Raw genomic sequence first — 56968 nt, 5'->3', positions numbered from 1 at the left:
TGGCGCCGCTCTCCACCTCGGCTGCCGCCATCAGCGGATCGAGGCCGGCCCAGGCATCCACGTCGCCGCGCTCCAGCGCGGTGCGTCCGTCGGGATGCTGGAGCAGAACCAGCTTCACGTCCTTCTCGGTGAGCTTGGCGTCCTGCAGGGCGCGCACCAGGAAGATGTGCGGATCGGTGCCGCGGGTCACCGCGACGCGCTTGCCCTTCAGGTCCTCGACCTTCGCGATCTCGGAATTCTTGCCCGCGACGAGGGCCGTCCATTCGGGGCGGGAATAGACGTAGATCGACTTGATCGGGTTGCCGTTGATCTTGCCGATCAGCGCCGCGGCCCCGGCCGTGGAGCCGAAATCGATGGATCCGGCATTGAGGAATTCGAGGGCCTTGTTGGAGCCGAGCGACTGCACCCAGCGGACCTTGATGCCGTCCTTGGCGAGTTCCTTTTCCAGGAAGCCCTTGTCCTTCAGGACGAGGCTGACAGGGTTGTAGGTGGCGAAGTCCAGGCGCACTTCCTCCACCTGCGCGGAGGCGGCGGTGGCGAAGGATGAAAGTCCGGTGGCGAGGGAGGCGGCGAGGAGAAGGCGGCGGGTCAGGCTCATCGGTATCGGGTCCCATGTTCCGCGCATGGGAGCTCGCAACCCGAGGGTTCCGGCGCCCGGCGCTTTAGCTGCACTTGTTTCGCGCCCGCAAGCTGCTTGCTCAAATCGGCGCGTGTCCTTTTTGTAGAACTGTTCGTTTCTTTTGTCAAACATCGTCTTGTAAAAAGAACAAACCAGATGCTGCGACGAATGTCCACCGGGTAGGCCATGGGCGAAGCCCCCGCGAAATGGTAAGCCGGGACACGCGTTCAAGCACGGTCGCCCATGTCCAGCCTCTCCGTCGAGACCATTCTCCAGAATCTGGGTCGCGAGCCCTTGCGGGACCCGGGTCTCCTGCGCTCCCGCCTGGTGCCCGAACTCAGGAGATTCCTCGACGAAGGCCATGCCGCGGCCGAGGCGCGGCTCCTCGAAAACCAGAACGGCCTCGACTGCGCCCGCTATCTCTCCAAGCAGATGGACGCGCTCGTCCGCGGCGTCCACGACGCGGTGGTGAGGCATCTCTATCCGGCCAACAACCCGTCCATGGGCGAGCGCCTCGCCGTGGTGGCGACCGGCGGCTACGGGCGCGGGACGCTCGCGCCCGGCTCGGATGTCGATCTCCTGTTCCTGCTGCCCTACAAGCAGACGGCCTGGAGCGAGAGCGTGGTCGAGGCCATGCTCTACGTGTTCTGGGACCTGAAGCTGAAGGTCGGGCACGCCACCCGCTCGGTGGAGGACTGCATCCGGGAAGCGGCGGCGGACATGACCATCCGCACCTCCCTCCTCGAAGCGCGCTTCCTGTTCGGCGACCCGATGCTCTACGACACGCTCATGGAGCGCTTCGACCGGGAGATCGTCGCCACCTCGGCTGCCGACTTCGTGGACGCGAAGCTCAAGGAGCGCGATGCCCGCGTCGCCAAGGCCGGCGCCTCCCGCTACCTGGTCGAGCCGAACGTCAAGGACGGCAAGGGCGGCCTGCGCGACCTGAACACGCTCTTCTGGATCGCCAAATACGTCTATCGCGTCCGGGAGCCGGAGGAGCTGGTGAAGGCCGGGCTCTTCACGCCGGACGAGTTCAACCTCTTCGCCCGCTGCGAGGAGTTCCTGTGGCGCGTGCGCTGCCATCTGCACTTCGCCACGGGACGGGCCGAGGAACGGCTGACCTTCGACCACCAGCGCGTCATTGCCCAGCGGATCGGCTTCACGGGACGCAGCGGCCTGTCGGCCGTCGAGCGTTTCATGAAGGCTTATTTTCGCATCGCGAAGGATGTGGGCGACCTCACCGCCATCGTGTGCGCCGAGCTCGAGGCGCGCCAGGCCAAGCGCCGTCCGGTGCTCGACCGCATGTTCGGACGCTTCCGCCGCCGCCGCGGCGGAGCGCTCGCCGAGCAAGGCTTCGTCATCGACAACGACCGCATCAACGTCAGCGACGAGACGGCGTTCGAGCGCGACCCGGTCAACCTCATCCGCCTGTTCTGGCTCGCCGACCGGCACAACCTGCCGATCCATCCGGACGCGACCCGGCTCGCGACGCGCTCCCTGTCGCTGATCGGCCCCACCTTGCGCAACGACCGCGAGGCGAACCGGCTGTTCCTCGATATTCTCACCTCCAAGAACGTGCCGGAAGTGGTGCTGCGCCGCATGAACGAGGCGGGCGTGCTCGGGCGCTTTATTCCCGATTTCGGCCGCATCGTCGCGATGATGCAGTTCAACATGTACCACCACTACACGGTGGACGAGCACCTGATCCGCTCCATCGGTATCCTGACCGAGATCGAGACGGGGCAGTTCGGCAACGAGCATCCGCTCGTGAACCAGATCTTCTCCTCCATCCAGAACCGCCGCGCGCTCTACGTGGCCGTGTTCCTGCACGACATCGCCAAGGGCCGCCCGCAGGACCATTCGGAGGCCGGCGCCACGATCGCCCGCAAGCTCGGCCCGCGCTTCGGCCTGACCGAGGCCGAGACCAACACCGTGGCGTGGCTGATCGAGCACCACCTCCTGATGTCGAACACGGCGCAGAGCCGCGACCTCTCGGACCCGGCCACGATCAAGAGCTTCGCCGAGGTGGTGCAGACCATGGAGCGCCTCAAGCTGCTCCTCGTCCTCACGGTGGCGGACATCCGCGCCGTGGGACCGGGCGTCTGGACCGGCTGGAAGGGGCAGCTCCTGCGCACCCTCTATCACGAGACCGAAGTGGTGCTGGGCGGCGGCGCGACGGATCTCGCCCGCTCCGAGCGGGTGCGCCTGGCGCAGGAGCAGCTTCGCGCCCAGCTCGCCGACTGGCCGCAGGACGTGTTCGAGGCCTATGCGGCCCGCCACACGCCCGCCTACTGGCTCAAGACCGACGAGGACCGGCGCGCGAAACAGGCCCGTTTCGTCCGCCGGGCCGAGGAGGCCGGACGCACGGTCACCACCTGTTTCGAGACCGACCAGTTCCGGGGCGTGACGGAGCTCACCGTCCTGTCGCCGGACCATCCGCGCCTGCTCGCCATCATCACCGGCGCCTGCGCGGCGGCAGGCGGCAACATCGTCGACGCGCAGATCTTCACCACCACGGACGGCATGGCCCTCGACACCATCGTGCTGTCGCGCGCCTTCGACCGGGACGAGGACGAGCTGCGCCGCGCCGAGAGGGTCGCCACCGCCATCGAGCGCGCCCTGAAGGGCGAGGTGAAGATCGCCGACCTCGTGGACGGCAAGCGCCCGGCCAAGGAGCGCGCCAAGGCCTTCCACGTGCCGCCGGAGGTCTCCATCGACAATTCCCTGTCGAACCGCCAGACGGTGATCGAAATCTCCGGACTGGACCGGCCGGGCCTGCTCTACGATCTCACCACGGCCCTGGGGAAGCTCAACCTCAACATCGCCTCGGCGCACATCGTCACCTTCGGCGAAAAGGCCGTGGACGTGTTCTACGTGACCGATCTCACCGGCACCAAGGTGACCCACGCCAGCCGCCAGGCCACCATCCGCCGGACCCTGCTCGACGTGTTCAAGGCGGAGGAAACTGCCCCGCTTCAGCGGCGCAGCGCTTGATTTGTGGTTCCCGCGACCTGATATGTGGCCCGACCCCTTTTCCTCCATCTCAGTTGATCGACGATGAAGCCGAACGACACGGAAAACCAGAACACGACGCCTCAGGCGGAGGCTGCGGAGCCCGCAGAGGCCGCAGCCGGTGCCGCGGCGAACGACGCCGAGGCGCAAGCCTCGCCGGATCCCATCGCCGTCCTGGAAGCCGAGAAGGCGGACCTGAAGGACAAGTTCCTGCGCCTGATGGCGGACATGGAGAACCTTCGCCGCCGCACCGAGCGCGAGGTGGCCGATGCCCGCACCTATGCGGTGACGAACTTCGCCCGCGACATGCTCAACGTGGCCGACAACGTCCGCCGCGCCATCGAGAGCGTGCCCGAGGATGCCCGGGCCGGCGCCGAGGGCGCCTTCAAGGGCCTGATCGAGGGCATCGACCTCACCGAGCGCGACCTGCTCAAGACCCTGGAGCGCCACGGGGTGAAGCGGCTCGATCCGCAGGGCCAGAAATTCGATCCCAACGTGCATCAGGCCATGTTCGAGGTGCCGAACCCGGACGTGCCCAGCGGCACGGTGGTCCAGGTGGTGCAGTCGGGCTACGTCATCGGCGACCGGGTCCTGCGCCCGGCCCTGGTGGGCGTGGCCAAGGGCGGCCCCAAGGCGGCCAACGGCGCCGAAGGCGCGGACAATCCTTCCGCCGCCTCCTAACCCCGCTTGATCCCCAGCCTGTCCTTCGAGACCCTCGGGGTCGCCGTTTTCGCGCTCACCGGCGCCCTGATGGCGGCCCGCAAGGGCATGGACCCGTTCGGGTTCGCGCTCCTCGCCACCGTGACGGGCGTGGGCGGCGGCACCCTGCGGGATCTCCTCATCGGAGCGGATCCGGTCTTCTGGGTCGGCGATCCGGGCGACGTGCTGGTCTGCCTGCTGGTGGCGGCTGCCGTCTTCGCGCTCGGGCCCGGCCGGGTCGCGGCGCTCGAAGGCGGGCGCCGGGGACGGACGCTCCTGTGGGCCGATGCCCTGGGGCTCGCCCTCTTCGCCATCGTCGGCACGGGCAAGGCCCTCGCGGCGGGCGTGCCGGCGCTCTCCGCCATCGCCTTGGGGACCATCACCGCCACTTTCGGCGGCATCATCCGCGACATCCTGGCCGGAACCACGCCCCTCGTGCTGCGCCAGGAAATCTACGTAACCGCCGCCGCCCTCGGCGCTGCCGTCATGGTCGTCCTGCAGGGAATCGGCCTGGACCCGTTCGCCTCGGCCGGCGCAGGCTTCGCCGCGAGCTTCTCCTTGCGGGCGCTGGCGCTCCTGCGCGGCTGGACGCTGCCGGCCTTCCCGCGGCGGGACTGACCGGAAAGGAACCGGTCCGGCATCCTGCCGTTGCCCCCGGATCACTCCGGGAGGCGAGATGCGCTTTCTACCGACGCGCCTGCACGGCATCATCGACTATCTCTGGGGCGCGGCGCTGACGGCGAGCCCCTGGCTCTTCGGCTTCGCCGACGTGACGGCGGCCAAATGGGTCGCCATCGTGTTCGGGCTCGGAGCCATTCTGTACAGCCTCGTCACCCGCTACGAAGTGGGGTTTCTGCCCCTGCTGCCCATGCCCCTGCATCTCGGCCTGGACGGCGTGGCCGGCTTCATCCTGGCCATCACGCCGTGGGGCTTCGGTTTCGCGGAGCAGGTCTATCTGCCGCACGTCGCGTTCGGGCTGTTCTCCGTCGCGGCGAGCCTGGTCACCCGCACGGAGCCGACGCGGGCTGCCGCCGTGAGCAGCTTCAACGTCGGCAGTTAGGCTCCGGCGATCAGGGATTCATGTCGATGCTGTCGATCAGGGTGCGGAAGCGCGGCATCACCTGTTCGCGCTTCTCGTCCCGCACCACGCCGACCATGCGCACGTAGCGGTCGGAATCGAACCGGATCGTCTGCATCACCACCACGGGCTCGCCCGAGGCCCTGTCCTTGGCCCGCGCCACGATCTCGTGCCAGTCCTGGCCCTTGAGGCGGAAGGAATCGGCGCGTTCCAGGACGATGTCCTTGAGCACCTCGTTGGAGTAGAGCGCGGCTCGGGCGAACTGCTCGCGCGGCTCTCCCGCACGCGGCGGGGGCTGCAGGGAGACGGCTAGGATCGCGATCGGCTGCTCCACGGCCTCGATCGTGTCCTTCGGCCCTTCGGTGAAGAGGGCGGCGTTGCCCGACATCACCCGCACGGGCCGGAAGCCGGCCTTGTCGGCGATCCGGAACGGCAGGGCGGAAACCTGCTCCTCGAGGGAGATCGGCCCGCGCAACGAGACGCTGGTCAGGGCGTCGCGCATCTGTTCCTCGCTGTAGCCGTCCTTGCCGCCCTCGACCTGCGCGATCAGCAGGGCGGTCAGGTCCTTGCCCTTGAGGGCCAGCACCCATTTGCGGCCCTTGACGGGCCCCGTCATGGCGCCCGCGACGAGGATTCCCGTCGCATCGCCGACCTTGAGGGTCTCCCGGGCCGTCACGTCGAGCCCCTGGCGCCTGAGGGCGTCCTTCGTCATTCCCGCCGCCAGCTGCTCATAGGCCCCGGCCGGCATCTCCACGAGGGTGATCGCGGCCGCCCGCTCCTCGTTCTCGAAGCCGGTGAAGCGCTTGGACAGCACCATGTCCTGCGGCGGCACGATGCCGACCCGCGAGGCGGGCGGAAACACGGGCTCGGCCGCCAGGGCGGCCTGAAGGGACAGGACGATGCCTATGGTACCGGCTGCGAAAGCTTTCAGTCTCATGAGGTCCTCCGGGTATTCTTCTCCCTTAGGCTTAAAGCGGCTTCTCCACCCGGCGCAAGGTCAGATTGAGCCGCCCGCCCTGCGGCAGCAGATCGGAGGTCTCGGGGATCAGGCGGTCGATCCCGTGGTGGATCAGCCGGGCCGGGCCGCCGAACACGATGGCGTCGCCCGAGCGCAGGCGGACCGACTTGGTCGGGTCCCTCCGGTCGAGGCCGCCATAGCGGAACAGGGCGGTGTCCCCGAGGGACAGGGACACGACGGGGGCGTCGAAGGCCTCCTCGTCCTTGTCCTGGTGCATCCCCATGCGGGCCTTGGGCTCGTAGAAATTGATCAGGCAGGCATCGGGCGGGTGGGAATAGCCGCTCAGCTCCTCCCAGGCGCGAAGCACCCGATCCGGCATGGCGGGCCAGGGTTCGCCGGTTTCGGGATGCGTCGGCTGATAGCGGTAGCCCTGGACGTCCGAGACCCAACCGAGGCGGCCGCAATTGGTCATGCGCACGGAGAACGGCTTGCCCGTGCGCGGCATCCGCGGCGTGTAGAGCGGCGCCGCCCGGGTGATCCCGCGCAAGGCTTCGAGCAGCCTCTCCTGTGCGGAGCGGTCGAGATAGTCGGGGTGATAGACGAGGCCGGGCGCGAGGGTGATGGAGGACATGAGAATCTTCTACCCTGAGCACCCCTCCGTCGTCATTCCGGAGCCGCGAGGCGGAGCCCGGAATGACGGATGGCGCTCGTTCAGGCCGTCAGCACCTTCTTGTCGGCCACCGTGGTGTCGGCGTTCAGGTTGTAGACCAGCGGGATGCCGGTCGCGAGCTCCATGGACGGGATCGTCTCCGGCGTCAGGCCGTCGAGCACCATCACGAGGGCGCGCAGGGAGTTGCCGTGGGCGGCCACCAGCACGCGCTCGCCGCGCATGACCCGGGGCAGGATCTCGCGCATGTAGTAGGGCAGCACGCGGGCGACCGTGTCCTTCAGGCTCTCGCCGCCGGGCGGCTGCACGTCGTAGGAGCGGCGCCACAGATGGACCTGCTCCTCGCCCCAGCGGGCGCGGGCGTCGTCCTTGTTGAGACCGGCGAGCTCGCCGTAATCGCGCTCGTTCAGGGCCTGGTCGGCGACGGTCTTCAGCTCCGGCTGGCCGATCTCTTCCAGGATCAGCTTGCAGGTGCGCTGGGCCCGGGACAGATCCGACGTGAAGGCGATGTCGAACTGGACGCCCATCTCCTTCAGGCGCCGGCCTGCGGTGCGGGCCTCCTCGATGCCGAGCTCCGTCAGGCCCGGGTCCTTCCAGCCCGTGAACAGGTTCTTGAGGTTCCATTCGCTCTGGCCGTGGCGTGCGAGGACGAGAAGGCGGTTCATGTCGGGGCGTCTCCAGCTGTCGGGAAAAATGGCGGGTCGGGTTACAAACTGCTGAGGCCGAGCACGTCGGCCATGGTGTAGTAGCCGGGCTTCTTGTCGAAGCCCCAGAGGGCGGCCCTGACGGCGCCGCGGGCGAAGATGCCCCGGTCCTCCGCCCGGTGGGAGAGTTCAAGGCGCTCGCCCTGGCCGGCGAAGATCACCGAATGGTCGCCGACCACGGAGCCGCCGCGCAGGGTCGCGAAGCCGATATCGCCCGGCACCCGCGCGCCCGTATGCCCGTCGCGGCTGCGCACCGAGCGCTCCTTCAGGGAAATCCTGCGGCCTTCCGCGGCGGCCTCGCCGAGCAGGAGCGCGGTGCCGGAGGGCGCATCCACCTTCATGCGGTGGTGCATCTCCAGGATCTCGATGTCGAAATCCTCGCCCAGGGTCGCCGCGACCTTGCGCACGAGGCCGGCGAGCAGGTTCACGCCGAGGGACATGTTGCCGGATTGCACGATGCGGGCATGGCGCGCCGCCGCCTCCAGCTTGGCGAAATCCGCCTCCTGCAGGCCGGTCGTGCCGATCACGTGGACGATGCGGGCCTGGGCGGCGAGCGCCGCGAAGGCCACCGTCGCGGCCGGAGCCGTGAAGTCGAGCACGCCGTCGGCCTGAGCGAAGACGGGGAGCGGATCGTCCGTCACCGGGACGCCGAGAGAGCCGGTTCCGGCGAGCAGCCCGGCATCCTGCCCGACCGCGTCCGATCCCTTGCGCTCGATGGCGCCCGCGAGGCGGCAGCCCTCCGCTTCGGCCACGGCCCTGATGAGCATGCGCCCCATGCGCCCGGCCGCGCCCACCACGACGAGTCGCATCTCGGTCATGCTCAGCTCTCCTTCAACGGCTCTGGATATAGCGGGGCGGCCCGGTCCTGCAAAGCTGCGAGCCGCCTGATCATCAAAATCCGCCGTGCGGGATCGAATCCGGCGGCAATCTCGCTCTCGAGGAGGTTCCGGAGCCCCGGCGAGGCCTGGCCGGCCGGCACCGCGACGAAGCCGAGCCTTTCATAGAAGGGGCCGTTGAACGGAATGAGCCGGTCGGTGGTCAGGGCCGCCGCCGGAAAGGACGCCTCCCGCGCATGGTCCATGGCGGCCTGCATCAGCCGCCGTCCGAGACCGGCGCCCTGGTGCTCGCGCGCGACGCTCATTTCCTTCACGAAAAGACAGAGATCGACGGTCTGGGCCGCCAGAAAGCCGACCGGGACGTCATGCCGGTCGGCCGCGACCCAGAGGAGGCCGGCGTCGCAGCACGCCGTCAGGATCCGAGGCGGCACCACCTCGGAAGGGTCGGGAATGGCCCCCAGGGCGGCGAAATACGTGATCGCGGCGGAGCGCTCCACCTCGGCGAGACGGTCGAGATCGTCCATGCGGCCGAGGCGGATCGTGTACGCCTCAGGGATCATGCGGGCTGAGGCCCGTCATAGCCCTCGATGACGATGATGTCGGCAACCGCGTGTCCGTCCCTCTCGGCCTTGGCGGCCTGATATTCGGGCGAGTCCCAGCAGGCCAGGGCTGCCTCGTAGCTCGGAAACTCGATCACCACATTGCGGGCGCGGGCTTCGCCCTCCACGGCCTTGAGCGCGCCGCCGCGCACCAGGAAGCGGGCGCCGTATTTGGCGAAGGCCGTCGCATTGGCCGCCACGTAGTTCTTGTAGGCGTCCGGGTTCGTCACATCGACCCGGCCGATCCAGTATCCCTTGACCATCACTCGGCTCCTTCCACGAGAACGAACTCGGCCACGCAGGCGCCGTCGCGCTTCGCCTTCGCGGCCTGATATTCGGGCGAATGATAATAGCGGCGCGCCTGCTCCATCGAGTCGAATTCGATCACCACGTTGCGGGGCCGCGCCTCGCCCTCCAACGCCTCGTAGGCGCCGCCGCGCGCAAGGGGCCTGCCGTCGTACTTGGCGATCGCCTCGGTCGCCCCCTTGGCATATTCCGCATAGGCTTCCGGGTCCGTTACGGTGACGCGGGCGATGACATAGGCTTTCGGCATGGGCGGGTCCTTCGATCGGGATGGCGCAACGAACGCCAGCGCGGCCCCGGCGTCAATAGCCGTCGAGCAGCTCCGGCAATTCGTCGACGAGGGTGTCGCGGGCGTGGAACCCGGCCGGCCCCTTGCCTCTGGGATGGTCGGTCACGAGCCTAGCGAAGATGAACCGGTCCTCGCCCCGGCTCGCCCATCCGACGAACCAGCCGAACTGTCGGTTGCGGTCGCGCTTGCCGCTCACGGTCATGCGCAGGCCGGTCCCGGTCTTGCCGTGCACGGTCCAGCCGTCGTCGGCCGCGAAGGTCGGCAGCAGCGCTGCCGCCGCGTCCATGGCCTGCGGCGAGACGGGCAGTTCGTGCCTGAGGAGCTTTCTGAGGAAGACGACCTGCTCCAGGGGCGAGATGCGCAGGGAGGAGCTCAGCCAGGCATGGGTCAGGCCGTTGTCGCGGCCGGGATCTCCGGTGACGTTCCGGTTGCCGTAGGCCAGCCGCTCCACGTAATTGGCGAACCGCTCCTGGCCGAGGGCGCGGGTGAGCTCCTGGGAGTACCACACCACCGAATCCCGCATCCACGCGGTCGGATCGGTGGTTTTGCGCCAGCCCTCCATCGGAGCGGCGTATTCCTGGCGATAGGGCAGGGCCGGGTCGTGCGGACCCTTCAGATACCCGCTGTCGTAGCCCATGACGGCGAGCGCGATCTTGAAGGTGGAGGCGGGGCTGACCCGCATGCCGCATTCGCCGATCCGCTGCAGGAGACGGCCGGTCTCGGCGTCGGCGATGAGGGTGCAGGTGCGTGCCAGGGCCGGGCCGGACAGCACGAGAAGGCCCAGCACGAGGGCGGCTCGCATGGTTCGCATCGGTAAAGCCATCGGTGCTGCGTCAGGCGGCGGCCTGGGCGATGTCGTTCACGATGGCCTCGGCCGCCGCGCGCGGATCCGCCGCCTTGACGATGGGGCGGGCCACCACGAGATGGTCGGCGCCGAGCCGGATGCCCTCGGCGGGCGTCACCACGCGCTTCTGGTCTCCCGCATCCGCGCCGGCCGGACGGATGCCCGGCGTCACGATCAGGCGGTCGGGTCCGACGACGGCGCGCACGCGCTCCGCCTCCGGGGCGGCGCAGACGATGCCGTCGACGCCGAGATCGCGCGCCTGACCGGCGCGGCGCGCCACGAGATCGGCCGGTTTCGTGCCGGGCGCGTAGCCCGCTTCGAGGAGGTCCTGCTCGTCGTAGGAGGTCAGCACCGTCACGGCCAGGATCTTCAGGGGCGAGCCGGCCTTGCCGGCCACGGCCGCCCGCATGGTCTGCGGGTAGGCGTGAACCGTGAGCAGCGTGGCGCCGAGGCGGGCGACGGAGCGCACGCCCTCCTCGACCGTGTTGCCGATGTCGTGGAGCTTGAGGTCGAGGAAGACCTTCTTGCCGTCGGCGATCAGGTCCCGCGCCAGGTCGAAGCCGCCCGCATAGGCGAGCTGATAGCCGATCTTGTAGAAGGTGGCCGCGTCTCCGATGCGCCCGACGATCCGCCGCGCCTCGTCGACCGAGGGAACATCGAGGCCGATGATGAGCTTGTCGCGAATGTCCCCTGCCGGAGTGGTATCCATACGAAGGGGCATTGCGGGACTCATCATGGTGCGTTCGCCTTGTTGTAGACCCAGACCCGGGCCGGGGGGAGATTGCGCCAGATGCGGTTCGAGGCACGAGCCTTGTAGGCTTCCGACCGGGCCGGGATCGGCGGCACGACCGCATAGGTGAACTGGATGAAGGGAGCGTCCGGGTGCATCATGGCCTGCGCCCGCTCGAGCAGGTCGAGGCGCTGGTCCATGGGCTTGGTGAAGAGCGGCAGGCTGGAAACGGTCGCCGCGGCCGGCTCGTTCAGCACGCCGGACAGGGTCTCCTGCAGGTCGTAGGCGTCGCCCTGGACGATGGTGGCCTTGGGAAAGCGCCGCTTCAGGAGCTGGCAGAAATCCGGGCTGTACTCGACCAGCACGAGCCGGTCCTGCGCCACGCCGCGCCGGATCAAGGCGTCGGTCACGGGGCCGGTGCCGGGGCCGAGCTCGATGACGGGGCCGGGAACCCGCGGGTCCACGAAGGCCGCCATGGTGCGGGCGAGAGCCTTGCCGGAGGGCATGACTGCCCCCACCACGAGCGGCCGTTCCAGCCAAGAGCGGAGGAAACGGGCTTCATCTTCGAATCGGTCCTTGCCGACTGGCAATTTCCGGGGCCTGGGCCGTTGGAAAGACTGAAGCACTGAGAGGACCCCTCAAACGGGCGGATCACAAGGGTTCTTTAGAACTCAAAGAAAACGACCGTCAAGTTAAGTGGATCCACTCAACCCGTCGAAGAATTCACGGACCCGGGTGAAAAAGCCCGAACTTTCCGGGTGATTCTCCTTGGAGCACTCCTGTTCGAACTCCATCAGGAGCTCGCGCTGGCGCTTGGTGAGTTTCTGCGGAGTTTCCACAACAACCTGAATGTAGAGGTCGCCCACGTCGCGCGAGCGCAGCACCGGCATGCCCTTGCCGCGCAGGCGGAACTGCTTGCCCGACTGGGTGCCTTCGGGAACCTTGACCAGGGCGTCGGTGCCGCCGAGGGTCGGCACGTTGAACTCGCCGCCGAGCGCCGCGGTCACCATCGAGATGGGCACGCGGCAGAACAGATCCGCCCCGTCACGCTGGAAGAACGGGTGCGGTTTCAGCGAAAGGAAGATGTAGAGATCGCCCGGCGGCCCGCCGCGCAGGCCCGCCTCGCCCTCTCCGGCCAGGCGGATGCGGGTGCCATCCTCGACGCCGGCCGGAATGTTGACCGACAGCGTGCGCTCGCGCGTCACGCGGCCCGCGCCGCCGCAATTGGGGCACGGATCGTCGATGATCTCGCCGCGCCCGTGGCAGTTCGGGCAGGTGCGTTCGATGGAGAAGAAGCCCTGTGTGGCCCGCACGCGGCCCGCGCCCGCACAGGTGGGGCAGGTCTTGGGCTTCGAGCCTGCTTTCGCGCCGCTGCCCGAACAGACCTCGCAGGTGATGGAGGTCGGGATCTTGAGTTCGGCGGTCTTGCCGTGGAAGGCCTCGTCGAGAGAGATTTCCAGGTTGTAGCGCATATCGGCGCCGCGCTCGCGTCCGCCGGTGCCGCGGGCGCCGCCGCGTCCGCGGGTCTCGCCGAAGAAATTCTCGAAGATGTCCGACATGAAGTCGGAGAAATCGTTGCCGAAGCCCGGACCGCCCGCGCCTCCGTTGGCGAAGGCGGCGTGGCCGAAACGGTCGTAGGCCGCCCGCTTCTGCGCGTCGGAGAGGGTCTGGTAGGCCTCGTTGATTTCCTTGAACTTGACCTCGGCTTCCTGATCGCCCGGATTGCGGTCGGGATGGTACTGCATCGCCAGCTTGCGGAAGGCGGATTTCATCTCCGCCTCAGTGCAGGTCCGCGAGACGCCGAGAACCTCGTAATAATCGCGCTTGGACATTTTTTCGCCTTGCCCCTAGGCCTCCGACATTGTCGCGGCCGGGCGGACCCGGCCGTCGCAATCGTAAAAAGGAGCGCCCCTTGGATACGCGATCCCCGGGACGAGCCCGGGGATGACGTCGTATGTGGTTTAAGCCCGCTTCTTCTTGTCGCCTTCGTCGACTTCCTGGAAGTCGGCGTCGATGACATCGTCCTTCGGGGCTTCGCCCTCGGCCTGCTCGCCGCCGCCTTCACCGCCGCCCTGCTGGGCCTGGTACATGGCTTCGCCGAGCTTCATGGAAGCCTGCATCAGGTCCGTGGTGCGGGCCTTGATGACCTCGGCATCCTCGCCGGCCAGGGCCTGGCGGAGCGCGTCGATGGCGGTCTCGATGCCCTGCCTGTCGGACTCGGAGACCTTGTCGCCGTATTCCTTCAGGGACTTCTCGGTGGCGTGGATCAGGCTCTCGCCCTGGTTCCGGGCCTCGACCAGCTCGCGGCGCTTCTTGTCCTCGGCGGCATGGGCCTCGGCGTCCTTCACCATCTTCTCGATGTCGGCGTCCGAGAGGCCGCCCGAGGCCTGGATGCGGATCTGCTGCTCCTTGCCGGTGGCCTTGTCCTTCGCGGTGACGTTCACGATGCCGTTCGCGTCGATGTCGAAGGTCACCTCGATCTGCGGCACGCCGCGCGGGGCCGGCGGAATGCCCATCAGGTCGAACTGGCCGAGCAGCTTGTTGTCCGCGGCCATCTCGCGCTCGCCCTGGAAGACGCGGATCGTCACGGCGTTCTGGTTGTCCTCGGCGGTCGAGAACACCTGGCTCTTCTTCGTCGGGATCGTCGTGTTGCGGTCGATCAGACGGGTGAACACGCCGCCGAGCGTCTCGATGCCGAGCGAGAGCGGGGTCACGTCGAGGAGCAGGACGTCCTTCACGTCGCCCTGGAGCACGCCGGCCTGGACCGCGGCGCCGATGGCCACGACCTCGTCCGGGTTCACGCCCTTATGGGGCTCCTTGCCGAAGAAGTTCTTCACGACTTCCTGGATCTTCGGCATGCGGGTCATGCCGCCGACGAGAACCACTTCGTCGATCTGACCGGCCGAGAGGCCGGCATCCTTGAGCGCCTTGCGGCAGGGCTCGATGGTCTTCTGCACCAGGTCGTCCACGAGCGACTCGAACTTGGCGCGCGAGAGCTTCATGGCGAGGTGCTTCGGACCCGACGCATCCGCCGTGATGTAGGGCAGGTTGATCTCGGTCTGGCTGGCGGAGGAGAGCTCGATCTTGGCCTTCTCGGCGGCTTCCTTCAGGCGCTGCAGGGCGAGCTTGTCCTTCGTCAGGTCGATGCCCTGCTCCTTCTTGAACTCGGCCGCGAGGTACTCGACGAGGCGCATGTCGAAGTCTTCACCGCCCAGGAAGGTGTCGCCGTTGGTGGACTTCACCTCGAACACGCCGTCGCCGATCTCGAGGATCGACACGTCGAAGGTGCCGCCGCCGAGGTCGTAGACCGCGATCGTGCCGTGCTGCTTCTTGTCGAGGCCGTAGGCCAGAGCGGCCGCCGTCGGCTCGTTGATGATGCGCAGCACGTCGAGACCGGCGATCTTGCCGGCGTCCTTGGTGGCCTGGCGCTGGGCGTCGTTGAAGTAGGCCGGAACCGTGATGACGGCCTGCGTCACCGGCTGGCCGAGATAGGCCTCTGCCGTCTCCTTCATCTTCTGAAGGGTGAAGGCGGAAATCTGGGATGGCGAATAGGTCTTGCCGTCGGCCTCGACCCAGGCGTCGTTGTTGCCGCCCTTGACGATCTTGTAGGGAACGAGGCCCATGTCCTTCTTGGTCATGGGGTCGTCGAAGGTGCGCCCGATGAGGCGCTTGATGGCGAAGAAGGTGCGCTCCGGGTTCGTGACCGCCTGGCGCTTGGCCGGCTGGCCGACGAGGCGCTCGCCTTCGTCCGTGAAGGCCACGATGGACGGGGTCGTCCGCGCGCCTTCCGCGTTCTCGATGACTTTGGCCTGCGAGCCTTCCATCACGGCGACGCAGGAATTGGTGGTGCCGAGGTCGATACCAATGACCTTACCCATGGCGGGATCCCTCACTTTCAAGCAGACCGCCGAGCCCTAAAAGCAGCTCGGCCCATGGCTGTTTCGTTGAACATGCGATCGACAGGAGGCGTCCGCTGGGGCCGCCCCTGTGCTGGCGCTGATATAAGAAGGGGTTTTCGGGGCTGCAAGACGATGATGGGGGCTTGTTTCACCTCGATCCGTCGGAGCCGGGAGCTGTTGCAGGTCTGCAATAGGGGGGAGGGTGATCTCGCGGAGTGCCACCGCCGTCATTCCGGGGCGAGCGTTGCGAGAGCCCGGAACCCATAAGCACCGGCGCTGCAGAACGGAGTAGAGCGCAGGGCGTCCTTTTCCTGAAATGTTGGTGGCTATGGGTTCCGGGCTCGGCCTCTGGCCGCCCCGGAATGACGTCCAAAGCTCACCCTCCGAACGCCCCAGCTTCCCAGCCCAGGATCGCCTGCTTGCGGGTCAGGCCCCAGTGGTAGCCGGTGAGTGCGCCGGAGCGGCCCAGCACCCGGTGGCAGGGGACCACGAAGGAGATCGGGTTCTTGCCCACCGCGGCCCCGACGGCCCGGCAGGCCGAGGGCTTGCCGATGTGGCGGGCGATGTCCGAATAGGTGGTGGCCCGGTCGCGGGGGATGCGCAGCAGGGTCTGCCAGACCCGGACCTCGAAATCGGTGCCGATCAGGACCACCCGCAGGGGCTGTTCCGACTGCCAGCGGGACGGATCGAAGATCCGCCGGGCGAGCGGGGCCGTGGCCGCCTCGTCCTCCACGTATTCCGCCTTGGGCCAGCGGCGGGTCATGTCGGCCAGCGCCGCCTGCCGGTCGCCGTCGTCCACGAAACCGAGGCCCGCGAGGCCCCGCTCGGTCCCGATCAGGATTGCCTCTCCGAACGGGGAGGGGTGAAAGCCGAAGCGCATGGTGAGCCCGGCGCCGCCGGCCTTGTAGTCGCCCGGCGTCATGGCCTCGTGGGTGACGAACAGGTCGTGCAGCCGCGCCGGCCCCGACAGGCCGACCTCGTAGGCGGTGTCGAGCACGCTGGCGGAGGCCGCGAGCAGGGCCTTGGCGTTGTCGAGGGTGATCGCCTGGAGGAACGCCTTGGGGCTCAGGCCGGCCCAGCGCCGGAAGAGATGGTGCACGTGGGTGGTGGACAGACCCACATGGTCGGCGATGGCCTCCAGCGAGGGCTGCTCGCGCCAGCGCTCCGAGATGAACGCGATGATGCGGCGGACCCGCTCGTAATCGGCCTGGGGCCCCTCCGGCAGGTCGACGGCGGAGGATTCGATGGTGATGTCGCGCAGGGTATCGAGCATGGGCTTATCCTCTTGAGACCCATCCTAGCGATCCCGGCACGGACCGACACCCGTTTCCTGTGGCGGGGGCTCTCAACGGTGCCGCTCATGCGCGCATTCGCCATGGTCGCCCAGGACCTGGATGACCCGGCATTCGCCGACGCGGCCGTGGCTGCATTCCGTCACCATGCGCTGGAGTTCGGTTCGCAGGGCCGTGAGCTGCGCGATCCGCCGCTCCACCTCGGCGAGGTGCCGGCGGGCGATGGCGTCGGCCTCGGCGCAGGACTGGTCCGGATTCCCGCTCATGGCGAGAAGCTCGCGGATCGCCTCGACCTCGAAGCCGAGCTCGCGGGCATGGCGGATGAAGTTGAGCCGCGAGACCTCCGGCTGGCCGTAGCGCCGCTGCTGGCCCTCAGTGCGGGGCGGGGCGGGCATGAGCCCGACCTGCTCGTAATAGCGGATCGTCGGCACCTTCACCCCGCTCTGCCGCGACAGCTCTCCGATGGAAATGTTCATCGTCTCCTCTCGACCCTCCAGCCGCTGGAGCATGTAGGCTCCTTCGCGATGGATGGAAAGAAGAGCCCGATGCCGGCGCCCGACGCGGCTCGGCAAAAAGGAAAGGCGCCCGGCCCCTCGCGAGAAGGGTCGGGCGCCTTTTGCCATCGGACAGCCTGGGCGGGGGCGGGGCTGCCCTCATGCATGGGTTAGATGGTGAAGAAGTCCGAGGCCGACAGCGCCAGACCCGGCGTGACCTTGGCGAACTGAACCGCCGCGCCGCTGCCGTTGCCGTCCGCATCGTACGACAGCACGCCCGTGCTCTGGTCGTAGATGATGTGGTCGTTGTGATCGAGCGCCTTGGTGCCGACCTTGAACACGTCCTTGCCGAGTTCCTGCACCCAGAGCGACGTGAACACCTTCGACGAGAACATGATCTTGTCGACCCCGGGGGTGAAGTCGGTGATCGTGTCGACGTTCGACGGTCCGAGGACGTCGTCGAAGATGAAGGTGTCGCTGCCGGCGCCGCCGGTCAGGATGTCGTTGCCGCCATTGCCGTCGATCCGGTCGTTGCCGCCGTTGCCGATGATGGTGTGGGCGATGTCGCCCTGCGGGGCGAACAGATCCTCGCCCGCGGCCGTGCCGGTGATCGTGGTGCTCGGCTGGGTCGGTGCCGGGTTGGACGGAAGCGTCGCCTCCGGCTGCGCCGGTGCCGGTGCAGGTGCCGGTGCAGGTGCGGAGACCGTGCCCGCCACCGTCACGAAGTCCGTGTGCGACAGCGCCGTGCCGGGCTTCACCTTGGCGAAGAGCACCTTGGCTCCGCTGCCGTTGCCGTCGGCGTCGTAGAAGATCTCGCCGGTGGTCTGGTTGTAGATGATGTGATCGTTGTGATCGGCCGCCGCCGTTCCGACCTTGAACACGTCCTTGCCGAGCGCCTGCACCCAGAGCGACTTGAAGATGTCGCTCGAGAGGTGGATCTTGTCGGTGCCGGGGGTGAAGTCCATCAGGCTGTCGACGTTGGTCGAACCCAGGGCCGTATCGAACACGAAGATGTCGGCGCCCGCGCCGCCATAGAGCGCGTCCGAGCCCAGCTTGCCCGCGATGGTGTCGTTGCCGTTTCCACCGACGATCTTGGAGGCCTTGCTGGTGCCGACAAGGGTGTCGTTACCCGTGGTGCCGTTGATGGTCTCGCCCGTCGTCGGCTCGGCCCAGGGAGCCGTCGGCGTCGGGGTAGGAGTGGGGGTGGGCGTCGGCGTCGGCGTGGGGGCCGGGGTTGCGGTGTCGGTGGGCGCGCCGTGCTTGGCGGCCGTGGCGCTGGTGCCATAGGACAGATCCGGCGACTTCACGTTGTAGGCGATGGTCTCTCCGCCGGACGGCGAGGAGCGGTACACGCCCATGTTCCAGTGCGTGGTGCTCTGGCCGGAATAGCCTACCGCGCCGGTGTAGCTCACCACCTTCTGGCCATCGAGCCAGACGTTGACGTAGCCGCCGCCCGAGGGGGCGAACTTCACGTCGATCTTGATGTCGTACCAGTGACCGCGCTTGATGTTCGACGGCAGCTCGATCTCGCGCTCGCCGCTGTCGGAGCGGATCACGAAGGACAGCCTCTCGTCGCCGCGCAGGCCGAAGTCGAACGGACCCGACTTGTTCATGCCCGAATGGAGCTGGCCGAGCGACATCCACTTGGCGGTGTTGGCCGAGCCCGGCTCGATCATGAAGTCGTAGGCGATCGAGAAGTGGCTGGCGGCGCCGCCGATGGACTGGCGCAGGGACTGGCTGATCTCGGAGCGCTCCGAGCCGGCCACGTCGGTGAAGCGCGAGGAGGAGAACTGGTCGCCCTTGCGCACTTCGAAGCGGTAGATGTCGCTGGTGGGGTTGTAGGCGAAGCTGTGATTGTACTCGGCGCTGACCATGAAAGCGTAGTTGTCCATGACGAACGTGTCGTTGTCATAGGTGGTCGGACGCCATTGAGACGCTGAAAATGTCATTGGATTGTGCCCCTTCATGTCCCTCTTTTGCGAGGGTTCTTGAAGTATTAATTTCAGACTTATACTTGGTTCGGACAGACAAATATTCTGGTTATAGAATTAAAACAGTCTGTCCGGCGGGTGGGATGCTTGAACCAAATAATTCAAGCGAACGACCGTCGAATACCCAGGCTCCCGAAAAGGTGTCTTGCGATATTTGGACAGTTATTTGTGATTTTGCGCCAGGTTGATCTTCTGTGGACGGAGTATGTCTGAAGCTGGTCTACATGCCGGGCTCGGTGTGGCGTAAACTTGGCGGCATTGTGTCTTTCGGCCGCGACGCGCCCCGCTTCCAAGTGGCGATTCGCGAGTGTGAAGGCACGCGCAAGGAGATTCGCCGGCTGCTTCCGGCTATTTGGGGGTATCCGGCCGCCGCTCGGCAGGCGGCAAGGGAGCAGGGATAGGGCGGCAGCGGCATCGAAGCGTCCACCGGCGCTCTTCGCCCCGTGGACCAGGCGTGGGATACTCAACAGGCGAGCAGATCCGGGTGAGGGGGCAAGGCTGCCGGATGAAGCGGTGCTCAGCGCGACCTCCTTCCCTCCCCCTTGTGGGGAGGGCCAGGGTGGGGGTGTGAGCGCCGAACCTTCATAGGCTATCGCTCACACCCCCACCTCCACCTCCTCCCCACAAGGGGGAGGAGAGCAGGTTGGCGCCACCCCGTCATGGCCGGGCCTGTCCCGGCCATCCACGCCTTCAAGCGGCGTTGGGTGTCTCCACGCCGTCATTCCGGGGCCGCGCAGCGGAGCCCGGAACCCATAAACACCGATGCATCCGAAGGGATGAACGGCGTCCCGCCTCGTTCTGCGCCGTCAGCGGCTATGGGTTTCCGGCTTCGCGCGGCCCTTCGGGTCGGGTCCGGCCTGCGGCCGTCCCGGAATGACGGCAGTGCACACCTTTGTCATTCCCGGCCGGAGCGCAGCGGAGGGGAAGGGAATCCACCGATCGCACCAGCCGAAGAATGGATCCCCTTCCCGCACTTCATGCACCGGGGATGACAGCGGGGCGTCTGGTGGACGGCGGATCATGTTCCCACTTTGTTCTTGACACTCGTGCCAAGCTAAGCTATATCGTTCGTGTCCGGTCCACCGAGGGGCGCGCTCGCGAGGCGTCGTGATTGTGGGACCGGACACGGTCCTGCGCCGGAGGGGAACGCACCCTCCTGCGGCAGGAGGCCCAGGCACAAGCCCTGGGGCCGGAGCGGGTCGCAGGCCCGGCCGCACCAGGCGTGCGGCGTTCGCCTGCGGCCGTTCACGGACCAGCGCCGCCTGTTCGCCTGAAAAGAACCGTGCGCGAGGGGCCATCCGGCTCTTCTCCATCTCCACCACCACCCTTCGAGCCGGTTCGCTCCTCGCGACCCCTCGATCCCGCACGGTTCCGCGCAGCACGCCCGGAGCCCGAAAACCCGTGCCTTTTCCAGCCTCGTTCCATACCTGTGTCGGTGCCGATTCTCCGCAGAGCCGAGAAAGGAGATTCATGTTCCATACCGGCTCTTGCCTTCTCCCGGCTGTCCCTTCGTCCGAGACCTCGCGGCGCGCCCTCGCGCAAACGGACCGCGGCTCAATAGCCCCGCTTCACATCCGCCAGAGCCCGGCCGAGGGCATCGGCCAGGGATTCCCGCTCGGGCGGGGAGAGGTCGTGGGCGAAGACCACCTTCTGGCCACGGGAGGTCAGGGTCAGCTCCTGCAGGCCGAACTCGTCGTCCTCCTGCCGGTTCACCCGGGTCCAGAGCGGATTGAAGCGCCATTCCCGCACCTCGCCCCGGTGCGTGACCTTGCGCAGGAGAAGGCGGATCGGCGTCAGTTCCAGGAGCTCGAAGGCCTCGCCCTGTCGGTAGCTGACCCGGAACGCGATATAGAGGCCGAGGAAATCGAGGCCGAAGAAGCCGGCCACGGGCCAGAAGCCCATGACGAGGAAGGGAATGCTGGCAACCAGGGAGGTGAGGCACACGAGGACCATCACGATCCTGAAGCCCTGCGGGCTCAGGGACCGGTGCGGCCGGATCACGGCCGAGAAGACGGGGCGCTCGAACCGCTCGGAGTCCGCCGATGTCAGCTTGCCGCTTGCCATAGTCCAGATATAACGCAGACATGTCCGATCTGAAGCGGTCACCCCGCCGTATTTCCAAACCGAAGGCAAGTCCCGCCGCGCCCGCGAAGGGTGCGGCCAAAACGCCGCGCGCCCGCGCGCCCAAGCCGGTCGACCGGACGACGATGATCGAGATCTTCCGCCGCTTCCACGAGGCGATGCCGGAGCCCAAGGGCGAACTCGAACACACCAATCCCTACACGCTGCTCGTCGCCGTGGCGCTCTCCGCCCAGGCGACGGACGTGGGCGTCAACAAGGCCACCCGCGAGCTGTTCCGCATTGCCGATACGCCGCAGAAGATGCTGGCCCTGGGCGAGGACGGGCTGAAGGCGCACATCAAGAGCCTGAACTTCTTCAACACCAAGGCGAAGCACGTCATCGCCTTCTCCCGCAGGCTGGTGGAGGAATTCGGCGGCGAGGTGCCGAACTCCGTCGAGATCCTGGAAAGTTTTCCGGGCGTCGGGCGCAAGACCGCGAGCGTGGTGGTCAACATCGCGTTCGGCGATCCGCGCGTCGCGGTCGACACGCATATCTTCCGCGTCACCAACCGCATCCCGCTCGCCGTCACCAGGACGCCGCTGGACACGCAGGTGGCGCTCGAGGCCCTGATCCCGGACGAATACCGGCTCCACGCCCATCACTGGCTGATCCTGCACGGCCGCTACGTGTGCAAGGCGCACAAGCCCGAGTGCTGGCGCTGCCCGATCAGCGACCTGTGCCGCTATCCGGACAAGACGCTGGGATAGGAGAGGCGAGGCGGCAGCCGCCTCACCCGAAGACGATCAGGCCGGCGAGACCGGCGGCGCCGACGACGATGCGCCACAGGGCGAACGGCACGTAGCCGTGGCGCGACACGTAGTCGAGCAGGACCTTCACCACCACGAGCGCCGACAGGAAGGCTGAAACGAAGCCTGCCGCGATGATCGCGACATCGTTGGCGGACAGGATGTCGTAGTTCTTCAGCAGGTCGTAGGCGAAGGCGCCGCCCATGGTCGGCATGGCGAGGAAGAACGAGAACTCCGCCGCCGCCCGCTTGCTCGCGCCCAGCAGCATCGCGCCCACGATGGTGGCTCCCGAGCGCGAGACGCCCGGCACCATCGCCATGCACTGGATGAAGCCTATCTTGAGGTACATCGAAAGGGGAAAACGGGTCGCGTCCCGATGCTCTTCCTTCAGCGGCAACCCGTCGACCAGGAGCAGCACGAAGCCGCCCGCGATCAGCGTCATGCACACGATCCAGGGATTGAAGAGCACCTCCTTGATGAAGCCGTGCAGCACGGCGCCGATGAGCGCCGCGGGCAGGAACGCGATGAGGACGCCGATGACGAAACGGCGCGCATCCGGGTCGTGCGGCAGGGCCTTGGCGATGGTCCAGAGCCTGTTGAAGTAGACCGTCAGGATCGCCAGGATCGCGCCGAGCTGGATCAGCACCTCGAAGGTCTTGCCGGTGGATTCGAAGCCGAGGAAGTGGCCGACGAGGAGCAGGTGCCCGGTGGACGAGACCGGCAGGAACTCGGTCAGTCCTTCGATGAGGCCCAGGAAAAGAGCCTCGATGATTTGCGTCATCGTTGAAAATCCTTGAATCGGCGCCAGATGCAGGGGTGTACCCCGGACTGTCAAGGAGGCTTGCGCATGCTGTGCCGCCGGCTTGCATCCGGCACATGGGATTCACCAAAACTCCTTACCGACCCTTAACGAAGCGCGGCCTTATTCTCGCCCTCTGTTTCGCGTCTGACACGCTCATGGCCATCCTGCACTCCTATCCCTTCTGCCCGCACTCGCGGTTTGCCCGTTTGATCCTGGCCGAGCTGGGGATTGGCGCACATATTCTCGAGGAGAAGCCATGGGAGCGGCGCATGCCGTTCCTCGAGATCAACCCGAGCGGATCGCTTCCTCTCTTCATCGACGAGGATGGGCTGGCGGTGCCGGGCGCCTCCATCATCGCGGAATATCTCGACGACACCCGCGGCGAGGCCATCGGCCATCGGCGCCTCATGCCGCAGGACCCGGTGCAGCGGGTCGAGGTGCGCCGTCTCCTGGAATGGTTCCTGGTCAAGTTCCACGACGAGGTTTCCGCCTATCTCGCCACAGAAAAGATCTATAAGCGGTTCATGCCCGCCGAACTGGGTGGCGGTCCCCCCGATATGGGGGCGATTCGCGCGGCGCGCACCAATGTGCGATACCACCTCACCTATATCGGTTACTTGATTGCACAGCGGAACTGGCTGGCGGGCGACCAGATGACCTATGCGGATCTGGCGGCGGCTGCCCATCTGTCTGTGGTGGATTATCTCGGCGACGTGCCATGGGACGAGAACGAGACAGCGAAGTATTGGTACGCCCGGGTGAAGTCCCGGCCGTCCTTTCGCGCGCTCCTGGCGGACCGGGTGCCCGGGATGGCGCCGGCGGCGCATTACGACAACCTCGACTTCTAGACGGCGAGGCGCTCAAGCGCGCGCTCGCCGAGCGGGCGCAGGCCCTGGGGTTCGACATCGTGCGCATTGCGCGGCCCGATGCGATCCCGCTCGCGGCCGGGCGCCTCCAGGCCTGGCTCGCCGAAGGCCATCACGGCTCCATGGAATGGATGGCGGAAACTGCCGAGCGCCGGGCCGATCCCCGGACCCTCTGGCCCGAGGTGAGGAGCATCGTCCTGCTCGGCCTGAACTACGGGCCGACCGAGGACCCGCTCGCGGCGCTGGCGATGAAGGACCGCGCCTCGATCTCCGTCTATGCCCGCAACCGCGACTATCACGAAGTCATCAAGGGCAAGCTGAAGGAGGCCGCGGGCTTCCTCGCGTCCCGCGCCGGGTCGGACGTGAAGGTGTTCGTCGATACCGCTCCCGTGATGGAGAAGCCGCTGGCCGCCGCCGCCGGCCTCGGCTGGCAGGGCAAGCACACGGTCGTCGTCTCGCGGGAATTCGGCAACTGGCTCTTCCTCGGGGCGATCTTCACCACGGCGGAACTCCCTGCGGACGATCCTGAGCGTGACCATTGCGGCTCCTGCCGCCGCTGCCTCGACATCTGCCCGACCAACGCCTTCCCGGCGCCCTACCAGCTCGATGCCCGCCGCTGCGTCTCGTACCTGACCATCGAGCACAAGGGGCACATTCCCGAAGAGCTGCGGCCCGGCATCGGCAACCGGGTCTTCGGCTGCGACGATTGTCTGGCGGTCTGCCCGTGGAACAAGTTCGCCCAGGCCGGACGCGAGGCGCGGCTCGTGCAGCGCGAGGATCTCGCCGCCCTGCCGCTGGCGGAGCTCGCCCGGCTCGACGATCCCGCCTTCCGCACCCGGTTCTCCGGCACGCCGATCAAGCGCACGGGGCGCGACCGGTTCGTCCGCAACGTGCTGATCGCCATCGGCAATTCGGGAGACGTGGCGCTGGCGGAGGAGGCCGTGCGTCTCCTCGACGATCCATCGCCGCTCGTGCGCGGCATGGCCGTCTGGGCGATCGGCCGCCTGCTCCCGGCGGAGGCGGTCGCGGCCCATCGCGAGAAGCGGATGGCGCAGGAGGCGGATGCGGACGTGCGCAGCGAATGGCGCCGCACCGCGGACGGGACCGCTCAGGTGGCGTGACGGTTCGCGCCCGGTCCGAAATGGTCGATGTAGCGCGGGCTGATGGCCGAGACCGGCAGGATCACCAGCACGTCCGTGGTGCCGAATTCCCGGTCGATCACCGCGCCCCGGCCGAAGCTGGCGCCGAGGCGGAGATAGCCCTTGATCATGGGCGGCAGCGCGTGCAGCGCCGCCTTCGGATCGATCGCATCCCTGGAGAGAAGGTCCATGGGGGTGAAGCGCTCGGGCAGGGCGCTGGCCTGCCACTCGGCGGGCGCGGAGGCGAAGTGGTGCAGGAAGCTCAAGGGCAGCGCGAGCTGCTGCGGGTCCGTGCCCTCCAGGCTGGCGCAGCCGATCATCACGTCGATCCCGAAATGCAGCACGTAGGCCCAGATGCCGTGCCACAGGAGCTCGACCGTGCGCTTGTTGCGGTAGGGCTTGAGCACGCAGGAGCGGCCCAGTTCGAGGAAGCGCAGATCCCGATGCGCCTCGATCAGCGGAGCGATGTCGTATTCGCCGGCGGTGTAGAAGCCCCAGTTCCGGTCCGCCACCTCCTGGCGCAGGAGGCGGTAGGTGCCGACGACCTTCGGCTTCGCACCGCGCGGCGATTTCGCCTTCACGTCGTGGTCGAGCACGAGCAGGTGGTCGCAGAGGGTGTCGTAATCGTCGATGTCCCGGCGCGAAACGAGGGAGATGCTGTTCGGGACCGCCGACATCTCTTCGTAGAACACCTTGAAGCGCAGTTTCTGCGCCTGCCGGATCTCCTGGGTGGTGGTGGCGAGGCGGACTTCGAGGGAGCCGATCCGGCCCAGTACCGGATTGAGATGGCCGTAGTCGCGAACCTTCTTCGCGAGGCCGGGAACGAAGCGGCTCATGTCGTCGAGGTGCGGCGTATCGGCTGCAGGAACCAGGGGACTCGTGCCCGCTTCGGGCAACGGGGAGAGACTCATCGAAACCTCGCTCGAATGGGGACCGGAACCTGGGCCGGATGCCTTGCGCCGTGACATAGAGCTCATTTCGAACGGTTTTGTGACACGAGATATCGAGGAAATAAGGCGGCTAATCAAGGTTCGTCCATGAGTTTCCCGTGCTTCAGGCGGCCGCCGGATGACGGTCGGCATGAGCACGATAGGAGAGGGCCTCGGCCAGATGAATGCGCCTGACCCTGTCCTCGCCGTCGAGGTCCGCCAATGTGCGTGCCACCTTCAGCACCCGGTGGAAGCCGCGGGCCGAGAGGCGCATGGCATTGGCCGCGTCGCGGATCAGGGCCAGGCCTTCCGCATCCGGCCGGGCGACCTCCTCGAGGAGGGGGGCGGGGCAGGCGGCGTTGGTGGAGACGCCCTCGAGCCCGAGGGCGGCATAGCGCCTGGACTGGCGGTCGCGCGCCTCCGCAACACGCGCGGCCACCTCGGCCGATCCTTCGACCGGCGGCGGCAGGATCAGGTCCGCGGCCGTGACGGCCGGCACGTCGATGACGAGGTCGATGCGGTCGAGCAGGGGCCCCGACAGGCGCGCCTGGTACTGGGCGATGCAGCGCTCGTTGGGCTGGCGGCGGCAGACATAGCCCGGCTCGGTTGCCTGGCCGCACCGGCAGGGATTCATGGCCGCCACGAGCTGGAAGCGCGCCGGATAGGTGACCCGGTGATTGGCGCGGGCGATGAGGATTTCGCCCGCTTCCAGGGGCTGCCTGAGGGAATCGAGCACCTGCGGCTGGAACTCCGGCAGCTCGTCCAGGAACAGGACCCCGTGATGGGCGAGCGAGGCCTCCCCCGGACGCGCGTTCAGCCCGCCGCCCACGAGGGCCGCCATGGAGGCGGAGTGATGCGGCGCCCGGAAGGGGCGGCGGTCCGACAGGGCGCCGTTCGCCAGGAGCCCCGCCACGGACTGGATCATCGACACCTCCAGCAGCTCCCGAGGGGCGAGCGGCGGCAGGATCGAGGGGAGGCGCTGGGCCAGCATGGACTTTCCGGCGCCGGGCGGGCCGTTCATGAGCAGGTTATGGGCGCCGGCGGCGGCGATTTCGAGGGTGCGTTTCGCGCTCTCCTGGCCCTTGATGTCGCGCAGATCGGGGAGGGCGCCGGAGAGGGGCATGATCGCGGGCTCCGGCCGGGCCATGACCTGGGTGCCCTTGAAGTGGTTGGCGAGCTGGATCAGGGAGCGGGGCGCCAGGATCTCGATGTCCCGGCTCGCCCAGGCGGCTTCCGGTCCGCTGGCGGCGGGGCAGATCAGCCCGTGCCGGCGCTCGAAGGCCGCCATGGCGGCGGGAAGCACGCCCGCGACCGGCGTGATCGAGCCGTCGAGGGCCAACTCGCCCAGAACCGTATACCCGTTGAGCGCATCCGCCGGAACGGCCCCGATGGCCGCCATGATGCCCAGCGCGATCGGCAGGTCGTAATGGCTCCCCTCCTTGGGGAGGTCGGCGGGCGCGAGATTGACCGTGATCCGCTTGGCCGGCAGGGCCAGCCCCGAAGCGATCAGGGCCGAGCGGACCCGCTCGCGGGACTCGGCCACGGCCTTGTCCGGCAGCCCGACGACCATGAAGGCGACGTTGCCGGGAGAGATCTGGACCTGAACATCGACCGCCCGCGCTTCGATGCCCTCGAAGGCGACGGTTGAAATGCGCGTGACCATGAGGCGTGCCTCCCTGAAGCCAGCCCCGTTCTTAGCGTGATCGTTTGAAACTGAATAGCGTTTCGTTAAGCATCCGATCATCTTTGCCGCAGGGAAGCCGGCAGCCGGGAACCCTTGCCACGGCGTGACGTTGAGTCGGACTGGGGCAAGAGAACCGGGCCGGAGAGCCCGGGAATCGAACCCCGACCGGATGGGAGGAGATCGCCGTGGCAAGGGACGACACGATTTCGCTTGAGCACAGGCCTTCGCGCCTCCCATGAAGCCGTAGATCGCGTCGGTCAGAGAAGATCATGCTGGCGAAGTCCTCCTCCTCCGAAACCGACGTAAGGCAAGAGATCGACATCGGCGCAGACGGAGCCTTTCAGACGGCTCTCCGGTCGCTGCGGACGGCCGTGGTGATGACCGATCCCCGCCAGGCCGACGATCCGATCGTCTTCGTCAACGACGCCTTCTCCCGCATGACCGGCTATCCCGCCGAAGAGGTGGTCGGCCTGAACTGCCGCTTCCTGCAGGGTCCCGAGACGGACCAGGCGACGGTTGCCGCCATCGATGCCGCCCTTCGCGCCGGCGAGGGCATCGAGACGGAAGTCCTCAATTACCGCAAGGACGGCTCCCCTTTCTGGAATGCCCTTGCCATCAGCCCGGTCCATGACCGGGACGGCAATCTCCGCCATTTCATCTCGCTTCAAAGCGACATCACCGCCAAGAAGGAGGCCGAGCTCGAGCTGGCAAGGACGAAGGCCGATCTGGAGGAGCGGATCGAGAACCAGATCCTGGACCTGCAATCGGCCCTCGATCAGAAGACGGCGCTGCTCCATGAGGTGGAGCACAGGGTCAAGAACAACCTCCAGGTCATCTCGTCCATCGTGCTCCTGAAGGCGCGACGCCTGAAGAGCCCCGAAAGCCGGAGGGTCCTGCAGGAGCTGGCGGAGCGCATCAGTGCGCTCTCGACCGTCCACAGGCTCCTTTACACGTCCGGGGACGTGAGCCGGTTCGACTTCGCAGCCTTCACCCACGAGCTGATTCCCGAATTGTCGGCGGGCCTGCCCCTCGGACAGGTCGAGCTCGATCTCGACGTGGAGCCCGTCAGCGTCTCGGCCGCAAAGGCGGCCTCTCTCGCCCTCCTTCTCAACGAGCTCGTCGGCAACGCCGTGAAGCACGCCTTTCCCGAGGGGCGCAAAGGGACGTTGACAATCGAGATCGGGAAAACCGAAAAGGGCCTCGAACTCGCGGTTGCGGATGATGGTGTCGGTTTCGACGGGGCGGTCCTCCACGAAGGCGGACTCGGCCGGACGCTGATCGACATGCTCGTCCGCCAATTGAAAGGTCACTTGACCTGGCTCGACACGAAGCCAGGTTTACGCGTCGAAATCGTCGTGCCGTTGGACGCGGAGGAAATCCAGTTTGAGTCCTAGCAAATCCCTGCGCATCCTTGTTGTCGAAGACGAGATCCTGATCGCCCTGGAGCTGGAAAGCCTGCTGCAGGATCTGGGTCACGACGTTATCGGCATCGCGGCCTCCTGCGAGGAGGCCGTGGCCATGGGCAAGAACCTCGCCCCCGATCTCGCCTTCGTGGACATCCACCTGTCCGACGGCCCGACCGGCGTCGACGTGTCCCGCTGCCTGACGGGAGAACTCGGCGTCACCGTCCTGTTCATGACGGCGAACGCCAAGCGCATTCCCGAGGACTGCGCCGGCGCCTGCGGGGTCATTGCCAAGCCCTACACGGAGCGCGGCGTCAGGGAGGCCCTGGCCTATATCACCTCCGAGCAGCAGGACGAGCGGCAGGCCGCCCGTACGATGACCTTCGTTCCCTTTGGCGCCCTGCGCCGGGAAGACAATCCCCAGGTCTCCTGAGTCCTCGGATCAGCGCTCCGACTTGAGGCGGTAGAGCGCCTCCAGCGCTTCGCGAGGCGTCATCTGGTCGGGGTCGAGGGCGTCGAGGGCCTCGCGCAGGGAATCCGCTTGCGCCGGGGCGGGGGGCTCCTGGCGGAGCGGCACCGCGAACAGGGGCAGGTCGTCGACGAGCGCCTTCTTCGGGCTCTCCCGGTCGGACCGCTCCAGCTCGCTCAGGATCGTCTTGGCCCGATCCACCACCGCCGTCGGCAGCCCGGCGAGACGCGCCACCTGCAGGCCGTAGGACCGGTCGGCGGCACCGGGCACGACCTCGTGCAGGAACACCACTTCCCCGTTCCACTCCGTCACTTTCAAGGTCGCGTTGGAAACGCGGGCCAGGCGGTCGGCCAGGGCCGTCAGCTCATGAAAGTGGGTGGCGAACAGAGCCCGGCAGCGGTTCGCCTCGTGCAGATGCTCGATGGCGGCCCAGGCGATGGAGAGGCCGTCGAATGTGGCCGTGCCGCGGCCGATCTCGTCGAGGATCACGAGGGAGCGGGGCGTGGCCTGGTTGAGGATCGCGGCCGTTTCCACCATCTCGACCATGAAGGTCGAGCGTCCGCGCGCCAGGTCGTCCGCCGCGCCGACGCGGGAGAAGAGCCGGTCGACGATTCCGATATGGGCCTCCTTCGCCGGAACGAAGGACCCCATCTGCGCCAGCACGACGATGAGGGCGTTCTGGCGCAGATAGGTGGATTTGCCGCCCATATTGGGGCCGGTGATCAGAAGGATGTGCCCGGCATCGCGGCCCGAGAGGTCGGAATCGTTGGCGATGAAAGCCGCGCCCTCGCGCTTGAGCGCGGCCTCCACCACCGGGTGGCGCCCGCCCTTGATCCTGAAGGCGAGGCTCGTGTCGATCACGGGCCGGCGCCAATCGAGCCGCACGGCGAGATCCGCCAGGGCCGCCGTCACGTCCACGACGGCCAGCGCCTCGGCGGCGGTGGCGATATCGGCCGAGAGATCGAGCAGTTCCTGGGCCATGTCGTCGAAAAGGCCGAGTTCGATCTTGAGCGCCCGGTCCGACGCGGAGGCGATCTTGGATTCGAGCTCTCCCAGTTCCATGGTGGAGAAGCGCATGGCGCCAGCCATGGTCTGGCGGTGGACGAAGGTGTCCTTCCACGGCTCCTTCAGCAGGTCCTCGCCCACGTTCTGCGGCACTTCGACGAAGTAGCCGATCATGTGGTTGTGTTTCACCCGCAGGGTCCGGCAGCCCGTCTCCGATGCGTAGCGCGTCTGCAGGGCGGCGATGAAGCGGCGGGAATCGTGCTGGAGCTCGCGGAGCTCGTCCAGGTTCTGGTCGAAACCCGTGCGGATGAAGCCGCCGTCGCGCTTGAGCAGCGGCAGGTCCTCCGCAAGCGCCGCCGCGAGCCGGTCGGCCGCATCCGTGCGCAGCGACTGCAGCCGTTCCGCGGCGTGTCGGAGGTCCTTCGGCAGGTCCGGGGTGATCGCGAGTTCGAGGCCCAGATCCCGCGCCGCGAAGAGGCCGTCGCGCACGCAGGCGAGGTCGCGGGGCCCGCCCCGTCCGAGGCTGAGGCGCGAGAGCGCCCGGGCCAGGTCCGGCGAGCGCTTGAGGATGCGCCGCAGGCGGTCGCGCAGGTCTCCGTTGTCCACGAGGGCGGCGACGGCATCCTGTCGGTCCTGGATCTGGTGCGGATCGGTGAGGGGACCCGCCAGGCGCTCGGCGAGGCAGCGGGCACCGCCCGGGGTCACCGTGCAGTCGATGGTCGCCAGAAGGCTCCCGGCGCGCTCGCCGGAAAGGGTGCGCGTGAGTTCGAGATTGGCCCGGGTGGCGGAATCGATCGCCAGGGTCGCGCCCGCATCCTCCCGGGTCGGCGGGTTGAGGATCGGGCGACTGCCGATCTGGGTCTTCTCGATATAGAACAGGGCGCTGCCGGCCGCCGTGATCTCGGCCCGGCCGAAGGAGCCGAAGGAATCGAGCGTCGCGACGCCGAAATGGTCCTTCAGGCGCCGCTCGGCCGATGCGGGATCGAGGCCTTCGCGGGACAGCGGCGTGATCGAGGCCCGGGTGTCGCGCCAGAACGCCGCCAGTTCCGGATCGTCGTGGATGACGTCCGGCACCAGGATTTCGCGGGGGTCGAACCGGGCGATCTCGGCCGGGAGGCCCGCCGCATCCGTCTCGCTCAGGACGAAATGGCCGGTGGAAATGTCGACGGCGGCAAGGCCGTAGCACCATTGCGTATCCGAGACGCGCCGGCGCGCGATGGCGAGGAAGTAGTTGGCCCGGCCCGGTTCGAGCAGGCGCTCCTCGGTGATCGTGCCGGGCGTGACGAGGCGCACCACGTCCCGGCGCACGACCGATTTGGAACCCCGCTTCTTCGCCTCGGCCGGATCCTCGGTCTGCTCGCACACCGCGACCCGGTGGCCGAGGCCGATCAGGCGCTGCAGGTAATCGTCGGCCCGGTCCACGGGCACGCCGCACATGGGAATGTCCTGGCCCTGGTGCTTTCCGCGCTTGGTCAGCACGATCCCGAGGGATTGGCTCGCGATCTCCGCATCCTCGAAGAACAGCTCGTAGAAGTCTCCCATGCGGTAGAACAGGAGGCTGTCCGGATTGGCCGCCTTGATCTCGATGTACTGGGCCATCATGGGCGTGACGCGGCTGTCCTGCGCCGCCTTCGAGGCGGCGGGCTCTGGCTTCGCGGGAGTTCCGGGCGGCTGGTAGAGGGCTTGGGATGACATGCCTTCCTCTTACCAAAGTGGGCCGCGCCTTTCACCCGTGTCACAGGGTCCACGGAAAGGGTGTGGACAAGTCTTGAGGAAATCCCGCTCCATGCCTTAAGGTCGCAGGTCCTACGGAAACGCCCAGCCACAAAGACGATAACTCCATGACCGATCAGCCCTCGTCTCGCCGCAGCCGCCCGACTTTCACGGATCAGGAGGCGCTGCAGTTCCACGCGCAGGGCCGACCGGGAAAACTGGAGGTGGTTCCCACCAAGCCCATGGCGACCCAGCGGGACCTGTCGCTGGCCTATTCGCCGGGCGTTGCGGTGCCCGTTCTCGCCATCGCGGAGGATCCGTCCCGCGCCTTCGACTACACCACCCGCTCGAACATGGTGGCGGTGATCTCGAACGGCACGGCCATTCTCGGCCTCGGCAATCTCGGCGCGCTCGCCTCGAAGCCGGTGATGGAAGGCAAATCGGTCCTCTTCAAGCGCTTCGCCGACGTGGATTCCATCGATCTCGAGGTCGACACGGAGGATCCGGACGCGTTCATCAACTGCGTGCGCTATCTCGGTCCCTCCTTCGGCGGCATCAATCTCGAGGACATCAAGGCTCCGGAATGCTTCATCATCGAAGAGCGCCTGCGCGAGATGATGGACATTCCCGTCTTTCATGACGACCAGCACGGCACGGCCATCATCGCCGCCGCCGGCCTCATCAACGCGCTCCATCTGACCGGGCGCGACATGGCGGAGACCAAGCTCGTGGTCAACGGCGCGGGCGCGGCGGGCATCGCCTGCACGGAACTCCTCAAGGCCATGGGCTTCGCGCCCAACAACGTCATCCTCTGCGACACCAAGGGCGTGATCTACCGGGGCCGGACGGAGGGCATGAACCAGTGGAAATCGGCCCATGCGGCCGAGACCGACGCCCGCTCCCTCGCGGACGCCCTGAGGGGCGCGGACGCGGTGTTCGGCCTGTCCGCCAAGGGGGCCTTCACGGACGAGATGATCCGCTCCATGGCGCCCAATCCGATCATCTTCGCCATGGCCAACCCCGATCCGGAGATCACGCCGGAGGAGGTCGCCCGCATCCGCGACGACGTGATCATCGCCACGGGCCGCTCCGACTACCCGAACCAGGTCAACAACGTCCTGGGGTTCCCCTACATCTTCCGCGGCGCGCTGGACGTGCAGGCGACCACCATCAACATGGAGATGAAGATCGCGGCGGCGCAGGCCCTGGCGGAGCTCGCCCGGGAGGACGTGCCCGACGAGGTCGCGGCCGCCTATCAGGGCGCGCGTCCGCGCTTCGGGCGCGAATACATCATTCCCGTGCCCTTCGATCCGCGCCTGATCCACACGATCCCGATGGCGGTGGCGAAGGCCGCCATGGATACGGGCGTCGCCCGTCGTCCCATCGTGGACATGCGCGCCTACAAGGCGCAGCTCTCCGCCCGGCGCGATCCCGTGGCCGGCACCCTCAACCGCATCTTCGAGCGCGTGCGCAAGTTCCCGAAGCGGGTCGTCTTCGCCGAGGGCGAGGAGGAGCAGGTGATCCGCGCCGCGCTCTCCTTCGTCAACCAGGGGCTCGGGCGGGCGATCCTCGTCGGCCGCGAGGACCGCATCCACGAAACCGCGTCGGCGGCGGGCATCGAGCTGGAGGGGCGCGAGGGCATCGAGATCCACAATGCCCGGCTTTCCTCGCGCAACAGCACCTATGCACAGTTCCTGTACGAGCGCCTGCAGCGCAAAGGCTATCTGTTCCGGGACTGTCAGCGCCTGATCAACCAGGACCGCAACCACTTCGCCGCCTCCATGGTCGCCCTGGGCGACGCGGATGCGATGGTGACCGGCGCGACGCGCAACTACTCCACCGCGCTCGCGGACGTGCGCCACGTGATCGACGCCAAGCCGGGGCACCGGGTCATCGGCATTTCGCTCTGCCTGACGCGGAGCCACAACGTGCTCGTGGCGGACACCGCCATCCACGAGATGCCGAGCGCCCAGGAACTGGCCGAGATCGCCATCGAGGCGGCCGGCGTCGCCCGCCGCCTCGGCTACGAGCCCCGCGTGGCGCTCCTCTCCTTCTCCACCTTCGGCCATCCCCGGGCGGAGCGGGCGGAGAAGATCCAGGAGGCGGTCCAGATCCTCGACGGCATGCGCCTGGATTTCGAGTATGACGGCGAGATGTCCGCCGACGTGGCGTTGAACCGGGACCTGATGGTGCAGTATCCGTTCAGCCGGCTCACGGGGCCGGCCAACGTCCTGGTCATGCCGGCTTTCCATTCGGCCTCGATTTCCACCAAGATGCTGCAGGAACTCGGCGGCGCGATGGTGCTGGGACCGCTCGTCGTCGGCCTCGACAAGCCGGTCCAGATCGTCTCCCTCGGCGCGACCGATGCCGACATCGTCAACATGGCGGCGCTTGCGGCCTACAACATCGGCGGGTGACCCCGCCGATGGCGCCTTCCCGGAGGCGCCCGATTTTGAGAATAGCCTTACACCTCCGGAAAGGCTAAATCCTCCGCGAAGCCGTTTGGGGGATAAGTCTTGACTACCGAGAAGCCAAAGATCGTCGTGTTCGATGTGGGCAATGTTCTGCTGCGCTGGGACCCGCGCAATCTCTACCGCCGCATCTTCGACGACGAGGCGCAGATGGAGTGGTTCCTGTCCACGATCTGCACCAGCCAGTGGAACATCGAGCAGGATCGCGGCCGCGACTGGGACGAGGCGGTCGCCCTTCTGGTGAAGGACTACCCCGACCACGAGACGCCGATCCGCGCCTTTCATGAGCGGTGGCACGAGACCGTCGCCGGCGTTATCGAGGAAAACGTGGCCCTGCTCGGGCGGCTGCGGGAGGCCGGCGTTCCGACCTATTGCATCACCAATTTCTCCGGGGCGAAGTTCGTCGAGGCGAAGGAGCGCTATCCCTTCCTGGCCAGCTTCGACGGCGTCATCGTCTCGGGCGACGAGCGCATGCTGAAGCCGGATGCGGAAATCTACCGCCTGCTGCTCGACCGCTACGGACTGAAGGCGCAGGACTGCATCTTCATCGACGATTCCAAGGCCAACGTGGAAGGCGCCCGCGCCGTCGGCATGCACGCGATCCACTATGCCGAGCCGATGGATCTGGCGGCCGAGCTGCGCAAGCACGGCATCGAAGTCTGAGAGCGGGCTTGCCCTCTCGGCGGTGTTGAGCGATCAGGCCTCATGCGCGCCTTCGACACGTCCCTGCCCATCGACGCCGTTCTAGCCGAGCTGACCGGGAAGCTGCGGGAGCGTCCGAACGCGGTCCTCGTCGCCCCTCCGGGCGCGGGCAAGACGACGCGCGTTCCCCTGGCCCTCCTCGACGAGCCCTGGGTCGGGGGCGGAAAGCTCATTCTGCTGGAGCCGCGCCGCCTGGCGGCGCGGGCCGCGGCGGCCCGCATGGCGCAGACCCTGGGCGAGGCGGTCGGCGAGACGGTCGGCCTGCGCGTCCGCCTGGGATCGAAGATCAGTAGCAGGACCCGGATCGAGGTGGTGACCGAAGGCGTGTTCGCCCGCATGATCCTGGACGATCCGTCCCTGGAGGGCGTGGCGGCGGTCCTGTTCGACGAGTTCCACGAGCGCTCGCTCGATGCGGATCTGGGGCTCGCGCTCGCCCTCGACGCGCAGGGAGGCCTGAGGGAGGACCTGCGCCTCCTCGTCATGTCCGCGACCCTCGACGGCGCCCGGGTTGCGCGGCTCCTCGGCGACGCCCCCGTGGTGGAATCCGAGGGCAGGGCCTTTCCGGTCGAGACCCGCTATCTCGGGCGGGATCCCAACCGGCGCATCGAGGAGCAGCTCGCGGATGCCGTCACGCGGGCGCTGCGGGCCGAACCCGGCTCCATCCTCGTCTTCCTGCCGGGGCAGGGCGAAATCCGCCGTCTCGAAACGCTCCTGCGCGAGCGGGTCGCCGATCCCGCCGTCGACATCGCGCCGCTCTACGGCGCCCTCGACCGGGGCGAGCAGGATCTCGCCGTCAGCCCGGCCAAGCCCGGCCGCCGCAAGGTGGTGCTCGCGACTTCCATCGCCGAGACGTCGCTGACCATCGAAGGCGTGCGCGTGGTGGTGGATTCCGGGCTCGCCCGTGTCCCCGTCTTCGAGCCGAATATCGGCCTGACCCGGCTGGAGACCGTGCGCGTCTCGCGCGCCGCCGCCGATCAGCGCCGGGGCCGCGCCGGGCGAACCGAACCGGGGGTGTGCTACCGCCTTTGGGAGGAGGCGGCCACGGGGGCGCTCGAAGCCTATGCCCGGCCGGAGATCCTCTCCGCCGATCTCGCGCCGCTGCTGCTCGACTGCGCGGCCTGGGGCGTTGCCGACCCGACGACGCTCGCCTTCCTCGATCCGCCACCCCGCCCGGCCCTGAAGGAGGCGCGCACGCTGCTGCAGCAACTCCATGCGCTCGACGATGACGGGCGGATCACGGAAACGGGGCGGCGCCTGCGCAACCTCCCGCTGCCGCCGCGTCTCGCGCGAATGGTGCTCGTCGCGGGCGAGACCGGGCAGGCGCGGGATGCGGCCGATCTTGCCGCAATCCTGGTGGAGCGGGGCCTCGGCGGGGATGCGGCGGACCTGACCGAGCGGGTGGAGCGCTTCCGGCGCGACCGCTCGAAACGGGCCGAGGACATGCGGCGGATGGCGCAGGGCTGGGCCAGGAGCGCCGCGCAGGGAAGGGGTGAGGCCCGCTCGGTCGGCGCGCTGCTGACGCTGGCCTATCCCGACCGTCTCGCCAAGGCGAGGGGCAAGACGGGTGAGTATCTGATGGCCAATGGCCGGGGCGCCGCCCTGGAGCCGCACGACAGGCTGGCAAAGGAGCCCTATCTGGCCATCGCCGAAATTTCCGGCGGAGCCGCGGCGGCACGGATCCTGGCGGCCGCTCCGATCGCGCCGGAGGAGATCGAAGCCTGCCTCGGCGGCGACATCGAGCAGCGCGAGGAGGTCGTCTTCGACCGGCAGGCCCGGGCCCTGCGGGCGCGAGCGATCCGGCGCTACGGGGCTCTTTCCCTGAACGAGCGGCCCCTGCCGGTTCCGGCGACGGAGGCGGCGGCCCGCAGCCTCGCGGAGGGTCTGGGGTCTCTGGGGGTCGAGGCCCTGCCTTTCTCGAAGGCGCTGGCGCAGTGGCGCGAGCGCGTCATGTTCCTCCGCCGGGCGGAGGGAGACGAGTGGCCGGACCTCTCCGACGAGGCGCTGATCGCCGGCATCGAGGACTGGCTTGCGCCGCATCTCGTCGGGAGAAGCGGCCTCGGCGACATCGGCGCCGATCTCCTGAGCGAAGCGATGCGGTCGCTGCTGCCGTGGAACCTGCAGCGGCGCCTCGATGCGGAGGCGCCGACCCATCTCGAAGTCCCGACCGGATCGCAGATCCCCATCGACTACGGAGCCGAGGAAGGACCGGTCCTGGCCGTTCGCGTGCAGGAGCTGTTCGGTCTGGACAAGCATCCGACCATTGCCGGCGGCCGGGTGCCGCTGATCCTCCACCTGCTCTCGCCGGCGCAGCGGCCGATCCAGATCACGCGGGATCTCCCCGGCTTCTGGCGCGGGTCCTGGGCCGCCGTGCGGGCGGATATGCGCGGGCAATATCCGAAGCATCCCTGGCCGGAGGACCCGGTGACGGCGCCGCCCACCCGCCGGGCCAAGCCCCGGGGGACCTAAGAGTCGAATGTGGCGATCAGCCGTTCCGCCGTTGCGGGATTGAGGGCCATGGGAATGTTGTAGACGAGGGCAAGGCGCATCAGCGCCTTCACGTCCACGTCGTGCGGGTGGGGCGAGAGCGGATCGACGAAGAAGAACAGGACGTCGACCTTTCCCTCCGCGATCATCGCGCCGATCTGCTGGTCCCCACCGAGGGGGCCGCTCTTGAGGCGCGTCACGGAGAGGGACGCACACTTCTCCATCACCCGGCTGCCGGTCGTTCCCGTCGCGAAGAGCTCGAAGGGGCGCAGGGCGTTCTCGTGCATGGCCACGAAGCGGGCCATGTCGTCCTTCTTGGCGTCGTGGGCCACGAGCGCCAGCGTCAGTTTCGTCATGGTCGGTCTGTCAGTTGTTCCAGCGGTCCCGCCACTGCATCTCGCCGGACAGGCAATTGGTGCGTGGCGTGTCCTGAATGCGCTTGATGAGGGATCCCTCAGGCTCGGGAGGGGTGAGATTGGCGATCTCGAGGAGGATCTTGGTCTTGATCGCTTCGATGAGCTGGTCGCGCTCCCGCACCGGTACCATGAACGCCCCCTGACCGCCGATCACGCAGTCCTTGTAGTAGACGTCGAGCTCCGGGATGTCGAGATAGCCGGGCTTGCGCAGCATGATGGGGAGCCCGTTGATCGTGATCCCCTTTGCCAGGGCCTCGTCGCGGGCCTGGACGACCGCACGGCCCTGGTTGTTGGGGCCGTCGCCCGACACGTCGATGACGCGGCGCGTCGCCTCGAACCCGCTCTCCTCCTGCAGCTTGACGCTGAAGTCGATGGCGCCGGAAATGGAGGTGCGCTGGGCGCGGCGCAGGGGCACCGTGGCGATCCTGTCGGCGAAGGCCATCAGGCTTTCCGAGTTGTCGAGAACCGTCCAGGGAACGATCACCTTCTGCTCCATCGAGCCGGACCATTCCATGTAGGTGACCGCGATCCTTCCGAGCATTCCGCCCCGGATCGCCTCGTGAACGAGCTGGGAGCGGAAGGCCTGCGCGAAGCCCTCCCGCTGGAGAGCCTGCTCTTCCGTGTCCATGGAAAACGAGATGTCGACCGCCACCACGAGGGCGAGGTCCACCTCGGTCTGGGCCTCGGCTTCGGAGGGAAGGGCGAAGAGGGAGCACAGCAGGGCCAGCCCTGCGACGAGAGAAGTGCAGCCGCGGCGAACCATCGAACTCTCCTCTTCGGAGCAGGGTCGGTTCTGAGGATTGCCGGCTTCCCAGGCCAGCTCAAGGTTAAGTCTGCTTCCCCCTCACGAGTTCCAGCGCAGCTTGAAAGACAGCATCCGCGTCCAGATGGGTGGTGTCCAGCGTCAGGGCGTCGTCCGCGGCCTTGAGAGGAGCGTTGCTGCGGTTCATGTCCCGCTCGTCGCGCCGGCGGATGTCGTCGAGGATCGTCTCGTAGGGCGGGGCCTCGCCCCGCTTGGTGAGTTCGAGATGCCGCCGCTTCGCCCGCTCCTCGGGGCTGGCCGTGATGAAGAGCTTCACGTCCGCATGAGGGCAGACCACCGTTCCGATGTCCCGTCCGTCGAGCACGGCGCCGGGCTCCTGGTCGCCGAACTGGCGCTGGAACGCCAGCAGGGCGTCCCTGACAGGCTGATAGGCCGAAACGACGGAGGCGGCCTCTCCCATTTCGGCGCCGCGCAGGCGCGGGTCGTCCAGGTGGGTGACGTCGAGCTCCCGTGCCACGAGAGCCGCCGCGTCCCGGTCGGTGAGGGCGACGCCCCTGTCCAGCAGGACGCGGGCCACGGCCCGGTACAGGAGCCCGGTGTCGAGATGCGCGAAGCCGAAATGCTCGGCGAGACGCTTGCCGAGGGTGCCTTTGCCCGATGCTGCGGGACCGTCGATGGCGATGATCATGCGGCGGCTCAATCCTGGATCGCGGCGCCGAGTTCGCGCATGAGCGGTATGAAGGACGGGAAACTCGTGGCGATCATGGCGCCGTCGTCGACGGTCACGGGCTCCCGGGCTGCAAGCCCCATGACGAGAAACGACATGGCGATGCGGTGGTCGAGATGGGTCTTGACCGGATTGCCGCCGCCGCGAACCCGTCCGCCGGAGCCGTGGACGATGAGGTCGTCGCCCTCGATCTCGTGTTCGACGCCCGCCTCGGCCAACCCTGCCGCGACGGCTGCGAGACGGTCGGATTCCTTGACCCTGAGTTCGTGAAGCCCCTGCATCCTGGTGGTGCCCTCCGCGAAGGAGGCCGCGACCGCGAGGATCGGGTATTCGTCGATCATGGCCGGCGCCCGCGCGGCGGGAACCGTCACGCCCGTCAGGCGGCTCGCCTGCACGCGCAGGTCCGCCACGGTCTCCCCGCCCTCGTCGCGCTCGTTCAGTCGCTCGATCGACGCGCCCATCTCAAGGAGCGTCGTGATGAGGCCCGTGCGCAGGGGGTTCATCATCACTCCCTCGATCACGATATCGGAGCCGGGAGTGATCAGGGCCGCCACGAGGGGGAAGGCGGCGGATGAGGGGTCCGTCGGAACCACGACCGTGGAGCCGCGAAGCTCGGGCTGTCCCTGAAGGGTGACGGCGCGGCCATCCTCTCCATGGGGCTGGACGTCCACCGTGGCGCCGAAGTGACGGAGCATCCGCTCCGTGTGGTCGCGGGTCGCCTCGCGCTCGATCACGGTCGTCCGGCCGGGGGAGTTCAGGCCCGCCAGCAGGATCGCCGACTTGATCTGGGCCGAGGCCGCGGGGGTCTCGTAGGTGATCGGGATGGTCTCGCGCGGCCCGCGCAGGGTCAGCGGCACCCGGCCGCCCTCGGCCTCGCTGACCACCGTGACGCCCATGCGCACCAGAGGATCGAGAATGCGGCGCATGGGACGCTTGCGCAGGGAGGCGTCGCCATCGAAGGTCGCGGTGATGGGATGGCTGCCGGCGACCCCCATCATGAGCCGCGAGCCCGTGCCCGCATTGCCGAAATCGAGAACGCCTGCGGGCTCGCTCAGGCCGCCGATGCCCGCGCCCCGGATGCGCCAGCGCCCCGGCGCCTCCCGCGTGATACCGGCTCCCAGGGCCTTGCAGGCTTCCGCCGTGCGCAGCACGTCCTCGCCCTCGAGGAGGCCCTCGACCCGCGTCTCCCCGATGGCCAGCAGGCCGAAGATCATGGAGCGATGGGAGATGGATTTGTCGCCCGGCACGCGGATGCGTCCCTTCAGGGCCGTTCCCGCCTTGCTCGTGACCGGTGATGCCAAGCCATGCGCGTGCGACATTCTTGCTTCCTCTCGTCCTTCGGGGCGGCTCCTAACACGGGGTTTCGGTGCCGTCATCCCGAAGCTGTCCCCGATGGGGCCATCCGCTGCAATTTCCTATTTGACAAGGGATGCCCCCGCGACTAACGGAGCGTTCCCGACCATCACTTCGAAGGTAGACCCCCGTGGCCAAACCGGAACTCGGCTTGAAGCGCCAGTGCATGAGCTGCGGCGCGAAATTCTACGATCTCAACAAGGACCCTGCGGTGTGCCCGAAATGCGGCACCGTGTTCCAGGCGACGGCTCTGGCCCGTGCCCCGGCGCCTGTGGTGGCCCGCAGCACCGACGACGACGAGAGCGATATCGAATCAGTGGGTCCGGAGCTGGTTTCCCTGGATGAGGTCGAGGCCAGCGAGGCCGACAAGGATCTGCCGTCGGACGACGACATCGACGTGGGCGACGACGTGGCCGACGACGACACCTTCCTCGAGGACGAGGAGGAGGGCGACGACGACGTTTCCGATCTGATCGACAGCGATCTGGAGGACGACGAAGAGGCTTGAACCTCCCGTCAGACCCGACTATAGAGACGCCGCTGCTTCGGCGGCTTCCCCTGCGGCGACACCCAAGCGCCGCAACCGGAGTGGGGCCATAGCTCAGTTGGGAGAGCGCTTGAATGGCATTCAAGAGGTCGGCGGTTCGATTCCGCCTGGCTCCACCAAATTTTCCGCAGACAGCAGAATCCCGACGTATTCCTCTCCACGGTCATGGCTGCGGATGTGAAACTTCCGCCGGTTCGCCCGGGAAGCCGCGTTCCATGGTCGTGTCCACCTCCAGGATGGAGCGCCGCAGGGAACGGACGAGCAGCGCCATCACGGCGATCATCAGGCCGCAGACCAGGGCCGTGCTCGGCCCGATCACGTGCAGGATCCTCGTTCCCGGCAGGTCCGGCTGCCAGATGAAGTAGCCGATCAGATAACCCTCGTCCGACCTGAGCTCGACCGATGTCTCGTCCGCCCTCGGCGTGTCGGAGCGCGAAAAGCGCAAGCCCTCGATCAGGTTGCGTTCGGACAGGCGCTTCAGGAAGTCGCCGTCCAGAAAACGGACGCTGACGAGGATGAACTCGCTTCCGGGCCTGCGTGCCATGTTGTCCGAATGAGGCACGATCTTCATGACGCTGACCGCCGCCGGGCGCCCGAGCAGCTCGAGAAGGTGAGCGTCGTATTCCGCCCTGCCTGTCGTTACGTAAGTCGTATCCGGAGGCCGCAGGACGTGAGGGCGATGCGGCGATTCCGAATGCCCGCGCAGGCCGTGGAGGAGTCCTTCGAGGCTTGGTCTGAGCAGGTTGAATTCCCGCGGGGAGGCCCGCTTGCCGCCGATCGTGGCGTAGATCGGCGCATTGGCCGCGTCGAGCAGATAGACCTGATCCTGCCCGAAGGTGAGGTGCAGCCAGATCCCGATATTGTCGTCGATCCACTGCCAGTCGGGAGCGGGCTTTTCCAGCTCCTGCAGCGCATCGTCCCAGACGGCGACCATCTCCTGCTGCTGCGCGAGCTCGCCGACGATGGCCCTGATGTGGCGCTCCGTCGTCCGCAACTGGCGCTCGACCGACAAGTCGTTGCTCTGGCGAACGGCCCAGAACAGGGCGAATGCCGCGAGAGCAAGGCTCGCCACCGTCACGGCCGTGACGGGAAGGACGACCCGGGACCTGAACTGCCGGTCCGGATACCTTGTCGAAGATAAACTCACGCCTCGTCCTCGCTGAAGCAGTTGCCACCAGGGCGCCGTGGTGAAAGGCACATGCAATGCCGCCCTCGACCGCCCCCGGCTGATCTCGCTGTTCGGGTGCGCGCGAGACCGGGGCCCTGAGGGCGATGGCCTGCCGGGTGCCTCTGGGCTCCTTCGACAGTCCCTGCCTGCAACGCCGGCCTTCGCTCCACGTCGAACCTCATTGGTTTATGCGGTTGCCGACGCACTGGTCCATTCAGCCCCATGATCTAAGACAGGACCGATTTCACCTAGGCCAAACGGTCTAGGCCGTTCCGCCATCAGATTTCGGCGCGCCGGCTCGGCCGGCTCGGCCGGAGTCTCATGCCTTCGAGGCGACATGCTCGCATTGCCGGTCGCGGAGCAGGCCGGCAATGGCCGAGCGGGTCTCCTGGGTCACCCTCCTGGCGGTCAGCAGGGATGCCGATATGTCCCCTCCGCTGAGGCATGCCTGCTCCAGGGAGCTGCAAAATTTCGAGAACTCCGAGAATCCCAAGAGAGCGGCCTGCGAGACCAGGGCATGGGCACGCTGCGCCAGCTCGTGAGGCTCGTACTGATGCGCGGATGCGAACGTCGTCTCGAGCTGCTCGTCGAACCTGGCGAGCCACTGGTTGACGCGATCCGCCCCCATCATGTCGACGAAATCGCGAAAGTCCTTCTCGTTGAAGGATTCCGGTTCTTGTGCCGTCGTGTCCGGGGATCCAGCCGTCTCATCTCCCGCAGGCAGCCATTCCGCCAGCTTCCTGAGCAGGTCGTCCCGTCTGACGGGCTTGCCTACATGGCCGTTCATGCCGGCCTCCTTGAACTGCTGAATCTGGGGCGGCAGCACATTGGCGGTCATGGCGAGGATGGGGATTCGTCCTGCCGGATGATCGAGAGCGCGGATCTTCCGTGTCGCGGTGATGCCGTCCATCCCGGGCATCTGCACATCCATCAGGACGAGGTCGTAGGGTTTGATCTGGACCGCCGCGACGGCCTCGTATCCGTTCGTGACCGTATCGACCTCGTGCCCCGCGGCCACGAGCAGCCCTTTCGCCAGCTCCTGGTTGACCTCGATGTCCTCGGCCAGAAGAATGCGCGCCGGTGCGGTCGCCGGGATCTTCTTGGCCTGCCGCTGCTGCTGGACGAGGTGCTCCGCCCGCTGCAGCGCCACCTCGATCCAGAAGGTCGAACCTTTGCCCTCTTCGCTTTCCACTCCGATTTCGCCGCCCATCAGTTCGATGAGACGCTTGGAGATCGCGAGACCGAGGCCGGTGCCGCCGAACTCCCTTCTGATGGAGCGGTCGACCTGTGAAAAGCGCTTGAACAGGCGGTCGCGCTTCTCCGGCGCAATTCCGATTCCCGTGTCAATGATGGAGATGCGGATCAGCTCTCCGCGCTCGGAACGGCCCTTGTGCTGGACGTGGGCCGTGATGTGCCCCACACGCGTGAACTTCACGGCGTTGTTCAGCAGGTTCAGCAGGATCTGGCGGAGCCGCGCTTCGTCCCCGAGCACGACGTCGGGAATGTCCGGGTCGCATTCCGTCCGGATGGGGACGCCTTTCCTGCCGGCCCCGCTGCTGACGATGGAGACGGTATCATCGATGAGGGACAGGAAGGAGAATGGCTCCTGCCGGAGCTGGATCTGATTGGCCTCGATGCTCGACAGGTCGAGGACGTCGTTGGCGATCGTCAAAAGAGCCGAGCCCGCCACCTGGATCAGCTCCGCATAGCGCCGCTGCTCCCGGCTCAGCTCCTCGTCGAGAAGGCGCTCGGTATAGCCGATGATGCCGTTGAGGGGCGTGCGGATTTCATGGCTCATGGTCGCCAGGAAGTCGGTCTTGGCATTGTTGGCGAGCCGCGCTTCGGCCAGGGCGCTCTCGGCGACGTCCTTGGCCGCCTTGAGCTCGCCCTCGCGGTCGGTGATGGCTTCCGCCATCCGGCCCAGGATCCGGGCGAGGAGCCTGACCTCGCCGGCCCCTGTGGTCGAGGCGCGTATGCTGAAGTCTCCGCTCTCGAAGGCCTTGGCCATGAACGACAGATCGCGCAGGGGCCGGAAGATGAGGATTTCCGCACCAAGAAGGCCGAGCATGACCGATCCGCCGATGATGATGGTGATCAGGCTCAGGCGATAGCGAAGAACGCCGTCTATGGCGCCGATCACGGCCGCCCGGTCCAGGCCGATGGCAAGGACGGCATCCGTGCCCGGGAGGGTCCGAAAGACGAACAGGCGCTGGACCCCGAACAGATCGAGCGCCTCCGAGCTTCCTTCGAGGGAGTCGAGGGCCTTCTGAACGGCGGGCCGGTCGCGGACGCTCGCCCCGACCAGCTCTCGGATCTGGGGGTGATGCGCGATGAGCGTTCCCTTCTGGTCGACGAGGAACATGCTGACGTCGAGGGTGGGGTCGACCTGCAGGGGGGAACGCTCCTGAAAGACGCCCGGGAACATGCCGAGGGACAGGACGCCCACGACCTCGCCGCTCCGCACGATCGGGGCTGCCGCCACCATGGCAAGGGCTCCGGTCCGGCGGTCCGTGGTCAACTCGCTCAGGACGAAATCCGCCCCGCTCAGCGCTTTCTTGAAGTACTCCCGGTCATGCAGGTCGGGGAGTTTGGTGTCTGCCCGGTCCGCGCAGACGGCGCTGCCGTCCGGTGAGGACAGCCTGAGCGAGTGGATCCATCGGTGGAGCGCCATGTGGTTCGCCAGGAAGGCGTCGCAGACCGGCCCTCCGGCGCCGACTTCCGGCATCTCCGTGAGGAAGCGCAGCACCCCCCGCGCTTCCTCGATCACCTCGCGTTGTCTCTCCACCGTATAGGCTGCGAGCAGTTCCGCGCGTTCGCGGGTGACCTTGAGGGCCATGTCCCGTTCGTCGCCTGCGAATTGCACAAGAGCGACCACGAGGGGCGCCAGGGCGGCGATGCCGATCAGCAGAAAGCGCCAGAACAGGCTTCTGTGATGCAGCCAACCTAACGCCACCCTGCTTTTGATCGCATGCCTCCGGGTCCCGAAGATCCGCACGCGACGGAGATCCATTGCCCGGGACGCCCGCTCAGGCGCTCAGAAGAAGGCGGCGGCGGTTCGGATAGGGGCGGGCGCCCGCAACAGCGGCTGCGGCGCGGTTGTTGACGCCGAAATAGCGGAAGATGGCCGCCATGTGGATTTTGACCGTCCCTTCGCCAAGACCGAGCGCGAGGGCGATTTCCTTGTTGGATTTGCCCTGGATCAGAAGGTCCAGCACATTCTGCTGCCGAGGCGTCAGGGCATGGACGGGTTCGTGCGGCGCGGCGGGCGGCTCCTCTGCGATCTCCCCCATGGCTTCTTCCTGGGCCAGGTCGACCTCGGCGAGCGAGGGGGGCACGTAGATGCTTCCGGCGAAGACGGTTTGAAGCGCATTCGTGAGGTCGCCGATGCTCAGGCTCTTGAGCATGTATCCGTGAACGCCAGCTTCCAGGGCGAGCAGGATGTCTCGCCGGGAGCTCGAACCGGAAATGACCGCCACCCGGGTCTGCGGGAAGCACTCCCGAACGGCTCTCAGGTTCGTCGGGGTTCTCATGCCCGGCATGGCCAGGTCGAAGAGCGCGGCACTGGTTTCGACATTGTCGCCGAGGCAATCCAGCGCCTCGTCGAGAGAGGCGGCTTCCACGACCCTCGAAAAGCCGAGCTGGCGGGTGAGAATCGTCCCAACAGCCATCCTGAAGTACGCGTCGTCGTCGGCGACGAGGCCTACTCGCATGGAGGTTTCCATCGAAAGTCTCCCATGTTGTTCAAGTCCTGCCTGCGATCAGCCGGTCTCGCTGTTGATACTGTGTAGCGATTTCAGCGGCCGACGCCATGTGCATGCGAAGGCGGGAACTCTTTATGGCAGATATAACGTTGCAATATCTAAAACTAAGTTTCAGGCAAAAGGCAAGGAATGACTCGAGGTTTTCCGATGCGGGGCAGGCAGGGCCGGAACTTTGCACCGTTCCTTTGCCTTACGTGGGGGAGCTCAACCCCGTGGGGAATGCGCCACGCTCGCTCAGCCGGCCAGAAGTTGTCTAGACAACTTCTTATTTATCTGACTCTTCAGCAGGTTAGTCGATGGCGTCGTGCGACGGCTCGGTCCGAGAGGCGGATTTGCCTGCAACAGGGAATGTCACACGTAGAGTTGTACGGGCGAATGGTTCCGGATCCGGGCCGCTTGCAAGCGTGCAAAGTCTGCATTGCACGTCGCAGTATGTCCGGAGCGTGAAGGTGCCGGTGTGGGCACAGCAAAAAGGCCCGGGTTTCCCCGGGCCTTTCCGTTTGCCGAAACGGCAGGTCTCAGTACGTGCCGAACTTGAAGTTCAGCTTGGCGCGCGCCACGAAGAACTCGTTCTCCTCGTCGCGGTTGTTCGGGACGGACACCGCCGTACGATCGGCGCCAAGAGCAGGAACGTAGCTGCCGATGAAGGTGCCGTTGTTGCCGCCGTCCAGGTTGACCCACAGGCCTTCGATGCCCGCCGTCAGGTTGTTGGTGAAGGCATATTCCATACCCGCACCCAGCACCCAGCCGGTGCGCACGTCGTCGTCGTTGACGAAGCCGTTGAAGCCGTTGAAGCCGCTGTTGTCGTCAGCTCCGCCATAGGCGAAACCGCCGGTGGCGTAGATGAGAGCGCGGTCGAAGGCCACACCGAGACGGGCGCGGACGGTGCCGAACCAGTCGATGCCGCCGGCAGCGCCGGCCGGGATGAATGTCGGCGGGAAGCCGGGCGGCACGAACGCGACACCCTCGCTGCCGCCGAGATCGGCCCACTGCAGGTCGGCCTCGACACCGGCCACGAAGGAGCCGAACTGATAGTTGTAGCCGATCTGGCCGCCGCCGACGAAGCCTTCACCGCTGTCTTCGCCGAACCTGAGAACGCCGCTCGTGCCGGCGAAGGGCGCCGCGAAGGTGCCGGCAGGCACGAAGATCGAGCTCCGATTGTTCTCATGCCAGCCGTAGCCGGCGTTCACGCCCACGTAGAAGCCGGTCCAGGTGAAGATCGGAACGGGAGCAATGATCGGAGCCGGAGGAGCCGTCCGGATCGGAAGGTCTGCAGCCGAGGCGGCGGACACGGCAAGAGCCGTGCCGGCCGTTGCGGCAAGAAGGCCGAAAACGAGCTTTCTCATAATCGTCATCCCTTGTGTGAGGAGTCACGCGTGTCAGTCTATGTGGACGCTGAAGCATTCGGCTATGACAATGCTGCAACACTTGCAGATTTGTTTTTATGCAAGGCGGCATACCAAAGTGGTAAAACCTTTCCGCCTCATAGGAATGTATGATGAAACTATGCGAAGACATTAGGAAAAAAAGACGAGAAGTCTTTGTTGATTGACACAACAGAAACCATATGTCCTAATCGAAATGTTTTCGGATCGACACTTCCGAAGGCGAGGAGATCACTTAACCCTGCCCATCCGGGCAGGGTTTTTTGTTTTGCGGATTCAGTTGCGCCTTGAGAAAACGGCCCGATTTGCTCAAGGAAGATCGATTCTGAGGCCTGCTCCTATGAAGTTCGAGCCGGATTCTCTCGGGGCGATGACGCCGAAAATTCCGGACCGGTGATGGATCCGCGGGACGAAGTAGACCCCTGGCAGCGAGGCGTGGGAAAATTCGGCTTCGAACGCGAGATAGTTGAGGAAGCGCGTGGGCTCGACACGGAAGCTTCCTTCCAGCGCCGGCCGTTCCGAGGCGTAGGACAGGCCTTCCCCCACGGCGAAATTGACGCTCAGGCCTCCGAACAGAGGGATTTGCCCGGTCCGAAACATGATCGCGACCGTTCCCTCCCAATGGCTTTGGCTGCCGAAGTGGCGAAGAACCTGCCCTTCGATCTCGATCCTGTTCCCGCGGAAGGCGAAATCGGTGCCGGGAACAGGGATCGAGAACGAGGGAACGATCACCCTTGCCAGGCCTGCGCCGACGAAATTCGCATCCTCGAAGGTCAGGTTTCCCCTGAAGGAGCGCTCCGGCACGTCGAGGAGATCGGTATTCGCCCATCGGCTCGCATAGCCGGTGACGTGCCACATCCGCTCCGGGCTCTGTGCGGCTGTGGGGCCGGCCAGGCCGAGGGACGCGAGACAGCTTATCTGGAGAAACCAGAGCGTCTTCGAAATCGGCGGCCTGAAAAAGCGACGGGGCACGGCCTGAAATCCCTGCGGCTAACCAATCGATGTTCTGGTCGAATGCAATGTCGGATCTTGTCTTGGACCTTCGTACATCTTGCGCCAAGTGGAGGTCGTCTTCTAGTCCCCTTGGGCCATCTGCAAATTTTCCTCTCGCTCCGAAGTGCGGTCGAGGGGAGGGGTCATCTTCTCTTTTTGTCCGGTGGCACTAAGCTACGAACAGGTCACAACCGACGAAAGCGGGAAAGATGAAGCGCGTCCAGACGAGCGGTCTCCAGATTGCACCGGTCCTCCATGATTTCATTGAGCGCGAGGCGCTGAACGGAACGGGAGTCTCGGCCGATGCCTTCTGGAGCGGGCTGTCCACTCTCGTGAGGGAATTCGCCCCCCGCAACCGGAACCTTCTCGCCGTGAGGGACGATCTGCAGGGCCGGATCGACGAGTACCACCGGTCGAGAGCCGGCAGGGCCTTCGATCCGGCGGAGTACGAGGCCTTCCTGCGGGAGATCGGATACATCCGGCCCGAGCCGGACGATTTCGCGGTTTCGACCCGCAGCATCGATGACGAGATTGCCCGGACCGCCGGGCCTCAGCTCGTGGTGCCGGTCTCGAATGCGCGCTATGCCCTGAACGCCGCCAATGCCCGCTGGGGCAGCCTCTATGACGCTCTCTACGGCACGGACGCCATTCCCGAGGAGGGCGGCGCGACGCAGGGAGGGGGCTACAACAAGGTGCGCGGCGCCCAGGTGGTCGAGCGGGCGCGGGAGTTCCTCGACCGGGCCGCTCCGCTCGCAGGGGGCAGCCACAAGGATGCCAGCGCCTACGCGATCGAAGGCGGTGCGCTGACAATCCGGCTTCAGGACGGCGGGGAAACGGCTCTTGCGGACGTGACCCAGCTTGTCGGCTACCAGGGCGAGGCCGCCAATCCCTCCGCGATTCTGCTGCGGCACAACGGCCTGCATCTCGACATCAGGATCGACAGGACCAGTCCGATCGGAGCCGACGATCCGGCCGGCGTTGCCGACGTGGTGATCGAATCCGCTCTTTCCACCATCATGGACCTGGAGGACAGCGTCGCGGCCGTCGACGCCGACGACAAGGTGCTGGTCTACCGGAACTGGCTGGGGCTGATGCGCGGCGACCTGAGCGAGAGCTTCGAGAAGGGCGGCAGGACGGTCGAGCGGCGCCTCAATCCCGATCGGGCCTACAGGATGCCGAACGGCGGCGAGGTCCGCCTGCACGGCCGCAGCCTGATGCTGGTGCGCAACGTCGGCCATCACATGTTCACGGATGCGGTGCTCGACGAGACGGAACAGGAGATCCCCGAGACGATCCTCGACGCGGCCGTCACGAGCCTCATCGCGATGCACGACCTGCGCGGCACGGGCGAGTTGCGCAACAGCCGCACGGGGTCGGTCTACATCGTGAAGCCCAAGATGCACGGGCCCGACGAGGTCGCCTTCGCCAACGATCTGTTCGCCGCCGTCGAGGACATGCTCTCGCTGTCCCGCAATACCCTGAAGATGGGCATCATGGACGAGGAGCGGCGAACGACCGTCAACCTCAAGGCCTGCATCGCCGCCGCGGCGGAGCGCATCTTCTTCATCAATACGGGCTTCCTCGACCGCACCGGCGACGAGATCCACACCTCCATGGAGGCGGGTCCCATGGTGCGCAAGAACGACATGAAGGGGACGCCCTGGATCAAGGCCTACGAGGACAACAACGTCGATGTGGGCCTCGCCTGCGGATTGCCGGGGCACGCGCAGATCGGCAAGGGCATGTGGGCGGCTCCGGACAAGATGGCCGACATGATGGTCCAGAAGATCGGACATCCTCAGGCCGGCGCCAACACCGCCTGGGTGCCGTCTCCGACCGCCGCCACGCTCCATGCCCTGCACTACCATCAGGTGGACGTGCATGCCCGCCAGGAGGAGCTGAAACAGCGCTCGCCCGCCAAACTGGCGGACATCCTCACCATTCCCGTCTCGCAGTCCAACTGGGCGCCGGACGCGGTGCAGCAGGAACTCGACAACAACTGCCAGGGCATTCTCGGATATGTGGTGCGCTGGATCGATCAGGGCGTGGGCTGCTCCAAGGTGCCGGACATCCATGACGTCGGCCTGATGGAGGATCGCGCGACGCTGCGCATCTCCAGCCAGCATCTCGCCAACTGGCTCCGGCACGGCATCGTGACCCAGGACCAGGTCATGCAGACCCTGCGCCGCATGGCGGAGGTCGTCGACCGGCAGAATGCGGGCGATCCGCTCTACCGTCCGATGGCGCCGGGCTTCGACGGCCCGGCCTTCCAGGCCGCGTCCGATCTCGTGTTCAAGGGGCGCGAACAGCCGAACGGCTATACGGAATGGATTCTCCACGAGCGCCGCCGCGAGGCCAAGGCATCCGGTGCGCCGGACCGGGTCGATGCCAGCGGCGTCAGGACGGCCTGATCGAGTTCTGGAAGGCGATGGGACGACAGGCCGGGAGGCCTGTCACCAAGCTTACATGGAACCGTTCTAAACCGCTGTCATCTCACATGGGAGAAGCGGATATGGACGAGAAGATGACCCGTCTTCGCGCAAGCGAGCTGGAAGATTCAGGCGATGTCGGCAACAACCCGACCGCAAACCTCACCATGGGCGAGGTCATCGCCGCGCGCTTCAACCGGCGCGATCTGCTCCGCGGCTCGCTCGCCGTTGCGGCGATTTCCGCCACTCTGGGCCAGCGCGCCCTCGCGGCCAACGAGCAGCCTGCCAAGAAGGGCATGGCCCCGTCGTTCGACTTCAAGGAAATCGAGGCGGGCGTCGACGAGACCCACCACGTCGCCGAAGGCTATGACGCCCAGGTCCTGCTGCGCTGGGGCGACCCGATCTTCGCCGATGCGCCCGACTTCGATCCCATGTCGCAAAGCGCGCAGAAGCAGAGCCGCCAGTTCGGCTACAACACCGACTTCGTCGGCTACATCCCCATCGACGGGTCGAGCGATCACGGCCTGCTCGTCGTCAATCACGAATACACCAACGAGGAGCTGATGTTCCCCGGCATCGGCGTGCAGGATTCCAAGGACGTCAACTTCTCGAAGATGACGAAGGACCTCGTCGATATCGAGATGGCGGCCCATGGCGGCGCGGTGGTGGAAATCCAGCGCCGCAACGGCCGCTGGGAGGTCGTGAAGGATTCCAGGTACAACCGCCGCATCACGGCCGAGACGCCGATGGACATCACGGGTCCGGCGGCCGGTCACGAGCGGATGAAGACCGCCGCCGACCCGAGCGGCCGCCGTGTCCACGGCATGGTCAACAACTGCGCCGGCGGCGTCACCCCCTGGGGAACGTGGCTGAGCTGCGAAGAGAACTTCAACGGCTACTTCTGGGGCAAGGTCGCCGACGATCATGCCGAGGCCAAGAACTACAAGCGCTATGGCCTCGGATCCCCCGCCTATGCCTGGGGCAAGTTCCACGACCGTTTCGACGTCGCCAAGGAGCCCAACGAGCCCAACCGTTTCGGCTGGGTGGTCGAGATCGACCCCTTCGATCCGACCTTCGTGCCGAAGAAGCGTACGGCGCTCGGGCGCACCAAGCACGAGGGCGCTGCCGGCATCACGAACCAGGACGGCCGCTATGTCGTCTATCTGGGCGACGACGAGCGCTTCGACTACGTCTACAAGTTCGTCACGGCCGGAAAGGTGAACCGGGAAGACCGCGCCGCCAATTTCGGCCTCCTCGATGAAGGCACGCTCTACGTCGCCAAGTACAACCCGGATGGAACGGGCGAGTGGCTCTCCCTCGTCCATGGCGAGGGGCCGCTGACGGAAGCGAACGGCTTCCGGAGCCAGGCCGACGTTCTCATCGAGACGAGGCGCGCGGCCGATCTCCAGGGCGCGACCAAGATGGACCGCCCCGAGGACATCGAGGCCAATCCGGCCACGAACCGCGTCTACGTCATGCTGACGAACAACACCCGCCGCAAGGAGGAGCAGGTCGATCCCGCCAACCCGCGCGCCAACAATGCGTTCGGCCACATCGTCGAAATGATGCCCGAAGGCGGCGACCATGCCGCGAAGACCTTTGCCTGGGAGGTGCTGGTCAAGTGCGGCGATCCCTCCGTGGCTTCGGTCGGCGCGACCTTCTCGTCGGAGACGACCAGGAACGGCTGGTTCGGCATGCCCGACAACTGCGCCATCGACAGTCAGGGACGTCTCTGGATCTCGACGGACGGCAACAGCGCCAAGGCGACGGGCCGCGCGGACGGTCTCTGGGCTCTCGAGACGGAAGGTGAGCTGCGCGGCACGTCCAAGCACTTCTTCCGCGTGCCGCTTGGTGCGGAGATGTGCGGTCCCTGCTTCACGCCCAACGACGAGACGCTCTTCCTGGCCGTGCAGCATCCGGCCGAGGTGGACGAGGGCGCCCCGTCGACCTTCGAGAATCCCGCCACGCGCTGGCCGGACTTCAAGGACAACATGCCGACGCGTCCCTCGGTTCTCGTCATCACGAAACAGGGCGGCGGCAAGATCGCCTGAGCCTGAAAACAACAAGGGCGGCCCCGGGGCCGCCCTTCTTTCCTTGCCTGGGCAGCGGGCGCGATGCCGCTCCTCCGCTGCCGTTCCGATGGGTCGGGCGTCCCGGGCTACCGGGTCTCGGCCTTGGCCTTCTTGCGGCGCTTCTTGGCCTGCTTGTCTTCGGTCGTGTTCTTGTCCTCAGGGACGGCGGCGTTTTCCGGCAGAAGCGACTGGGCGACGCCGGCGACGGTCTCCGTTGCGATCTCCGCGGCGGAGCTCGCCAGCTTCTTGGTGACGGAGGCCGCTTCCGAACCGGCTTCGGCCGTAGCCTTCTTGGCCCGGGTGATCTTCTTCGCAACCGGCTGGTGGCGCGTGAGGGCGACAGCCGCCGCCCCGGCGGCGGCCACGAGGGCGTCCGCGAGAATCCGGCGTCCGATCTCCGAGTGGAGAAGCTCGTCGAGCCAGCCGGGCTTGCGCAGATCCTTCGGGAGCTTCAATCCCAGCGCGCTGGAGGGGGACTTGGTCTTCTTCTTTGCCATCCGGGCAATCCATTCAAGAGGTTCAACAGAGGAGAGGCCCTGTTCATGGAACGAGAATGATGACAGTTCTATTGCAGTTATTTGACAGGCTTCTCAATTTTCCTAGCCGGCTCACCTGGCAGAGGCGTCTCGGAGAATCCGTGGCCGACCGTCACGAGGCCGCGGTCTCCGGCGTTCTCGGGGCCAGCGCATCCACAGCGCCGCCGATGAGGTTCACGCTCAGGAGGTGCTCCGTCGTCAGGTCGAAACGCACGGGCACGAGAGCGGTCGGGAGGGACGAGATCCAGTCCTTCATCTGGCGCGCCGCCGTAACCGCCTCTTCCCGTTCGACGGCCTTGAAGCGCACGGACGTTCCCGGGCGCAGCTGGGCGAAGCGGTCGAGATCGGCGCTGATGATCGTCGCGATCTTCGGATAGCCGCCTGCCGTCTGCCGGTCGCGCATGAGAACGATGGGCTGGCCGTTTCCCGGCACCTGAATGTGGCCGGTCACGATTCCGTCGGACACGATGTTGAAGCCCTTGGCGTGCTCGATCTGCGGCCCCGTCAGCTGGAAGCCCATTCGGTCGGCCTGCGGGCTGACGGTGAACTCCCCTTCCAGGAGGGTGCGGATCGCCGCCGGGGTGAAGTAGTCGTCCTGCGGTCCGAGCATCACGCGGATCGGGGCATCCGTTGGCGGTGCCTCGAGCGGCAGGTGCATCAGCTCGCCGGGCTGCGCCTCCGCCTTGCAGGAGAGCCGGTCTCCGGGCCGGAGCGGGGCTCCGTCGAGGCCGCCGAGGCGCGACCGCAGGTGAAAGGACAGGCTACCGAGCTGCGGCTCGACCGCGAAGCCTCCGGCGATGGCCAGATACGCGAACGTCCCGGTCCGGGCGTGGCCGACCTGGGCTTCCTGCCCCTCCCTGAGGAGCGCCGCTGTATTGGGCGCGACCTGCACTCCGTCGATGCTCAAGGAGCAGTCGGCGCCGACCACCGCGATCCGGAGATCGCCACCGCTGCACGTGAACGTGCCGCCGAGATTCACGAACTCGATGGCGGCGATTTCAGGCGGGTTGCCGACGAGAATGTTGGCGGCGGCCAGGGAACGCGCGTCCATGGCTCCCGAGGGGGAGACGCCGAACCTCTGATAGCCGTGGCGCCCGCGATCCTGCAGGCTGGTCATGGGCCCGCAGGCTTTGACAACGAGATCGATCATGGGCGGATCTCCTCGGCCACGACGCCGCCGGCCTGCGCCTCGCGATCGAGCATATCCCAGCGAGACGTATCGACAGGCTCGAACACGACCTCGTCTCCCGCTCCGAGCAGGAAGGCCGGGTCGCGCTCCGGGGCATAACTGCGCACGGGCGTGCGCCCGAGTATGTGCCAGCCGCTGGGGCATTCGATCGAGCCGACTGCCGCCTGCGCGCCGCCGATGATGATCGAGCCGCTTGGAATCTTCGCGCGCGGCTGCGTCCGACGCGGGGTGGCGAGGGTGGGATCGAGCCCCCCGAGATAGGCGAAGCCCGGCAGAAATCCGATCATGTAGACCCGGTAGACCGCGCCGGCATGGCGGTCGATGACCTGCCGCGGCGTCAGACCGTGCCGTTCGGCGACATCTTCGAGATCGATCCCGTATTCACCGCCATAGACGACCGGGATGCGCCAGCGCCTGCCGGTGGAGGCGCGGGGGGCGAGGCCCTGGGCCTCTGCCGTCAGGAGGGCCGCAAGGGCATCATAATCCGTGAGCGTGGGATCGAACTGCACCAGCAGCGAACGGTAGGTCGGCACCGTTTCCAGCAGGCCGGCCGGGGAGCGCATCCGCAGGGCATCGTCGAGCGCAAGGACCTTGCCGTTGATGTCCGGATCGATGGTTTCTCCGAACTCGACGGATAGGGCGCTGTCGCCGCAGGCGAGAATTCTCGGTGTTTGCACGATACCTCGTCGGATGGGCTGAAATCGGGCCACTGGCCCTTCTCACATCGGTGAAAATCCTTCAACGGCAAGGGAAGGATGCAGGCATGCGCCTGAAGCATGTATCGAGAGGGGGCGTCCGGCAACCTTCATTCTCGATCCAAGGTCGATTGACCCTCCTCCGGCGCCTCATGTTATGTCAAAACCTCGATCCATGCCGAACCTCGAGGCATATCCGGAGCATTTCATGACTTTGAAATCCAAGACCGCCGTTGTCACGGGCTCGACCAGCGGCATCGGCCTTGCCATCGCGCGCGCCCTCGCCAAGGAAGGCGCCTCCATCGTTCTCAACGGCTTCGGACCGGCGGACGAGATCGAGAAGACGCGGGCCGGGCTCGAGAGCGAGTTCGGCGTCAAGGCCATCCATTCGCCTGCCGACATGTCGAAGCCCGAGGAGATCGCCGACATGATCCGTCTGGCGGAGGAGACCTTCGGCGGCGTCGACATTCTCGTGAACAATGCGGGCATCCAGTTCGTCTCCCCGATCGAGGACTTCCCGATCGAGAAGTGGGACCAGATCATCGCGATCAACCTCTCCTCGGCCTTCCACGCGATCCGCGCCGCCGTGCCGGGGATGAAGGCCCGCAAGTGGGGGCGCATCATCAACACGGCCTCGGCCCATTCCCTCGTCGCCTCGCCGTTCAAGGCGGCCTACGTCGCCGCCAAGCACGGGGTCGTCGGGCTGACGAAGACGGTTTCGCTGGAGCTGGCGACCCACGGCGTGACGGTCAACTGCATCAGCCCGGGCTATGTCTGGACACCGCTCGTGGAGAAGCAGATCCCCGACACCATGAAGGCGAGGGGGCTCACCAAGGAGCAGGTCATCAACGACGTGCTGCTGGAGGCTCAGCCGACCAAGCAGTTCGTGACGGCCGATCAGGTCGCGGCCGCCGCCGTCTTCCTCTGCTCCGATGCGGCCAGCCAGATCACCGGCGCCAATCTCTCCATGGATGGCGGCTGGACCGCAAAGTAGTCGCCTCGCCGGTTCGCGGGGGCGCTAGGCCCTCGCGAACGCGTCGGTGGCTTCGATGAGGTGGTGGGTGATGCCGGGCTCGGTCATGGCGTGGCCTGCATCCGGCACCATGATGAACCTGGCCTCCGGCCAGGCCTTGTGCAGGTCCCATGCCGTCCTGGGCGGCGTGGCGATGTCGTAGCGCCCCTGGACGATGACGCCGGGGATGTCCTTCAGCCGGTGGGCGTCGCGGATGAGCTGTCCTTCGTCGAAGAAGCCCTCGTTGACGAAGTAATGGTTCTCGATCCGGGCGAAGGCGAGGGCGTAATGCCCGTCGCCGAACTGGTCGCTGTAGTCTTGGCTCGGCATGAGGGTGATCGTCTCGCCTTCCCACAGGCTCCAAGCCTTGGCGG

The 56968-nt window shown here is 66.8% G+C and carries 50 protein-coding genes and 1 tRNA gene (2 of these 51 cut by a window edge); 17 read left to right on the top strand and 34 right to left on the bottom strand.

Annotated elements, in window-relative coordinates; genetic code table 11:
• Positions 1-598, bottom strand: partial view of an aliphatic sulfonate ABC transporter substrate-binding protein gene (locus LGR44_RS02860; RefSeq protein WP_226736984.1) — the 5' portion only. Its footprint begins 371 nt before the window's first position; the window shows 598 of its 969 coding nt (coding positions 1-598); the start codon lies at positions 596-598; its stop codon lies off the left edge, out of view.
• A gap of 264 nt (positions 599-862) precedes the next feature.
• Here LGR44_RS02860 and LGR44_RS02855 point away from each other — a divergent pair, with 264 nt between their 5' ends.
• The 4 genes from LGR44_RS02855 (at position 863) to LGR44_RS02840 (ending at position 5390) form a co-directional block, all read left to right on the top strand.
• Positions 863-3613, top strand: coding sequence for a [protein-PII] uridylyltransferase (locus LGR44_RS02855; protein WP_226736982.1), 2751 nt, complete (start codon positions 863-865; stop codon positions 3611-3613).
• Between the two features lie 63 nt (positions 3614-3676).
• Positions 3677-4312 (top strand): nucleotide exchange factor GrpE, encoded by a 636-nt coding sequence (gene grpE, locus LGR44_RS02850; protein WP_226736979.1) that lies wholly within the window; start codon positions 3677-3679, stop codon positions 4310-4312.
• A gap of 6 nt (positions 4313-4318) precedes the next feature.
• The gene (locus LGR44_RS02845) at positions 4319-4948 is read left to right on the top strand and encodes a trimeric intracellular cation channel family protein (protein WP_226736977.1); all 630 of its coding nucleotides are present in this window, start codon (positions 4319-4321) and stop codon (positions 4946-4948) included.
• Positions 4949-5006: 58 nt separating this feature from the next.
• Entirely contained in the window at positions 5007-5390 is a 384-nt protein-coding gene (locus LGR44_RS02840; protein WP_226736975.1) for an SPW repeat domain-containing protein, read from the top strand.
• 10 nt (positions 5391-5400) lie between these two features.
• Here the strand turns inward: LGR44_RS02840 and LGR44_RS02835 are convergent, their stop codons facing one another.
• From LGR44_RS02835 to LGR44_RS02760, 16 genes are all read right to left on the bottom strand, one after another.
• Complete coding sequence (locus LGR44_RS02835; RefSeq protein WP_226736973.1) at positions 5401-6345, bottom strand: hypothetical protein; 945 nt, start codon at positions 6343-6345, stop codon at positions 5401-5403.
• A 31-nt stretch (positions 6346-6376) separates the two neighbouring features.
• Positions 6377-6997 (bottom strand): alpha-ketoglutarate-dependent dioxygenase AlkB family protein, encoded by a 621-nt coding sequence (locus LGR44_RS02830; RefSeq protein ID WP_226736971.1) that lies wholly within the window; start codon positions 6995-6997, stop codon positions 6377-6379.
• A gap of 80 nt (positions 6998-7077) precedes the next feature.
• On the bottom strand, positions 7078-7698 hold the full coding sequence (locus LGR44_RS02825) for a 2,3-bisphosphoglycerate-dependent phosphoglycerate mutase (RefSeq protein WP_226736969.1): 621 nt from the start codon (positions 7696-7698) through the stop codon (positions 7078-7080).
• A gap of 41 nt (positions 7699-7739) precedes the next feature.
• A complete protein-coding gene (gene dapB, locus LGR44_RS02820; protein WP_226737112.1) occupies positions 7740-8546 on the bottom strand; it encodes a 4-hydroxy-tetrahydrodipicolinate reductase in 807 nt (268 codons plus the stop codon).
• A gap of 11 nt (positions 8547-8557) precedes the next feature.
• Positions 8558-9133 (bottom strand): GNAT family N-acetyltransferase, encoded by a 576-nt coding sequence (locus LGR44_RS02815; protein WP_226736966.1) that lies wholly within the window; start codon positions 9131-9133, stop codon positions 8558-8560.
• On the bottom strand, positions 9130-9435 hold the full coding sequence (locus LGR44_RS02810; RefSeq protein ID WP_226736964.1) for a DUF1330 domain-containing protein: 306 nt from the start codon (positions 9433-9435) through the stop codon (positions 9130-9132). Before LGR44_RS02810 ends, LGR44_RS02815 begins: the two co-directional genes overlap by 4 nt.
• On the bottom strand, positions 9435-9725 hold the full coding sequence (locus LGR44_RS02805; protein ID WP_226736962.1) for a DUF1330 domain-containing protein: 291 nt from the start codon (positions 9723-9725) through the stop codon (positions 9435-9437). The genes LGR44_RS02810 and LGR44_RS02805 overlap by 1 nt, the downstream gene beginning before the upstream one ends.
• A gap of 52 nt (positions 9726-9777) precedes the next feature.
• Positions 9778-10575 carry a class D beta-lactamase gene (gene blaOXA / locus LGR44_RS02800; RefSeq protein WP_404809897.1) on the bottom strand — a complete coding sequence of 266 codons (798 nt, stop codon included), beginning with the start codon at positions 10573-10575 and terminating at the stop codon, positions 9778-9780.
• A 22-nt stretch (positions 10576-10597) separates the two neighbouring features.
• The gene (gene pyrF, locus LGR44_RS02795) at positions 10598-11317 is read right to left on the bottom strand and encodes an orotidine-5'-phosphate decarboxylase (RefSeq protein WP_226737110.1); all 720 of its coding nucleotides are present in this window, start codon (positions 11315-11317) and stop codon (positions 10598-10600) included.
• A 23-nt stretch (positions 11318-11340) separates the two neighbouring features.
• Positions 11341-11964, bottom strand: coding sequence for a class I SAM-dependent methyltransferase (locus LGR44_RS02790; protein WP_226736958.1), 624 nt, complete (start codon positions 11962-11964; stop codon positions 11341-11343).
• Positions 11965-12030: 66 nt separating this feature from the next.
• A complete protein-coding gene (gene dnaJ / locus LGR44_RS02785; protein WP_226736955.1) occupies positions 12031-13170 on the bottom strand; it encodes a molecular chaperone DnaJ in 1140 nt (379 codons plus the stop codon).
• A gap of 129 nt (positions 13171-13299) precedes the next feature.
• Positions 13300-15216, bottom strand: coding sequence for a molecular chaperone DnaK (gene dnaK, locus LGR44_RS02780; RefSeq protein WP_226736953.1), 1917 nt, complete (start codon positions 15214-15216; stop codon positions 13300-13302).
• A gap of 397 nt (positions 15217-15613) precedes the next feature.
• The gene (locus tag LGR44_RS02775) at positions 15614-16510 is read right to left on the bottom strand and encodes a methylated-DNA--[protein]-cysteine S-methyltransferase (protein WP_226736951.1); all 897 of its coding nucleotides are present in this window, start codon (positions 16508-16510) and stop codon (positions 15614-15616) included.
• A gap of 72 nt (positions 16511-16582) precedes the next feature.
• Positions 16583-17005 carry a MerR family transcriptional regulator gene (locus LGR44_RS02770; protein ID WP_226736949.1) on the bottom strand — a complete coding sequence of 141 codons (423 nt, stop codon included), beginning with the start codon at positions 17003-17005 and terminating at the stop codon, positions 16583-16585.
• A 188-nt stretch (positions 17006-17193) separates the two neighbouring features.
• Positions 17194-18972 carry a heparin lyase I family protein gene (locus LGR44_RS02765; RefSeq protein ID WP_226736947.1) on the bottom strand — a complete coding sequence of 593 codons (1779 nt, stop codon included), beginning with the start codon at positions 18970-18972 and terminating at the stop codon, positions 17194-17196.
• Between the two features lie 1596 nt (positions 18973-20568).
• A complete protein-coding gene (locus LGR44_RS02760; RefSeq protein WP_226736945.1) occupies positions 20569-21078 on the bottom strand; it encodes a DUF2244 domain-containing protein in 510 nt (169 codons plus the stop codon).
• 20 nt (positions 21079-21098) lie between these two features.
• Here LGR44_RS02760 and nth point away from each other — a divergent pair, with 20 nt between their 5' ends.
• Positions 21099-21842, top strand: coding sequence for an endonuclease III (gene nth / locus LGR44_RS02755; RefSeq protein ID WP_226736943.1), 744 nt, complete (start codon positions 21099-21101; stop codon positions 21840-21842).
• A 22-nt stretch (positions 21843-21864) separates the two neighbouring features.
• Here the strand turns inward: nth and LGR44_RS02750 are convergent, their stop codons facing one another.
• The gene (locus LGR44_RS02750) at positions 21865-22662 is read right to left on the bottom strand and encodes an undecaprenyl-diphosphate phosphatase (protein WP_226736941.1); all 798 of its coding nucleotides are present in this window, start codon (positions 22660-22662) and stop codon (positions 21865-21867) included.
• A gap of 176 nt (positions 22663-22838) precedes the next feature.
• Here LGR44_RS02750 and LGR44_RS02745 point away from each other — a divergent pair, with 176 nt between their 5' ends.
• Together LGR44_RS02745 and queG are read left to right on the top strand one after the other, a co-directional pair.
• Positions 22839-23531, top strand: a complete 693-nt coding sequence (locus tag LGR44_RS02745) for a glutathione S-transferase family protein (protein WP_226736939.1) — start codon at positions 22839-22841, stop codon at positions 23529-23531.
• Positions 23429-24670 (top strand): tRNA epoxyqueuosine(34) reductase QueG, encoded by a 1242-nt coding sequence (queG, locus tag LGR44_RS02740; protein WP_226736937.1) that lies wholly within the window; start codon positions 23429-23431, stop codon positions 24668-24670. The genes LGR44_RS02745 and queG overlap by 103 nt, the downstream gene beginning before the upstream one ends.
• On the opposite strand, the gene LGR44_RS02735 is transcribed toward queG, so the two are convergent.
• A complete protein-coding gene (locus LGR44_RS02735) occupies positions 24658-25599 on the bottom strand; it encodes a GNAT family N-acetyltransferase (protein WP_226736935.1) in 942 nt (313 codons plus the stop codon). The genes queG and LGR44_RS02735 overlap by 13 nt on opposite strands.
• Before the next feature lie 142 nt (positions 25600-25741).
• Positions 25742-27280: a YifB family Mg chelatase-like AAA ATPase gene (locus LGR44_RS02730; RefSeq protein WP_226736933.1), complete on the bottom strand. Its 1539-nt coding sequence runs from the start codon at positions 27278-27280 to the stop codon at positions 25742-25744.
• Positions 27281-27570: 290 nt separating this feature from the next.
• Here LGR44_RS02730 and LGR44_RS02725 point away from each other — a divergent pair, with 290 nt between their 5' ends.
• Both LGR44_RS02725 and LGR44_RS02720 read left to right on the top strand, forming a co-directional pair.
• Positions 27571-28695: a PAS domain-containing protein gene (locus LGR44_RS02725; RefSeq protein ID WP_226736931.1), complete on the top strand. Its 1125-nt coding sequence runs from the start codon at positions 27571-27573 to the stop codon at positions 28693-28695.
• Entirely contained in the window at positions 28685-29137 is a 453-nt protein-coding gene (locus LGR44_RS02720; RefSeq protein WP_226736929.1) for a response regulator, read from the top strand. The genes LGR44_RS02725 and LGR44_RS02720 overlap by 11 nt, the downstream gene beginning before the upstream one ends.
• Before the next feature lie 9 nt (positions 29138-29146).
• Here the strand turns inward: LGR44_RS02720 and mutS are convergent, their stop codons facing one another.
• Positions 29147-31873 (bottom strand): DNA mismatch repair protein MutS, encoded by a 2727-nt coding sequence (mutS, locus tag LGR44_RS02715; protein WP_226736927.1) that lies wholly within the window; start codon positions 31871-31873, stop codon positions 29147-29149.
• A gap of 146 nt (positions 31874-32019) precedes the next feature.
• Here mutS and LGR44_RS02710 point away from each other — a divergent pair, with 146 nt between their 5' ends.
• The 3 genes from LGR44_RS02710 (at position 32020) to hrpB (ending at position 37530) form a co-directional block, all read left to right on the top strand.
• On the top strand, positions 32020-34308 hold the full coding sequence (locus LGR44_RS02710) for an NADP-dependent malic enzyme (protein WP_226736925.1): 2289 nt from the start codon (positions 32020-32022) through the stop codon (positions 34306-34308).
• A gap of 99 nt (positions 34309-34407) precedes the next feature.
• On the top strand, positions 34408-35025 hold the full coding sequence (locus LGR44_RS02705; protein WP_226736923.1) for an HAD family hydrolase: 618 nt from the start codon (positions 34408-34410) through the stop codon (positions 35023-35025).
• A 42-nt stretch (positions 35026-35067) separates the two neighbouring features.
• A complete protein-coding gene (gene hrpB, locus LGR44_RS02700) occupies positions 35068-37530 on the top strand; it encodes an ATP-dependent helicase HrpB (protein WP_226736921.1) in 2463 nt (820 codons plus the stop codon).
• Here the strand turns inward: hrpB and LGR44_RS02695 are convergent.
• The 4 genes from LGR44_RS02695 to aroA form a co-directional block, all read right to left on the bottom strand.
• On the bottom strand, positions 37527-37904 hold the full coding sequence (locus LGR44_RS02695) for a methylglyoxal synthase (RefSeq protein ID WP_226736919.1): 378 nt from the start codon (positions 37902-37904) through the stop codon (positions 37527-37529). The genes hrpB and LGR44_RS02695 overlap by 4 nt on opposite strands.
• Positions 37905-37914: 10 nt before the next feature.
• Positions 37915-38727 (bottom strand): DUF1194 domain-containing protein, encoded by an 813-nt coding sequence (locus tag LGR44_RS02690; protein ID WP_226736917.1) that lies wholly within the window; start codon positions 38725-38727, stop codon positions 37915-37917.
• 64 nt (positions 38728-38791) lie between these two features.
• Positions 38792-39415 (bottom strand): (d)CMP kinase, encoded by a 624-nt coding sequence (gene cmk / locus LGR44_RS02685; RefSeq protein ID WP_226736915.1) that lies wholly within the window; start codon positions 39413-39415, stop codon positions 38792-38794.
• A gap of 8 nt (positions 39416-39423) precedes the next feature.
• Complete coding sequence (gene aroA, locus LGR44_RS02680; RefSeq protein ID WP_226736913.1) at positions 39424-40773, bottom strand: 3-phosphoshikimate 1-carboxyvinyltransferase; 1350 nt, start codon at positions 40771-40773, stop codon at positions 39424-39426.
• Between the two features lie 164 nt (positions 40774-40937).
• Here aroA and LGR44_RS02675 point away from each other — a divergent pair, with 164 nt between their 5' ends.
• Together LGR44_RS02675 and LGR44_RS02670 are read left to right on the top strand one after the other, a co-directional pair.
• Positions 40938-41315, top strand: a complete 378-nt coding sequence (locus LGR44_RS02675) for a TIGR02300 family protein (protein ID WP_226736911.1) — start codon at positions 40938-40940, stop codon at positions 41313-41315.
• 82 nt (positions 41316-41397) lie between these two features.
• Positions 41398-41473: transfer RNA gene (locus LGR44_RS02670), tRNA-Ala, on the top strand.
• Positions 41474-41517: 44 nt separating this feature from the next.
• Here the strand turns inward: LGR44_RS02670 and LGR44_RS02665 are convergent.
• From LGR44_RS02665 to LGR44_RS02645, 5 genes are all read right to left on the bottom strand, one after another.
• Positions 41518-42501: a CHASE4 domain-containing protein gene (locus LGR44_RS02665; RefSeq protein WP_226736909.1), complete on the bottom strand. Its 984-nt coding sequence runs from the start codon at positions 42499-42501 to the stop codon at positions 41518-41520.
• Positions 42502-42841: 340 nt separating this feature from the next.
• On the bottom strand, positions 42842-45475 hold the full coding sequence (locus LGR44_RS02660; protein ID WP_226736906.1) for a hybrid sensor histidine kinase/response regulator: 2634 nt from the start codon (positions 45473-45475) through the stop codon (positions 42842-42844).
• A gap of 73 nt (positions 45476-45548) precedes the next feature.
• Positions 45549-46244, bottom strand: coding sequence for a LuxR C-terminal-related transcriptional regulator (locus tag LGR44_RS02655; protein WP_226736904.1), 696 nt, complete (start codon positions 46242-46244; stop codon positions 45549-45551).
• A 557-nt stretch (positions 46245-46801) separates the two neighbouring features.
• Entirely contained in the window at positions 46802-47629 is an 828-nt protein-coding gene (locus tag LGR44_RS02650) for an outer membrane protein (protein WP_226736901.1), read from the bottom strand.
• A 348-nt stretch (positions 47630-47977) separates the two neighbouring features.
• The gene (locus LGR44_RS02645; RefSeq protein ID WP_226736899.1) at positions 47978-48640 is read right to left on the bottom strand and encodes a hypothetical protein; all 663 of its coding nucleotides are present in this window, start codon (positions 48638-48640) and stop codon (positions 47978-47980) included.
• 230 nt (positions 48641-48870) lie between these two features.
• Between LGR44_RS02645 and LGR44_RS02640 the strand changes: the two genes are divergently transcribed.
• Together LGR44_RS02640 and LGR44_RS02635 are read left to right on the top strand one after the other, a co-directional pair.
• Entirely contained in the window at positions 48871-51072 is a 2202-nt protein-coding gene (locus LGR44_RS02640) for a malate synthase G (RefSeq protein ID WP_226736897.1), read from the top strand.
• A 101-nt stretch (positions 51073-51173) separates the two neighbouring features.
• The gene (locus LGR44_RS02635) at positions 51174-53141 is read left to right on the top strand and encodes a PhoX family protein (protein ID WP_226736895.1); all 1968 of its coding nucleotides are present in this window, start codon (positions 51174-51176) and stop codon (positions 53139-53141) included.
• A gap of 107 nt (positions 53142-53248) precedes the next feature.
• Here the strand turns inward: LGR44_RS02635 and LGR44_RS02630 are convergent, their stop codons facing one another.
• From LGR44_RS02630 to pxpB, 3 genes are all read right to left on the bottom strand, one after another.
• Complete coding sequence (locus tag LGR44_RS02630) at positions 53249-53659, bottom strand: hypothetical protein (protein ID WP_226736894.1); 411 nt, start codon at positions 53657-53659, stop codon at positions 53249-53251.
• A 151-nt stretch (positions 53660-53810) separates the two neighbouring features.
• Complete coding sequence (locus LGR44_RS02625; RefSeq protein ID WP_226736892.1) at positions 53811-54848, bottom strand: 5-oxoprolinase subunit C family protein; 1038 nt, start codon at positions 54846-54848, stop codon at positions 53811-53813.
• The gene (gene pxpB / locus LGR44_RS02620; RefSeq protein WP_226736890.1) at positions 54845-55564 is read right to left on the bottom strand and encodes a 5-oxoprolinase subunit PxpB; all 720 of its coding nucleotides are present in this window, start codon (positions 55562-55564) and stop codon (positions 54845-54847) included. The genes LGR44_RS02625 and pxpB overlap by 4 nt, the downstream gene beginning before the upstream one ends.
• Positions 55565-55790: 226 nt before the next feature.
• On the opposite strand from pxpB, the gene LGR44_RS02615 reads away from it, so the two are divergent.
• Positions 55791-56576 carry a 3-hydroxybutyrate dehydrogenase gene (locus LGR44_RS02615; protein ID WP_226736889.1) on the top strand — a complete coding sequence of 262 codons (786 nt, stop codon included), beginning with the start codon at positions 55791-55793 and terminating at the stop codon, positions 56574-56576.
• Positions 56577-56600: 24 nt separating this feature from the next.
• Here LGR44_RS02615 and pip read toward each other — a convergent pair whose 3' ends face one another.
• Positions 56601-56968, bottom strand: partial view of a prolyl aminopeptidase gene (gene pip, locus LGR44_RS02610; RefSeq protein ID WP_226736887.1) — the 3' portion only. The gene runs 577 nt beyond the window's last position; 368 of the gene's 945 nt are visible here — the last part of the coding sequence; its start codon lies beyond the right edge, outside the window; the stop codon is at positions 56601-56603.

It is taken from the genome of Microvirga lenta, assembly GCF_020532555.1.
Classification (GTDB): Bacteria; Pseudomonadota; Alphaproteobacteria; order Rhizobiales; family Beijerinckiaceae; genus Microvirga; species Microvirga lenta.
The sequence above is the reverse complement of the archived record's forward strand: the minus strand, read 5'-3'. Positions and strand labels throughout refer to the sequence as shown.

Excerpts from the sequence above, each read along its gene's own strand:
- aroA (WP_226736913.1), bottom strand. The coding sequence starts at position 40,773 with ATGTCGCACGCGCATGGCTTGGCATCACCGGTCACGAGCAAGGCGGGA.
- LGR44_RS02765 (WP_226736947.1), bottom strand. The coding sequence starts at position 18,972 with ATGACATTTTCAGCGTCTCAATGGCGTCCGACCACCTATGACAACGAC.
- pyrF (WP_226737110.1), bottom strand. The coding sequence starts at position 11,317 with ATGGATACCACTCCGGCAGGGGACATTCGCGACAAGCTCATCATCGGC.
- LGR44_RS02615 (WP_226736889.1), top strand. The coding sequence starts at position 55,791 with ATGACTTTGAAATCCAAGACCGCCGTTGTCACGGGCTCGACCAGCGGC.
- grpE (WP_226736979.1), top strand. The coding sequence starts at position 3,677 with ATGAAGCCGAACGACACGGAAAACCAGAACACGACGCCTCAGGCGGAG.
- LGR44_RS02825 (WP_226736969.1), bottom strand. The coding sequence starts at position 7,698 with ATGAACCGCCTTCTCGTCCTCGCACGCCACGGCCAGAGCGAATGGAAC.
- LGR44_RS02690 (WP_226736917.1), bottom strand. The coding sequence starts at position 38,727 with ATGGTTCGCCGCGGCTGCACTTCTCTCGTCGCAGGGCTGGCCCTGCTG.
- LGR44_RS02640 (WP_226736897.1), top strand. The coding sequence starts at position 48,871 with ATGAAGCGCGTCCAGACGAGCGGTCTCCAGATTGCACCGGTCCTCCAT.
- LGR44_RS02805 (WP_226736962.1), bottom strand. The coding sequence starts at position 9,725 with ATGCCGAAAGCCTATGTCATCGCCCGCGTCACCGTAACGGACCCGGAA.
- LGR44_RS02750 (WP_226736941.1), bottom strand. The coding sequence starts at position 22,662 with ATGACGCAAATCATCGAGGCTCTTTTCCTGGGCCTCATCGAAGGACTG.
- LGR44_RS02710 (WP_226736925.1), top strand. The coding sequence starts at position 32,020 with ATGACCGATCAGCCCTCGTCTCGCCGCAGCCGCCCGACTTTCACGGAT.
- LGR44_RS02650 (WP_226736901.1), bottom strand. The coding sequence starts at position 47,629 with ATGAGAAAGCTCGTTTTCGGCCTTCTTGCCGCAACGGCCGGCACGGCT.
- LGR44_RS02775 (WP_226736951.1), bottom strand. The coding sequence starts at position 16,510 with ATGCTCGATACCCTGCGCGACATCACCATCGAATCCTCCGCCGTCGAC.
- LGR44_RS02695 (WP_226736919.1), bottom strand. The coding sequence starts at position 37,904 with ATGACGAAACTGACGCTGGCGCTCGTGGCCCACGACGCCAAGAAGGAC.
- LGR44_RS02735 (WP_226736935.1), bottom strand. The coding sequence starts at position 25,599 with ATGAGTCTCTCCCCGTTGCCCGAAGCGGGCACGAGTCCCCTGGTTCCT.
- dnaK (WP_226736953.1), bottom strand. The coding sequence starts at position 15,216 with ATGGGTAAGGTCATTGGTATCGACCTCGGCACCACCAATTCCTGCGTC.
- mutS (WP_226736927.1), bottom strand. The coding sequence starts at position 31,873 with ATGTCATCCCAAGCCCTCTACCAGCCGCCCGGAACTCCCGCGAAGCCA.
- LGR44_RS02760 (WP_226736945.1), bottom strand. The coding sequence starts at position 21,078 with ATGGCAAGCGGCAAGCTGACATCGGCGGACTCCGAGCGGTTCGAGCGC.
- LGR44_RS02810 (WP_226736964.1), bottom strand. The coding sequence starts at position 9,435 with ATGGTCAAGGGATACTGGATCGGCCGGGTCGATGTGACGAACCCGGAC.
- LGR44_RS02635 (WP_226736895.1), top strand. The coding sequence starts at position 51,174 with ATGGACGAGAAGATGACCCGTCTTCGCGCAAGCGAGCTGGAAGATTCA.
- LGR44_RS02630 (WP_226736894.1), bottom strand. The coding sequence starts at position 53,659 with ATGGCAAAGAAGAAGACCAAGTCCCCCTCCAGCGCGCTGGGATTGAAG.
- cmk (WP_226736915.1), bottom strand. The coding sequence starts at position 39,415 with ATGATCATCGCCATCGACGGTCCCGCAGCATCGGGCAAAGGCACCCTC.
- hrpB (WP_226736921.1), top strand. The coding sequence starts at position 35,068 with ATGCGCGCCTTCGACACGTCCCTGCCCATCGACGCCGTTCTAGCCGAG.
- dnaJ (WP_226736955.1), bottom strand. The coding sequence starts at position 13,170 with ATGTCCAAGCGCGATTATTACGAGGTTCTCGGCGTCTCGCGGACCTGC.
- LGR44_RS02855 (WP_226736982.1), top strand. The coding sequence starts at position 863 with ATGTCCAGCCTCTCCGTCGAGACCATTCTCCAGAATCTGGGTCGCGAG.
- LGR44_RS02770 (WP_226736949.1), bottom strand. The coding sequence starts at position 17,005 with ATGAACATTTCCATCGGAGAGCTGTCGCGGCAGAGCGGGGTGAAGGTG.
- LGR44_RS02815 (WP_226736966.1), bottom strand. The coding sequence starts at position 9,133 with ATGATCCCTGAGGCGTACACGATCCGCCTCGGCCGCATGGACGATCTC.
- LGR44_RS02830 (WP_226736971.1), bottom strand. The coding sequence starts at position 6,997 with ATGTCCTCCATCACCCTCGCGCCCGGCCTCGTCTATCACCCCGACTAT.
- dapB (WP_226737112.1), bottom strand. The coding sequence starts at position 8,546 with ATGCGACTCGTCGTGGTGGGCGCGGCCGGGCGCATGGGGCGCATGCTC.
- blaOXA (WP_404809897.1), bottom strand. The coding sequence starts at position 10,575 with ATGCGAACCATGCGAGCCGCCCTCGTGCTGGGCCTTCTCGTGCTGTCC.
- LGR44_RS02655 (WP_226736904.1), bottom strand. The coding sequence starts at position 46,244 with ATGGAAACCTCCATGCGAGTAGGCCTCGTCGCCGACGACGACGCGTAC.
- LGR44_RS02730 (WP_226736933.1), bottom strand. The coding sequence starts at position 27,280 with ATGGTCACGCGCATTTCAACCGTCGCCTTCGAGGGCATCGAAGCGCGG.
- LGR44_RS02625 (WP_226736892.1), bottom strand. The coding sequence starts at position 54,848 with ATGATCGATCTCGTTGTCAAAGCCTGCGGGCCCATGACCAGCCTGCAG.
- LGR44_RS02840 (WP_226736975.1), top strand. The coding sequence starts at position 5,007 with ATGCGCTTTCTACCGACGCGCCTGCACGGCATCATCGACTATCTCTGG.
- nth (WP_226736943.1), top strand. The coding sequence starts at position 21,099 with ATGTCCGATCTGAAGCGGTCACCCCGCCGTATTTCCAAACCGAAGGCA.
- LGR44_RS02835 (WP_226736973.1), bottom strand. The coding sequence starts at position 6,345 with ATGAGACTGAAAGCTTTCGCAGCCGGTACCATAGGCATCGTCCTGTCC.
- LGR44_RS02725 (WP_226736931.1), top strand. The coding sequence starts at position 27,571 with ATGCTGGCGAAGTCCTCCTCCTCCGAAACCGACGTAAGGCAAGAGATC.
- LGR44_RS02745 (WP_226736939.1), top strand. The coding sequence starts at position 22,839 with ATGGCCATCCTGCACTCCTATCCCTTCTGCCCGCACTCGCGGTTTGCC.